The sequence below is a fragment of the Blautia fusiformis genome, assembly GCF_020686995.1.
Lineage (GTDB): Bacteria > Bacillota > Clostridia > Lachnospirales > Lachnospiraceae > Blautia_A > Blautia_A fusiformis.
In genome coordinates, this window is the sequence record NZ_JAJEPT010000020.1 from 1 (window position 1) to 57671 (window position 57671).

The 57671-nt window shown below is 44.5% G+C and carries 44 protein-coding genes and 2 riboswitches (1 of these 46 running past the window's edge); of the genes, 39 read left to right on the forward strand and 5 right to left on the reverse strand.

All coding sequences use genetic code 11. The features are described from left to right. Window positions 1-892 precede the first annotated feature (892 nt). From LKD46_RS14525 to LKD46_RS14675, 31 genes are all read left to right on the forward strand, one after another. Window positions 893-1768, forward strand: coding sequence for a helix-turn-helix transcriptional regulator (locus LKD46_RS14525; RefSeq protein WP_227574290.1), 876 nt, complete (start codon window positions 893-895; stop codon window positions 1766-1768). An 818-nt stretch (window positions 1769-2586) separates the two neighbouring features. Next, the gene (locus LKD46_RS14530) at window positions 2587-7887 is read left to right on the forward strand and encodes a SpaA isopeptide-forming pilin-related protein (RefSeq protein WP_227574291.1); all 5301 of its coding nucleotides are present in this window, start codon (window positions 2587-2589) and stop codon (window positions 7885-7887) included. 68 nt (window positions 7888-7955) lie between these two features. Beyond that, window positions 7956-9437: a SpaH/EbpB family LPXTG-anchored major pilin gene (locus tag LKD46_RS14535; protein WP_158526510.1), complete on the forward strand. Its 1482-nt coding sequence runs from the start codon at window positions 7956-7958 to the stop codon at window positions 9435-9437. Window positions 9438-9594: 157 nt separating this feature from the next. Then, window positions 9595-10455 carry a class C sortase gene (locus tag LKD46_RS14540; protein ID WP_227574292.1) on the forward strand — a complete coding sequence of 287 codons (861 nt, stop codon included), beginning with the start codon at window positions 9595-9597 and terminating at the stop codon, window positions 10453-10455. Window positions 10456-10458: 3 nt separating this feature from the next. Continuing rightward, on the forward strand, window positions 10459-11376 hold the full coding sequence (locus LKD46_RS14545) for a class C sortase (protein WP_110104092.1): 918 nt from the start codon (window positions 10459-10461) through the stop codon (window positions 11374-11376). Then, window positions 11366-12952: a pilin N-terminal domain-containing protein gene (locus LKD46_RS14550; RefSeq protein WP_110104091.1), complete on the forward strand. Its 1587-nt coding sequence runs from the start codon at window positions 11366-11368 to the stop codon at window positions 12950-12952. The genes LKD46_RS14545 and LKD46_RS14550 overlap by 11 nt, the downstream gene beginning before the upstream one ends. 188 nt (window positions 12953-13140) lie before the next feature. Continuing rightward, a riboswitch (SAM riboswitch) is annotated at window positions 13141-13242 on the forward strand. An 86-nt stretch (window positions 13243-13328) separates the two neighbouring features. Next, window positions 13329-14531: a methionine adenosyltransferase gene (gene metK / locus LKD46_RS14555; RefSeq protein ID WP_227574293.1), complete on the forward strand. Its 1203-nt coding sequence runs from the start codon at window positions 13329-13331 to the stop codon at window positions 14529-14531. A 143-nt stretch (window positions 14532-14674) separates the two neighbouring features. Then, complete coding sequence (locus tag LKD46_RS14560) at window positions 14675-15832, forward strand: sensor histidine kinase (RefSeq protein WP_227574294.1); 1158 nt, start codon at window positions 14675-14677, stop codon at window positions 15830-15832. Further along, window positions 15825-16514, forward strand: a complete 690-nt coding sequence (locus LKD46_RS14565; protein WP_015526575.1) for a response regulator transcription factor — start codon at window positions 15825-15827, stop codon at window positions 16512-16514. Before LKD46_RS14560 ends, LKD46_RS14565 begins: the two co-directional genes overlap by 8 nt. 100 nt (window positions 16515-16614) lie before the next feature. After that, complete coding sequence (locus LKD46_RS14570; protein ID WP_118516015.1) at window positions 16615-17151, forward strand: Uma2 family endonuclease; 537 nt, start codon at window positions 16615-16617, stop codon at window positions 17149-17151. Window positions 17152-17217: 66 nt separating this feature from the next. Beyond that, window positions 17218-18657, forward strand: a complete 1440-nt coding sequence (locus LKD46_RS14575; protein ID WP_227574295.1) for an aminotransferase class I/II-fold pyridoxal phosphate-dependent enzyme — start codon at window positions 17218-17220, stop codon at window positions 18655-18657. Window positions 18658-18669: 12 nt separating this feature from the next. After that, entirely contained in the window at window positions 18670-19257 is a 588-nt protein-coding gene (locus LKD46_RS14580) for a nucleoside/nucleotide kinase family protein (RefSeq protein WP_092072411.1), read from the forward strand. A 101-nt stretch (window positions 19258-19358) separates the two neighbouring features. After that, the gene (gene holB / locus LKD46_RS14585) at window positions 19359-20348 is read left to right on the forward strand and encodes a DNA polymerase III subunit delta' (RefSeq protein WP_015526578.1); all 990 of its coding nucleotides are present in this window, start codon (window positions 19359-19361) and stop codon (window positions 20346-20348) included. Between the two features lies 1 nt (window position 20349). Further along, complete coding sequence (locus LKD46_RS14590) at window positions 20350-21243, forward strand: PSP1 domain-containing protein (protein ID WP_021651243.1); 894 nt, start codon at window positions 20350-20352, stop codon at window positions 21241-21243. Continuing rightward, on the forward strand, window positions 21233-21973 hold the full coding sequence (locus LKD46_RS14595) for a tRNA1(Val) (adenine(37)-N6)-methyltransferase (RefSeq protein ID WP_059086497.1): 741 nt from the start codon (window positions 21233-21235) through the stop codon (window positions 21971-21973). The genes LKD46_RS14590 and LKD46_RS14595 overlap by 11 nt, the downstream gene beginning before the upstream one ends. Window positions 21974-22619: 646 nt before the next feature. Then, complete coding sequence (gene rsmI, locus LKD46_RS14600; RefSeq protein WP_092072414.1) at window positions 22620-23483, forward strand: 16S rRNA (cytidine(1402)-2'-O)-methyltransferase; 864 nt, start codon at window positions 22620-22622, stop codon at window positions 23481-23483. Window positions 23484-23861: 378 nt separating this feature from the next. Beyond that, on the forward strand, window positions 23862-24839 hold the full coding sequence (locus LKD46_RS14605; protein ID WP_110104099.1) for a 3-isopropylmalate dehydrogenase: 978 nt from the start codon (window positions 23862-23864) through the stop codon (window positions 24837-24839). A gap of 348 nt (window positions 24840-25187) precedes the next feature. After that, window positions 25188-27113: a DNA topoisomerase (ATP-hydrolyzing) subunit B gene (gyrB, locus tag LKD46_RS14610; RefSeq protein WP_059086496.1), complete on the forward strand. Its 1926-nt coding sequence runs from the start codon at window positions 25188-25190 to the stop codon at window positions 27111-27113. Window positions 27114-27127: 14 nt separating this feature from the next. Then, a complete protein-coding gene (gene gyrA / locus LKD46_RS14615) occupies window positions 27128-29680 on the forward strand; it encodes a DNA gyrase subunit A (RefSeq protein ID WP_173723259.1) in 2553 nt (850 codons plus the stop codon). 15 nt (window positions 29681-29695) lie between these two features. Beyond that, a complete protein-coding gene (locus LKD46_RS14620; RefSeq protein ID WP_021651690.1) occupies window positions 29696-30325 on the forward strand; it encodes a hypothetical protein in 630 nt (209 codons plus the stop codon). 23 nt (window positions 30326-30348) lie between these two features. Beyond that, window positions 30349-31062 (forward strand): lysophospholipid acyltransferase family protein, encoded by a 714-nt coding sequence (locus LKD46_RS14625; RefSeq protein WP_021651689.1) that lies wholly within the window; start codon window positions 30349-30351, stop codon window positions 31060-31062. A 182-nt stretch (window positions 31063-31244) separates the two neighbouring features. Beyond that, window positions 31245-32711, forward strand: a complete 1467-nt coding sequence (locus LKD46_RS14630; protein ID WP_227574296.1) for an alpha-L-fucosidase — start codon at window positions 31245-31247, stop codon at window positions 32709-32711. Window positions 32712-32778: 67 nt separating this feature from the next. Then, window positions 32779-34101, forward strand: a complete 1323-nt coding sequence (locus LKD46_RS14635) for an alpha-L-fucosidase (protein WP_059086493.1) — start codon at window positions 32779-32781, stop codon at window positions 34099-34101. Between the two features lie 95 nt (window positions 34102-34196). Further along, window positions 34197-35495, forward strand: a complete 1299-nt coding sequence (locus LKD46_RS14640; RefSeq protein WP_227574297.1) for a leucine-rich repeat protein — start codon at window positions 34197-34199, stop codon at window positions 35493-35495. A 210-nt stretch (window positions 35496-35705) separates the two neighbouring features. Continuing rightward, complete coding sequence (locus tag LKD46_RS14645; protein WP_015526587.1) at window positions 35706-36248, forward strand: helix-turn-helix domain-containing protein; 543 nt, start codon at window positions 35706-35708, stop codon at window positions 36246-36248. Between the two features lie 2 nt (window positions 36249-36250). Further along, on the forward strand, window positions 36251-37057 hold the full coding sequence (locus LKD46_RS14650) for a HipA domain-containing protein (RefSeq protein ID WP_227574298.1): 807 nt from the start codon (window positions 36251-36253) through the stop codon (window positions 37055-37057). 536 nt (window positions 37058-37593) lie between these two features. Continuing rightward, the gene (locus tag LKD46_RS14655; protein ID WP_227574299.1) at window positions 37594-38778 is read left to right on the forward strand and encodes a LacI family DNA-binding transcriptional regulator; all 1185 of its coding nucleotides are present in this window, start codon (window positions 37594-37596) and stop codon (window positions 38776-38778) included. A 256-nt stretch (window positions 38779-39034) separates the two neighbouring features. Then, on the forward strand, window positions 39035-40060 hold the full coding sequence (locus LKD46_RS14660; RefSeq protein ID WP_227574300.1) for a sulfate ABC transporter substrate-binding protein: 1026 nt from the start codon (window positions 39035-39037) through the stop codon (window positions 40058-40060). Window positions 40061-40174: 114 nt separating this feature from the next. Then, the gene (gene cysT, locus LKD46_RS14665; protein WP_059086488.1) at window positions 40175-41014 is read left to right on the forward strand and encodes a sulfate ABC transporter permease subunit CysT; all 840 of its coding nucleotides are present in this window, start codon (window positions 40175-40177) and stop codon (window positions 41012-41014) included. Next, window positions 41014-41850 carry a sulfate ABC transporter permease subunit CysW gene (gene cysW, locus LKD46_RS14670; RefSeq protein WP_021651678.1) on the forward strand — a complete coding sequence of 279 codons (837 nt, stop codon included), beginning with the start codon at window positions 41014-41016 and terminating at the stop codon, window positions 41848-41850. The genes cysT and cysW overlap by 1 nt, the downstream gene beginning before the upstream one ends. Then, window positions 41840-42898 carry an ABC transporter ATP-binding protein gene (locus tag LKD46_RS14675; RefSeq protein ID WP_021651677.1) on the forward strand — a complete coding sequence of 353 codons (1059 nt, stop codon included), beginning with the start codon at window positions 41840-41842 and terminating at the stop codon, window positions 42896-42898. Before cysW ends, LKD46_RS14675 begins: the two co-directional genes overlap by 11 nt. 154 nt (window positions 42899-43052) lie before the next feature. Here the strand turns inward: LKD46_RS14675 and LKD46_RS14680 are convergent, their stop codons facing one another. Together LKD46_RS14680 and LKD46_RS14685 are read right to left on the reverse strand one after the other, a co-directional pair. After that, entirely contained in the window at window positions 43053-44000 is a 948-nt protein-coding gene (locus LKD46_RS14680; RefSeq protein WP_015526597.1) for a serine hydrolase domain-containing protein, read from the reverse strand. 22 nt (window positions 44001-44022) lie between these two features. Further along, the gene (locus tag LKD46_RS14685; RefSeq protein WP_092072444.1) at window positions 44023-44859 is read right to left on the reverse strand and encodes a MurR/RpiR family transcriptional regulator; all 837 of its coding nucleotides are present in this window, start codon (window positions 44857-44859) and stop codon (window positions 44023-44025) included. A gap of 259 nt (window positions 44860-45118) precedes the next feature. Here LKD46_RS14685 and LKD46_RS14690 point away from each other — a divergent pair, with 259 nt between their 5' ends. The 7 genes from LKD46_RS14690 to LKD46_RS14720 all read left to right on the forward strand — a co-directional run bounded on the left by LKD46_RS14690 (window position 45119) and on the right by LKD46_RS14720 (window position 52828). Then, window positions 45119-46465 carry an APC family permease gene (locus LKD46_RS14690; protein WP_227574301.1) on the forward strand — a complete coding sequence of 449 codons (1347 nt, stop codon included), beginning with the start codon at window positions 45119-45121 and terminating at the stop codon, window positions 46463-46465. 5 nt (window positions 46466-46470) lie between these two features. After that, on the forward strand, window positions 46471-47403 hold the full coding sequence (locus LKD46_RS14695; RefSeq protein WP_227574302.1) for a serine hydrolase domain-containing protein: 933 nt from the start codon (window positions 46471-46473) through the stop codon (window positions 47401-47403). Window positions 47404-47496: 93 nt separating this feature from the next. Continuing rightward, window positions 47497-47604: riboswitch (TPP riboswitch) on the forward strand. A 248-nt stretch (window positions 47605-47852) separates the two neighbouring features. After that, the gene (thiS, locus tag LKD46_RS14700) at window positions 47853-48056 is read left to right on the forward strand and encodes a sulfur carrier protein ThiS (RefSeq protein ID WP_015526603.1); all 204 of its coding nucleotides are present in this window, start codon (window positions 47853-47855) and stop codon (window positions 48054-48056) included. A 161-nt stretch (window positions 48057-48217) separates the two neighbouring features. Next, on the forward strand, window positions 48218-49003 hold the full coding sequence (locus LKD46_RS14705; protein ID WP_021650468.1) for a thiazole synthase: 786 nt from the start codon (window positions 48218-48220) through the stop codon (window positions 49001-49003). A gap of 193 nt (window positions 49004-49196) precedes the next feature. After that, complete coding sequence (gene thiH, locus LKD46_RS14710; RefSeq protein WP_021650467.1) at window positions 49197-50438, forward strand: 2-iminoacetate synthase ThiH; 1242 nt, start codon at window positions 49197-49199, stop codon at window positions 50436-50438. A gap of 293 nt (window positions 50439-50731) precedes the next feature. Beyond that, on the forward strand, window positions 50732-51556 hold the full coding sequence (locus tag LKD46_RS14715; protein WP_110104204.1) for an RpnC/YadD family protein: 825 nt from the start codon (window positions 50732-50734) through the stop codon (window positions 51554-51556). A gap of 255 nt (window positions 51557-51811) precedes the next feature. Beyond that, on the forward strand, window positions 51812-52828 hold the full coding sequence (locus LKD46_RS14720; protein ID WP_110104203.1) for a sulfate ABC transporter substrate-binding protein: 1017 nt from the start codon (window positions 51812-51814) through the stop codon (window positions 52826-52828). Between the two features lie 209 nt (window positions 52829-53037). Here LKD46_RS14720 and LKD46_RS14725 read toward each other — a convergent pair whose 3' ends face one another. From LKD46_RS14725 to LKD46_RS14735, 3 genes are all read right to left on the reverse strand, one after another. Continuing rightward, window positions 53038-54348, reverse strand: coding sequence for a hypothetical protein (locus tag LKD46_RS14725; protein WP_110104202.1), 1311 nt, complete (start codon window positions 54346-54348; stop codon window positions 53038-53040). Between the two features lie 199 nt (window positions 54349-54547). Next, a complete protein-coding gene (locus LKD46_RS14730) occupies window positions 54548-55261 on the reverse strand; it encodes a response regulator transcription factor (RefSeq protein WP_110104201.1) in 714 nt (237 codons plus the stop codon). After that, window positions 55262-56452 carry a sensor histidine kinase gene (locus tag LKD46_RS14735; protein ID WP_227574303.1) on the reverse strand — a complete coding sequence of 397 codons (1191 nt, stop codon included), beginning with the start codon at window positions 56450-56452 and terminating at the stop codon, window positions 55262-55264. Window positions 56453-56756: 304 nt separating this feature from the next. On the opposite strand from LKD46_RS14735, the gene LKD46_RS14740 reads away from it, so the two are divergent. After that, a protein-coding gene (locus LKD46_RS14740) for an O-acetylhomoserine aminocarboxypropyltransferase/cysteine synthase family protein (protein ID WP_110104200.1) crosses the window boundary here: on the forward strand, window positions 56757-57671 show its 5' portion. The gene runs 324 nt beyond the window's last position; only the first 915 of its 1239 coding nucleotides appear in the window; its start codon is at window positions 56757-56759; its stop codon lies off the right edge, out of view.

A 57671-nucleotide genomic window follows, 5' to 3' on the forward strand; every position in this document is an offset into this window, starting at 1 on the left:
CTTGTGGCCGCAGAGTACCTTCCCGTCAGAAGCCCCAGGCGCCAAGTATGACCAGCGGCTTACTCCGACGCACCGGGGCCCGACCATGCAGCCGCCCCGCTGGCAGTCTGTCCGTTCTGGTTTTTGGGGTGTGAGGTGTGGTGGTTTGCCGGGAAAGGGTGAGACATCAGCGCTGCGCTGTATGGCTGCAGGGGCTGAGTTTCTTTGTGGTGTGTTGGGAGATGGTGTGGCATCGGCGCTGCGCTGGATGTGGATGGGGTGAGTTTTTTTGCGGTTTGTCGTGAGGGGATTGGGGAATAGAGGCTGGTTTGGATATATTGTAGTGTTTTTGTGTAATATTTAAATTTATTTTTGGAGGATTTTGGATTATAATTATGGAAAAAGATGGTTGGCCTGATTGGTTGACTGATTGACTGGTTGATTGATATCCGGAGTTCTGGTGACTGTTTTGTGTGACTTGAGAGAAGAGCTTCGGATGTACGCTGATGTGGCTTGAGAGAAGAGCTTCGGATGTACGCTGATGTGACTTGAGAGAAGAGCTTCGGATGTATGCTGATGTGGCTTGAGAGAAGAGCTTCGGATGTATGCTGATGTGGCTTGAGAGATGAGCTTCGGATGTATGCTGATGTGGCTTGAGAGATGAGCTTCGGATGTGTGTTGATGAGGGTTGAGAGAAGAGCATCGGATGTGTGCTGATGTGGCTTGAGAGATGAGCTTCGGATGTATGCTGATGTGACTTGAGAGATGAGCTTCGGATGTGTGTTGATGAGGGGTGTGTGATGGGCTTCGGATGTGTGTTGATGTGGCTTGTGTGAGGGCTTCGGATGTGTGTTGGTTTGGTTTTGAGGGGGGGCTTTTGGGGGCTACCTGGGTTTTGGAGGGAGTGGAGTGTATGTGTGATTATGTGGTTTTGCCGCTTTTGAATTCGTCTTTTGAGCCTGGGAGGGCTCGGGAGGTTGTTGAGGGGTTTGAGGATGTGGATGTGAGGAATATTGCGCGGGCTGAGCTTTTTTATTTTACGGGGCAGGCGGAGGAGTGTTGTGAGATCACGAGGGGGTATCTGTCCAGCAGGGTTATTGAGCTGAAGCTTTCGGCGTGTATTTTGTATGGGTATTCTAATCTGTCGCTGGGGAATGTGGCGGCGGCTAAGCGGGGGATGGAGGGGATCCAGTCCTGTGTGAAGATTGCTATGAAGAAGAAGGTTCCTAAGGATGTTTATGCGTCCTGTCTTCTGGCGGGGTATGTGGGGGCGGTTTTGCTTCATCTGCCTACGGATGGGATGCCTGCTTTTGGGGAGTACAGCAGGATGCTTCCTGAGGGGCTGAGGCTTTTTGCCACGTATGTGATGGCGCACCATACTTATCTTAACGGGGAGATATGGAGTGCTTATGGGATGGGGAAGGCTGCTTTGTTTATGGCGGATAGGTCGTATCCGATCAGTATGACGTATATCCACTGTATGATGGCGGTGTGTGCGATCAACCGAAAGCATAAGCAGGAGGCGCAGGAGGAGATGCTCCGGAGCTGGGAGCTGGCGAAGATGGATGGGTTTCTGGAGCCTTTTATTGAGCATCATGGGCTTTTGCGGGGGCTGATCGAGGCATGTATCCGGAATCGGGATCCGGAGGCGTATCAGCGGATCACGGAGGGTGTGATTTCTTTCAGCAGGGGCTGGATGGCGCTTCATAATCCGGAAAACCGGAGAAAGGTTACGGGGGAGCTGTCGACGATGGAGTTTTCTATTGCCATGCTGGCAAGTGGGGGATGAGCTGAAGAAATTCATGTTAAAATAGTGACAGAGGCACTTTTTTTTGAAAAAACGGGCCTTACAAAACAACTGGTAGTGTTGTATAATAAATATCACGAATAGTCAGATTTTATCGGAGAAATCAGACGAAAAGAACCAGTAAACGAGTAAGTTAAGAAGGAGGAGTTGAAGACTGATTTTCGATAGCATCTGATAATGTCAATATCCTTACCAAAAATGCCTGGTATATTGACACTACAATCACATAAGGGTAAAATATTGAAAAGGTGTAACCTGTTTACTCACCGGCTAAAAACATGAAGCTTTTTTAAGAGAAAGGAATATAAACAGAAGTAAAGTAATAAGAAATACAGTACACGTTAATGCACACATAGGAAAGCGGGAAAGGTATGAAAAAATTAAGGAATAATAAGATCAGAAAACTCCTGGCATTTATGGTGGCTTTGGCGTTGATGGTATCCTGTATGCCGAGTGCATATACGATCTCCGCGAGTGAGGCGTTCGGAGATGGAACGGAGGATATATTTACAGATGGCGAAATTACATCTGAACCAGCGGCCGAAGAATCGACACCGGATGTAAGCAGCGCTGACCAGGAGGAAACGGAACAGGCGCAGCAATCGACGCTTACATATGAAAATGATTCTGTTAAAGTAACAGCAGAGGCACTGGAGGACGGAGCTCTTCCGCAGAATACAGCATTGAAGGCTGACAGCGTAAACGAGAATTCATCCGTATCTTATGATACAGTTTCTCAGAAGCTTTCAGCAGCAGCTACAGACAAGGGCAGCAGCCTGAGAGGTTTTTTTGCGTATGATGTGTATTTTGCTGATGGCGACGGAAACAGAGTCGAGCCGAACGGCAGAGTCAGAGTAACTTTTGAGTACAAGACACCGGCAGCACCGGAGCTTACCGATGCAGCCAGCACGAGTGTAACCGTTGAGAAGCTTCATTATAACAGCAGTACCGGTGATACTGATGTTAACACCTTACAGGCCAACGAGGATCTGAAGGTTCTGAATGTCAACGAGGGCAAACAGATCCAGACACTTCAGGTTGAGACTGGCAACGCAGCTGTTTTTGCCGTTATGTGGGATTCTCCTGAGACAGCAGATGTCGAGGCGGAAGCTGTTTCCGGTAATGAGGACGAGGCGTCTATCGCATCAGAGGAGCTTACGGACGGAATGGATATTTCGGACGAGCCTGAGCAGGATGTAGCTGAGACACCGGCAGCAGAGAATCCGGAGGTAACTCCTGATGCAGAGCCTTCTGAGGCTCCGGCGGAGAATCCGGATGCTGAACCTACTGAAGCGCCGGCAGAGGATCCGGATGTGGTGGAAGAACCGGCAGAGGATATTGCGAGCCCGGATGATGTTCCGGCAGCAGATGAGAATGGTGAGACAAGCCTGATCGAGGTTCTGGGAGACGATACGAATCTTCGTGTCAGCCCGTCTATCGAGGCAGAGGTTCTGGCAACTGTAAACGCAGGAACACAGCTCACACTTCTGGATACCGTAACAGCAGAGGACGGAGCAACCTGGTACAAGGTTTCCTGGGAAGGAACCGAGGCTTACATAAGAAGTGATATGGCACAGGTTGTTGACAGCAGTGATGAGGCAGAAGAGCCTGAGGATGTGCAGGAAGAAGAAATTCAGCCTGAGATCACCAGATATGATTACACGAGTGACGAAGTCAACGTAAAAGTCACCCTTACCGATCCGGCAGACCTTCCGGACAACGCAGAGCTTTCCGTAACACCGGTAGAGCTCAGCCAGGAAGCGGAAGACCAGATCACCGAAGAAGCAATCAAAGAAAAGAAAGCTATCGAGAAGATTCACTCCTATGATATCAAATTCCTGGTAGACGGCGAAGAGGTTCAGCCAGGTGCTACAGTGAAGGTATCTGTATCTCTGAATGATGAGAAGAAGATCAAGGATGCAGATGTATATCACGTAGACGAGAATGATAACGTTGAAAATATGGATGGTAGCGTTGCTAAGAATGGTGATGTTGAGTTCGAGACGACGCATTTTTCTACTTATGTAATTGTGCAGAAAGGCGGAAATGAAGTTGAAGTAACAATTCAGCATCTGGATGAGGCTGGTACGCCGATTTATTCAGAAGATAAGAGAACAATCTTAGTTGGCGGAAATATAAATATAAATGATTATACCAAGGCAAATAACTGGGATGTTTCAAAAGTAAAAGTAAATGATACGGAAGTTAGCAATTACGAAAAGATTAAAGTTGCATGGGATACTAGTACGATAAAAGTGTATTATAAACCAAAGCATAATGAGATCCAGGGACCGGCATCTTTCTATGATTATACAGTTAAGGCTGGTACTGATAAAACTGGGAAAGAGTATTCATTTAATATGTTAGGAGAGGATGCAAAGGGTGCTAAGCGTAATCAGAAAATAACAGCAGGTACACTGGAGCAAAATTATAAGTCTTATCAATATGATTTTACAGTTGATTCTGGTTATAAAGAAGACGGAGGCACAATTAAAGCCTTTGTAAATAAATATAATCAAGATGTCAGAAGGACAGAAGGATTATTAAAAGGGGTAGAAAATGGAATAGTAAAATTCAAATACCCCGAGCCAGGATTTTTTGTAGATAACGATGCAATTGTCAAGATTGATGATACTAAAACTTATTTAAGAAAATTCATTAAGGATTACAAAGTAGTTTTTGCTCAGAATGGAGATTCTTATACACTTACAAAAGTAATTAATCAGAATGGAAATACGCTTGCAACAGCAGGAGCTAACTTCTACCCATTGAACGGAGAATCCAGAATAGAATATAGTGATAATAGTAACAATTACTATTTTGGAATGAGATATGATGTAACTTTTAAAATTGGAGATTACAAAGGTCCATTAGATTATACCTTTACAGGTGATGATGATTTATGGGTTGTTTTGGATGGAAATAAAATTGTAATCGATTTAGGTGGAATTCATCAGGCAGCTAACAAGAAAGTAAATCTATGGCAGTATGTTGACGATAAGGATAAAGAAAAAGAGCATACTCTGACTATTCTGTATATGGAACGAGGTGCGGGTGACTCAAACTGCCAGATGGAATTTACCCTTCCTTCCGCGCGTATTTCTGAAGTTACGAATGTACCTACAACAGATCTTGTATTAAAAAAAGTAAATAAAAGCCAGAAAGCGTTAGGTGGTGCTCGATTTAATCTTGTAAATTCAGATACCCATGAATTACAGACTGCTGAATCCGTAGATGGAACAGGATTTGTTAATTTTACAAGCTTAAGACCAGGAAAATATACATTAACAGAGGCTGCTGCACCTAGTGGCTATGAAGCATCACATGAATCTTGGATTGTAGAGGTTACGCCATCTGCTGATAATAAAGCAGTGGCAACTCTTTATAAAGCAGATGGCAAGACAAAGATAGAAAAAGATACAGATTTGTCGTATCATATTATGAATTACACGCAGGAGGAGATTATTGAATCCAGTATGGATTATAATAAAACTGCAATAGTGTCTGATTGGGATAAGAGGACTTATGACATTACTATCAGTGCTGATTCAAAGATGACCAGCAGTGCAACTGAGGAAAAAGACAGTGTTGCGGATATTATGATGGTATTCGATACTTCGAGAAGTATGTTATATGATGGGAATGGAAGTGATGAAAAGGGATTTAGTAAAGTTGGAAGATATAAAGACTGTAAAACAACTCTAGATACATCGAAAGTATACTATTACACCGACGAGACAACCGGTGTACGATACAGCGATTGGAAGTATTATAATGCTAAATGTCCAATGATTTATTTAAATGAGTGGATATATTACACTGGAAAATTATGGAAACAAGTACCTGATAATTCCTCAAATAAGATTTACACTCTGAATAGTAGTCTGACTGGTTTAAAAGAGGCTGCAACAGCATTTATAGCTTCTACTGCGGAGGCTTCTTCGAAGAGCAGAATAGGGTTAGCTACATTTAATACGTCCGGAACCTTAAAACAGGGATTAACAGAAGTTGGAAGTGCCAAAGATAGTTTGATCAAGGCAACGGGTTGTGTTTATGCATCAGGAGGAACATCTCCACAGACAGGATTAGAGATAGCGGAGAATCAGCTGAAAGGTAATAAGAGAGAGAATGTTCCACAATATGCAATTCTGTTCACAGATGGAGATCCATCTACTCAAGACGATAAAACGGCTTCGGAAAATAAAGCAACAGCTTTAAGAGAAGCGGGAGTTAAAGTATTTACAATAGGACTCAAATTAAATGATACTACAAAGGATTGGTTATCTGGTAAAATTGCATCAGAGGGATGTGCTTATACGGCTGAATCAATTGATGAGCTGAAAGTTATATTTGAAAAAATTCAGCAGACGATTACTCAGAATATTGATATTGCTGGTGCTGAAATTAAGGATGTGATTGATCCGCGATTTGTAATCGTGAAAGATGGCGAGTCCGTAACCAATGAAATGATAAAAAATGCCGGAGGTTCAATAGATTTAGGAAATGGTGGAGTGGTTTCCGTAGATGAAAGTACCGGAAACCAAGTTGTAAAATGGACGAATCAAACTATTCCAAATGCTGAAAAAGGTACATGGAGTAGAACCATTACCGTAAGAGCCAAAGACGAATACATCGGTGGTAACAATGTTCCTACCAATGTTTCACCGGATTCCAAGATTACTACAGGATACGGCGAAGCTGTTTTACCACAGCCAAAGGTTAATGTAAAATCAGATCTGGTTGTTAAAAATAACGAAACAACGATCTTCTATGGCGATGCTGTCCCGACAACTGAAGACATTATAAATGCGTTGTTTAATAAAAATGCACCGCAGGGATATGTAAAACAGTTAGATGGCACAGAAAGCTTAGTAACTTATACAATAGGAGCTGATGGAAACCCAATTAATTCAAATGAGTTTGAATTAAAATGGTATGAAGATGAGAACTGTACAACAGAAATCTTGAAAGAAAATATAGCGGAAGTTAAACCTGAGCCAGATTCTAAAACGTATTATCTGAAGGTAACTTATAAAAACGATGGGTTAAAAGAAGTTACAGACGAAAATAAAAAAAATAATACTGATGGAAAGATTTCTGGAAATGGTGATGGTACATTGAAAGCTCATAATTCCCAGGATGATAAGGAACGGGAATATGGAGTTTATACTATTCACATTATCGCCGGACAAATTCAGATTATCAAGAAATTGAAATCTCCAGCAAAAGAGAATGCAACGTTTATCTTTGAGGTTAAGAAAGGTAAAGACAAGATCGCAACAGCGACAGCTGAGGTTAAGCAAAGTGAGATTGAGGCAAAAGTAACCTTTGAGCTTGAAAAAAATGTGACAGCAACAATTGATGAGAAAACGCCGGCATTGACTAAATTGTCAAGAGGTGTTTACACAATCACGGAGATACCGGATTCAAGCTATACTCTGAAAGAAGCAACTGTTGGTGAGAAGACAAATTGTTGGTCTGAAGTTTTAGGCAGTAAAGAAGTTAAATTTACAATCGGAACAGACACAAATAGTAAAGAAGTTCTGAAAAATGGAAATGCGGATACAACAAACGGAAAAATTGGAGTAGCTGAGTTTACCAATGAGAAATCTGTAGCAAATGTAGAACTTGAAAAAGTTGATAAGGCAGATCATAGTATAACTATAAAAGGTGCTAAATTTGCGTTATATGAAGCAGATGAAAACTGGGGAAAAGCTTCTGAGAGTTCGGTTGAAGGATATGGAGGAATCGTTTCCGGAAATAATGGAAAAATCGAAATGAAAAATCTTCCAGTTGGTAATTATCTGTTATATGAAACAGAAGCGGCAACCGGTTATACCTGTCCGACAGAGCCATGGAGAATTATAGTTGGAAGTGGCGGAACAGTAACAGTTCAAGACAGTAACGGAAGTGCTATTGCTAGTAAGAGTGGAAGTGAACCGGCAATCTACCAGCTCGAAAACGCGAAGGTATATTCCTTACCAGAATCCGGTGGACCGGGTACTTATGGATTTACAATCAGTGGTGTAGCGATTCTTGCAACTGCACTCCTGTTGTTTATAAATAATAAACGAAGGGAGGAAGAAGCAAAGAGATCGTAACACATTAATTGTAAATGGCCGATGAAGGGCGAAAAAGAAAAATGCAGAGAAAGAAAGGAGCAAACCTTATGAAAAATTTATTTAAAAAGATTGGTGCATTATTAGTGGCAGCGGTTATGGTACTGTCTATGTGCACAGCGGCTTTTGCAGCAGTTAAAGAAGCAACAATTACAGTTAATAATCTGGATGCTAAAGCAACAATAAGCTATTTAGAGATTATTGTACCAGATCAGACAACAGAAACAGGTTGGGCATTTTCTAACGGTGCAGCTGATGAATTTAAGAAAGTATTTTCCGGATTATCAGATCAGCAGATTATTTGGAAATTAATTAAATATGAAGATGGTACGGCAAAGGTTCCAACAGGTATAGAACCAGCAAGTGCAACAGAACTTCAGGCCGCAATGACAAATGTAGAGACAAACTTAGGTAATTCTTATAAACAAGGTAACGGAAATAAAATCACAGCAACTACAGCTGGCGTTTATGCAATTAAAGCAACTACAACTGATACTGCAAATTATGTGTATAGTCCAATGGCAGCATTTGTATCTTTTAAACCATATACAAATGTTCCTACTGAGTTAAAAGATGAAACAGTAAATGCAAAAAGAACAACCATTAAAATTGAGAAGAGCAGTGATGAAGCAGATGGTGTTGTAGAAATTAATAAAGAAGTTACTTATACAGTGAGAACAAACGTTCCGTATATTTCAGATGCTGTTGAAGATAAGGATGTAAGCTATACGATTACTGATACAATTGAGGGTGCAGACTATAGTGTTAATGATGATGGTAAATTAGTAGTATCTGTACAAATTGGTGCTGGTGCAGCAATCAATAAGATTGTAGATGTCACAACTCTCCAAAATGGTAAGAAGCAGTTTGTTTTAGATTTAAGTGATGTAGCAAAAGTAAGAACTAATGCTAACGCAGACGTAGTAATTAGTTACAAGGCTATTGTTAAATCTGAAGTTGTAAACAACTCTGTTGTACCAAATGATGGAACACATACGTTTACACCAAAAATCAATACTCTGTATACTGGAAAAATCACAATGACAAAAACTGATGATGGTAAAGAAAAGGTAAAACTTGCAAATGCAGGATTTGTTATTTACAGAGTAGATGGCGAAAAAACATATTATGCACTTGTTTCTAAAGACGCTGAGAAAAAAAATAATGAATATGTAGTTACAGGTTGGACTGAAAGATTTGATACCGCAAAAGCAGATGATAACTTAATTATTACTGATACAAATGGTGAAGCAGTTGTAAGAGGTCTGGATGATTCCTATACTTATAACTTCAAAGAGATTAAAGCTCCAGAGGGATATTCTGTTAATACAACAGATTCTGTAGCAACATGGGGAACAAATCAGACAGCAGAAAATCGTACTGGTACAGCTACTATGAGCGATACAAAACTCAACTCCCTTCCATCCACAGGTGGCATGGGAACATACCTCTTCACTATCATCGGTGTTGTAGTTATGGCTGGCGCTGCTGGTGCTTTCTTCATCAGCCGCAGAAAAGGATCTGAGGAGTAATCGTTTGATTGCCGGATCGATTCAATTCAAAAATTATTTATAAGCAACGACAAAGCAAGTATTAAAACAGAATAGTTTCTGATTATTCTGTTGAAGAAATCATTACCGCCCGGCCCCTTCGGGGGCCGGAGGGTAATACAACAGTATGGAGAAACCTATGAGAAAGAATAAGAAGAAAAATTATATTGGACTTGGTTTGCTGTTTCTGATAGGGTTGTCCATACTGCTGTATCCAATGGTCAGTGATGCCTGGAACCGGTACAGGGACAGCCTGCTGATCAGTGATTATAGCAGCAGTGTTTCTTCGGATGATAATGCGGAGAAGATTGACAGCATGTGGAAGGCAGCGCAGGAGTATAACGAACAGATCAAGCAGGAAAGTGTGCCGGATGCTTTTTCCGTGAGGGATGGCCAGACGGACAGTACATATGAGTCTCTTCTGAACCTGAATGGTGATGGAATGATGGGGTATGTGGAGATTCCTGTGATCGATGTGAGCATTCCAATCTATCATTACACGACAGATGAGTCTCTGGAGAAGGGTGCCGGTCATTTGTTCGGCAGCAGTCTTCCGGTTGGCGGCAAGAGTACCCATTGTATTTTGTCGGCACACAGAGGACTTCCGAGTGCGAAACTTTTTACAGATCTGAATCTTGTGGAAGAGGGAGATATTTTTTACCTGCATGTGCTGGGTAAGACGCTTGCCTATGAGGTGGATCAGATTCTTACCGTTCTTCCGGAGCAGACAGAGTCTCTGGGTATCACGGATGGGGATGATTATGTAACGCTGGTTACGTGTACGCCTTATGCGGTGAATACGCACAGACTTCTGGTGAGGGGACACAGAGTTCCAATGAAGGCTGCGAAGGCGGTTCAGAAAACAGAGAAGAAGGTTACCGGAATCACCAATCCGACGCTTCCGATGCTTGCTCTCTGTGTTGTGATCGGAATTGTGATCGCGGTGATCCTGGTTGCCGGTATCAATTCTGTTCAGAACAAAAAACGACGCAGGAAATGATTTATGGCTAAAAAGAAAAAAAAGAAAAAGAGTAATGTTGTCCTGAACATTTTTATCGCCCTGGTATTTCTGGCGGGGGCGGGGGTGTTCCTTTATCCTACGATCAGTGATATGTGGAACCAGTACCGTAACGCCCAGCTGGTCAGTAAGTACGAGGAAGCGGTAACAGAGCTTTCGGACAATGACTATGACAGGCTGTGGAAAGAGGCGAAGGAGTACAACGCCGAGCATCCGGTAAATGCCATTGTAGATGCTTTTGAGGAAGAGGATACTTATGAGCTGAGTCATCCTTATGACAGGGTTCTGGATCCGAACGGTGACGGACTGATGGGCAGTATCGAGATCCCGAAGATCAAAGCGAAGCTGGCTATTTATCACGGACTGAGCAAGACCGTGCTGGAAAAGGGTGTGGGTCACGTGGAGGGCACCAGTCTTCCTATCGGAGGCAAGAGCACCCATGCGGTTCTGGCGGCGCATCGAGGTCTTCCGAATGCGAAGCTTTTTACAGATCTGGATCAGATGGAAAAGGGAGATATTTTTATCCTGCATATTCTTGGCAAGCATCTGGCCTACAAGGTGGATCAGATCAAGACGGTGCTTCCGGATGAGACCAGTGACCTGGATATTATCGAGGGTGAAGATTATGTGACTCTGATCACGTGTACCCCTTATGGAGTTAACACCCACAGGCTTCTTGTCCGGGGAGTGCGGACGAAATATGTGGTGGAAGATACAAAGAATGACGAAACGATACCGCAGAAGCTTGCTGTTGTGGATCCGAAGAGGGTTCTGGCCGGCGGCGCTGCAGTGCTTGTTGTTCTGATCCTGCTGATTTATCTGATCGTCCGTCATAGGGACAAAAAACGGAAAAAGAAGCAGCTTTCAGAAAGGAAAGAGGAGGCAGAGAGCGATGAAAAATAGAAGAAAGCAAGGGAAAATATTCCGGAGCCTTCTGGCTGTTCTGATGCTGACGGCTATGCTGGTCACGAGTGTTTTGCAGCCGGTTTTCGCCGGGGATTATGAAGCTGGAAAAACAGGTAATCTGACGTTGACGGTTCAGCAGGCGGATGAGGAGGGCAACCAGACTCCGCTGCCGGATGTAGGGCTGACGATCTACAAGGTTGGCAGTGTGAATTTTGATGGCAATGTGCATTTCGTGTTGGATGAGGCACTGTCTGTTGCAGCAATCGATTTTGATTCCATCACGACGGCTGATGGCTGGTATGAAGCGGCAGAGAAGCTGGCGGCTATGATCGTCAGCGGAAGCGTGGATGTGTGGGGTATGTCTAAGTCCTCTGATGCAGAGGGAAATATGACTTTCGCTGATCTGGCTGAGGGTATGTACCTGGTGGTGCAGACAGATGGAAACAGCAGTGTTATGGTTTCACCGATGCTGATCTCCGTTCCTTTTGCAGATCAGGAGCAGGGCTGGATGTACGATGTACAGGCTTATCCGAAGTCTGTAAGTAATCCGCCGAAGCATACACAGATCCAGGTTACGAAGAGGATCTATAATGTTGATGATAACGGGAATGTGATTCCTCTGGAAACGAAAGAGGATGTAACTTATAAGGTTGGCGTTTTTTCGGATCAGGAAGGTACGATCCCGTTCCGTGATGATTATTTACAGGATATCCATATCCAGAATGCTTCCAGTGGTACAGCTACATGGACGGATGTTCCGGATGGCACCTATTATGTATTTGAGCTGGATGAGGATGGAAATCTTCTTCAGCAGAATACGAAGATCGAGGTGGATGAGGAGAATCTTTACTACTACAATGTAACGAAGCCGAATGGTGAGAGTGAAGAGAAGTCCAATCAGGTTGTGATCGGTGGAGATAGTGGTGCTACTGAGGCAGCGGCTTATGTAAATAACTATTATACAAAGATTTCCGATATATTCAGCCGTAACGGATTTATCAACATTAAGAAGAATGTGATGATCGATGGTGTTGCTTCTACTGTGGATGATACGTTCTATGCAGGTGTGTTCTCCACTGAGAGTAACGGTGAGCTGACGCTTGAGAAGGTAGTGACTCTGAAACAGAATGATAGTGTTCAGGTAATGTTGGATCTTCCAAAGGATCAGGAGATCAACAGTGTTACGTATACTGTTCTGGAGACGGATAAGGATGGAAATCCGGTTGATGATGATACCTTTAAGTATACAGTTACCGGTCAGGGTGAGGTTACACTGAATAATGATAACCGATATACTGTAACAAAGGAGATCACCAACAGTCTTTCTTCCGAGCCGACACCGATTCCGACTGCTACACCTGGAACAAATCATGGTGGAAATGATCGGATCACTCCGATCCCGAATAACGGTACAGCGGGCGGAACTGCTCCGAACGATACCAGTGGTACAGCAAGACGTTCTGTAAAGACCGGCGATGATACACCGATCGGCGTATGGGTTGGAATCCTTGCAGCAGCGATCATTGTTGGCGGTGGTGCAGCTTATGGAGTTAAAAGAAAGAAGAAAAAATAAATAACGGATCATTCTGAAGGATGATCGATGGAAGAACCGGGCGATGTGGATGCCCGGTTCTTTTTTTGGAATATTTACGTATTGGGGATGAAAAAGCAGCGGGTGATATTTTTTATCGAAAATTGCTCTTGACATTTTGGTATGATAAGTATATTGTATGTGTTGCAGTAAATTTCATAAAAGATAGCCTTTTATTCAGAGTGGTGGAGATACAAAGGATCTATGAAGCCACGGCAACCCCGGAGAACCCAGGAAGGTGCCAACCTGAGCGAGCAATCGAACAATAAGAGGATTGTTTACAGAATTTAAACAGTCCGGATTGTACGGGCTGTTTTTTATGTGTATAACCGTTGTTTTATTACAAAAGGAGAAGATTATGGAGAAAATTTTATTTACGTCTGAATCTGTAACTGAGGGTCATCCTGACAAGGTCTGCGACTCTATTTCCGATGCGATTCTTGATGCTATGATGGCACAGGATCCGATGAGCCGTGTTGCCTGCGAGACTGCTACTACAACAGGTCTTGTACTTGTTATGGGCGAGATCACAACCAAGGCTAATGTTGATATCCAGAAGATTGTTCGCGATACTATCCGTGAGATCGGATATGACAATGCGGATTATGGCTTTGACGCAGATACCTGTGCGGTTATCACATCACTTGACAAGCAGTCCACAGATATCGCTATGGGTGTTGACAAGGCTCTTGAGCAGAAAGAGGACGATATGAATGAGGACGAGCTGGATTCCATCGGTGCCGGTGACCAGGGTCTTCAGTTTGGTTATGCTTCCAATGAGACTGAGGAGTATATGCCATATGCCATCAACATGGCTCACAAGCTTGCTCAGCAGCTGACAAAGGTTCGTAAGGACGGCACTCTGAAATATTTAAGACCGGATGGAAAGACTCAGGTTACTGTTGAGTATGATGAGGCCGGCAAGCCGAAGAGAATCGATGCTGTCGTATGCTCTACACAGCATGATCCGGATGTGACTCAGGAGCAGATCCATGAGGACATTAAGAAGTATGTTTTTGATGCGATCATTCCGGCTGATATGGTTGATGCTGATACTAAGTATTTCATCAATCCGACAGGTCGTTTTGTTATCGGCGGACCTCACGGTGACAGTGGTCTGACAGGACGTAAGATCATCGTTGATACCTACGGCGGAACAGGACGTCACGGCGGTGGTGCTTTCTCCGGTAAGGACTGCACAAAGGTTGACCGTTCTGCTGCTTATGCTGCACGTTATGTTGCAAAGAACATTGTTGCAGCTGGTCTTGCTGACAAGTGTGAGATCCAGCTTTCCTATGCGATCGGTGTTGCTCATCCGACTTCTGTCAGTGTGAATACCTTCGGAACAGGTAAGCTTTCTGAGACCAGACTTGTTGAGATCGTTCGTGAGAATTTTGATCTTCGTCCGGCTGGTATCATCAAGATGCTTGACCTTCGTCGTCCGATCTACAAGCAGACTGCTGCTTATGGTCATTTCGGCCGTACAGATGTTGATCTTCCATGGGAGCATCTGGACAAGGTTGAGACTCTGAAGAAGTATCTTTGCAACAGCTACGAATAATCGTTTCAGAAGAATAAAGAGTGAAGCCCCCCGGTAGTATCAGTACCGGGGGCTTTTTTATAGAAAATTTAGAGATAGGGAATATAGTTTATGTTATAATACGTGTATGCGAATGTGTGAATTTATAAAGGACGGAGATACAGATGAAGTTAAAGACGCGTATTATTGTGGGCTTCGTTGCGATCATCCTGCTGCCGCTGCTTCTTTTTTCCGCAAGTCTGTACGGGTTCAGCCAGACGCAGGCGAGGCATGTGCAGGAGAGCAGCAGCCAGGCTTCGGATTCCAGCCAGATGGTCTATGATATTTCTCTGGCGCAGTCTTCCAGTAACCAGGTGAAGCTGATGGCCAAGGATATGATCCTGACCGCAACGATCATCCTTGTTTTTACTGCTTTGTCAGTAGGACTGTGGATATACAGGAGTATTGCGGTTCCGCTGGTGAAGCTTAAGAAGGCTACCAAGAACATCAAGGAGGGGAATCTGGATTTTGTGCTGGAGGTTGAGGGGAATGATGAATTTTCCCAGCTTTGCCAGGATTTTGAGGAGATGCGTAAGCGTCTGAAGGAGTCCACGGAAGAGAAGATCCTGATGGATAAGGAGAATAAGGAGCTGATCAGCAATATTTCCCATGACTTGAAGACGCCGATCACTGCGGTGAAGGGTTATGTGGAGGGAATCATGGATGGTGTGGCGGATACGCCGGAGAAGATGGACCGGTATGTGCGTACCATTTATAATAAGACCAATGAGATGGATCATCTGATCAATGAGCTGACCTTTTATTCCAAGATCGATACCAACCGTATTCCGTATACGTTCAGCAAGCTGAATGTGGAGGATTATTTTTCGGATTGTGCGGAGGAGCTTGGGCTTGAGATGGAGACCAGGGGGATCGAGCTTGTGTATGCCAATTATGTGGAGAAGGATGTGCAGGTTATTGCGGATGGTGAGCAGATCCGCCGTGTGATCCATAATATTGTGAGTAATGCCATCAAGTATATGGAGAAGCCCAGGGGGATCATCCAGCTTCGGGTGAAGGATGTGGGTGATTTTATCCAGGTGGAGATCGAGGATAACGGCAAGGGTATTGCCGCCAAGGATCTGCCGTATATTTTTGACCGTTTTTACCGTACCGATGTTTCCAGGAATTCTTCCAAGGGAGGAAGCGGTATCGGACTTTCCATCGTAAAGAAGATCATGGAGGATCATGGTGGAAAGGTCTGGGCCACAAGCCGGCTGGGAATCGGAACGATCATGTATTTTGTTCTCAGAAAATATCAGGAGGTACCGATGAATGAGTAGGATTTTGATCATAGAGGATGAGGAAGCGATCGCGGATCTGGAGAAGGATTACCTGGAGCTTTCGGGTTTTGAGGTGGAGATCGAGAACCGTGGTGATACGGGGCTTGTACGTGCCATGAAGGAGGAGTTTGATCTGATCATCCTGGATCTGATGCTTCCGGAGGTGGATGGCTTCGATATCTGCCGGCAGGTCCGTGAGGAGAAGAATACGCCGATCATTATGGTTTCTGCCAAGAAGGATGATATCGATAAGATCCGCGGACTGGGTCTTGGTGCGGATGATTATATGACCAAGCCGTTCAGCCCAAGTGAGCTGGTTGCACGTGTGAAGGCGCATATGGAGCGTTATAACCGGCTGGTTGGTTCCAATGTGCATAAGAATGATGTGATCGAGATCCGTGGTATTAAGATCGATAAGACGGCCAGGCGTGTGTGGGTCAATGGTGAGGAGACGACGTTTACTACCAAGGAGTTTGATCTTTTGACCTTTCTGGCTGAGAATCCGAACAGGGTTTTTACAAAGGAGGAGCTTTTCCGGGAGATCTGGGATATGGAGTCTGTGGGTGATATCGCTACGGTTACGGTGCATATCAAGAAGATCCGTGAGAAGATCGAGTTTAATACGGCCAAGCCTCAGTATATTGAGACAATCTGGGGTGTGGGATACCGGTTTAAGGTGTGAGCCTGCGGGGAAGGCTTCGGATGGAGCTGCTGCAGGGGTATGAGTGCAGATCGGAATGATGGTGTATGATCTGTCGGGTGCTTTTGAGAGGAGTGGAGATATGCCGCTGTTGAGGGAAAGAATTTATACGATAGAGGATATTTATGCTTTGCCGGAGGGTGAAAGAGCGGAACTGATCGATGGACATATTTATTATATGGCGCCGCCGAATACGATGCATCAGAGGATCTCAAGTATCTTGTCCAGAAAGATAGGTAACTATATAGAGGCTAATAAGGGGAAATGTGAGGTGTTTGCCGCACCGTTTGCTGTGTATCTGGATGAGAAGACGAATACTTATGTGGAACCGGATGTTTCTGTTATCTGTGATCCGGATAAGCTGGATGACAGGGGATGCAAGGGGGCTCCGGACTGGATCATCGAGATCGTTTCTCCGGCGAGCAGGCGTATGGATTATTATACCAAGCTGTTTAAATACAGGACTGCCGGTGTGAGAGAGTACTGGATCGTGGATCCTGTGAAGAAGCTGGTAATGGTGTATGATTTTGAAAATGAGGATACGGAGCAGTATACATTTCAGGATTCGATCAAGGTGGGGATCTATGAGGAGCTGAGGATCGATTTTGCTGAGATGTGATAAAAATGGAGGGGAATATCGTCTGGTGATAGCCCCTCCTTGTTTTTAGGATGAAAAGGACGAACTATGGAAGACAGATTATACAAGAAACTGGAAGCGTACGGTAAGAGTGATTTTTATCCGTTTCATATGCCGGGGCATAAGAGGAATCCGCTGGCTGTGGATGGGGATTTTCCGGTGGAGAGGGATATTACGGAGATTGACGGGTTTGATAACCTGCATCATGCTGAGGATATTTTGAAAAGGGCCCAGGAGGATGTCGCACGGCTTTATGGTGTGCCGGAGAGTTTTTACAGTATTAATGGAAGCTCCGGGGCGATCCTGGCGGCGGTGTCTGCGGCTGTGGATAAGGGGGGACAGATTCTGGTGGCAAGGAACTGCCATAAGGCGGTTTACCATGCGATTTATCTGCGGGAGCTGAGTGCTACGTATATTTATCCACATGAAGATCCGAAATTGGGGATAAACGGAGGGATTTCACCCGGCCGTGTGGAAATGTATCTGGCGGAAAATCCGGATATCCAGGCGGTGCTGATCACTTCGCCGACTTATGACGGGATCGTGTCGGATGTGGCGAGGATCGCGGAGATCGCACATCACTATGGTGTGCCGTTGATCGTTGATGAGGCTCACGGGGCGCATTTTCGGTTTTCGGATTATTTTCCGGTGTCTGCGGCGCAGCTTGGTGCGGATGTGGTGATCAACAGTGTGCATAAGACGCTGCCCTGTCTGACTCAGACGGGGGTGATCCATCTGTGCAGTGAGCGGGTGAGCCGGGAAAAACTGAAGCGTTTCCTGGGAATCTATCAGAGCAGCAGTCCTTCTTATATTCTTATGAGCAGCATTGATGCGTGCATGGATAAGCTGGAGCGTGAGGGGGATGAGATGTTCCGTGTGTTTACGGAGAATCTGGAAAAAGCACGCAGGCGTCTTTCCGAGTGTAAGTATATCCGGCTGGTGACGCCGCAGGCCTGTGAGTGCCAGAGAGTTTTTGATTTTGACAGATCCAAGATATTGCTTTCTACTGTGAACAGTTCGCTGAACGGCCGGGAGCTGCATCAGATCCTCCGGAGTGAGTTTCATCTGGAAATGGAGATGGAGGCGGAGAATTATGTGCTGGCGCTGGCGGCTGTGGGTGATACTGCGGAGGGTTTTGAGCGGCTTTGTGATGCTATTGAAGAGATCGACCGTCGTGAATCGTTAAAATACAGAGAAGAGGCTGTGGAGAGGGCGCCCTTGAAAAACGGAAAAATGAAGCAGGTCATGCGGATCTCCCAGGCTATGGATGCGGAGAGTGAGCGGTGTCCGCTGGATGAGTGTATCGGACGGACGTCCGGGGAGTTTGCGTATCTTTATCCGCCGGGGATCCCGCTGATCGTTCCGGGGGAACAGATTTCTGGACATTTCGTAAAAAATGTGAGAAGATACCTGGAACAGGGCTTTGAGGTCCAGGGTCTGAGCGACCAGACCAGTGAGACGGTGTGTGTTGTGAGAAATGAGATGTAACAGAGGAGACATATGGGAAAGATTTTTTACATTATGGGAAAAAGCTCTTCCGGTAAGGACAGTATTTACAGACAGCTGGAGGGGAACCAGGAGCTGGGGCTTAAGCGGCTTGTGATCTATACTACCCGTCCGATCCGGGATGGAGAGGAGAACGGAAGAGAATATTTTTTTGCAGATGAGAATAAACTGAAGGAGTTCCGAAGAAACGGGAAGCTGATCGAGGCGCGTACTTATCAGACAGTTTACGGGCCGTGGACATATTTTACTGCGGATGACGGGCAGGTGTCTGTGGGTAATGACAGCTATCTGGGGATCGGTACACTGGAGTCTTTTGTGAGGCTCCGGGAGTATTACGGCAATGAAGTGATGTGGCCGGTTTATATAGAGGTGGAAGACGGAGAGCGTCTGGAGCGTGCGCTTGCCAGGGAGAAGACCCAGGAGGTGCCGAAGTACGAGGAGATGTGCAGGCGTTTTCTTGCAGACCAGAATGATTTTTCTGAGGAAAATATTCTTAAAGCAGGTATATGGAAGCGTTTTGAGAATCATAATCTGGATGAATGTGTGAAGGAGATCGTAAATTATATAAAATCTGTACAATAAGGAAAAATAGTTTTTTTTATACAGAAGATTATGTTATAATTAGTTGAAAGATGTCCGCCGGGTATAACGGAGGGCACAAAAGGCAGAAAGAGGTGATTCTTATGGCAGGATTTCATGACATCATCGGCCATGACGATATAATCAGGCATTTGAAGAATGCGATAGAGACAGGGAAGGTATCCCACTCTTATATTTTTACAGGGGAACCGGGATCCGGCAAGAAGCTTCTTGCGGGGACTTTTGCGGCAGCGCTGCAGTGTGAATCGGGAGAGTCTGAACCGTGTATGACTTGTGATTCCTGTAAGAAGGTGATCGGCAAGAATCATCCGGATATCATTACAGTAACTCATGAGAAGCCTGGAAGCATCAGCATTGACGAGGTGCGTGATCAGGTTGTGCGTGATGTGGATATCAAGCCGTACTGCAGTCCGTATAAGATCTATATCATTCCGGATGCGGAGATGATGACGGTGCAGGCGCAGAATGCCATTTTGAAAACTATCGAGGAACCGCCGGAATATGCGGTGATCATGCTGCTGACAAGCAATATCGACAGTCTTCTTCCTACGATCCGTTCCAGATGTGTGCGTCTGGATCTGAAGGTGGTGGATGACAGTCTTGTGAAGGAATATCTGATGGAGCATCTTCAGGTGCCGGATTATCAGGCTGAGATCGATGCGTCTTATGCGCAGGGCAGTATCGGCAAGGCGAAGGAGGCTGCGACTTCTCAGGAGTTTGCAGATATGACTGCCAATGCCCTGAAGATTTTGAAATATGCCAATTCCATGGAGGTTTATGAGCTGACAGAGGCGATCAAGACTTTGACTGCTGATAAGAATAATATCAATGATTATCTGGATATTTTCCAGTTCTGGTTCCGCGATGTTCTGATGTTTAAGGCAACAAGGGAAATTGACAACCTGGTTTTTAAACAGGAGATTAATTTTATCAGAGAGCAGGCCAGCGAGCGTTCTTATGAGAATATCGAAAAAATCCTTGAGGCACTGGAGAAGACGAAGGTGCGTCTCCGTGCCAATGTTAATCTCGAACTTGCCTTGGAGCTCCTGTTCCTGACAATTAGGGAGAAATAGAATGGAAAAGGTAGTTGGAGTCAGATTTCGTAACGTTGGTAAGATTTATTATTTTAATCCTAAGAATTATAAGGTGAAGGTCGGCGATCATGTGATCGTGGAGACTGCCCGTGGTGTGGAGTATGGCCGTGTTGTCCTGGAGCCGCGCAGCGTGAAGGAGGACGAGGTGGTCCATCCGCTGAAGGAGGTTCTCCGTGTTGCAACGAAGGAGGACGAGGATCATGAGGCTGAGAACCGCCAGAAGGAGAAAGAGGCTTTTAAGATCTGTAAGAAGAAGATCCGTGAGCATGGGCTTGATATGAAGCTGATCGATGCGGAGTATACCTTTGATAATAACAAGGTGCTGTTTTATTTTACAGCGGATGGCCGTATTGATTTCCGGCAGCTGGTTAAGGATCTGGCGTCTGTGTTTAAGACCAGGATCGAGCTTCGTCAGATCGGTGTCCGTGATGAGACGAAGATCCTTGGCGGTATTGGTATCTGTGGAAGGACGCTTTGCTGTCATACGTATCTTTCGGAGTTTGCGCCGGTTTCCATCAAGATGGCGAAGGAGCAGAATCTTTCTCTGAACCAGACGAAGATTTCTGGTGTCTGTGGTCGTCTGATGTGCTGTCTGAAGAATGAGCAGGAGACTTATGAGGAGCTGAACCGGAATCTTCCGGGTATCGGTGATATGGTAACGACGCCGCAGGGTGTTTCGGGTACGGTCCAGAGTGTGAATGTTCTCAGGCAGATGGTTAAGATCGTGGTTGAGGTGAATGACGAGAAGGAGATCCAGGAGTTTCCGGTCCGTGATCTGAGGTTCCGCCCTAAGAGAAAAAAGGGTAAGGGTGGTTCTGCTGACCACGAGGAGAAAGAGGTTAAAAAGGGAGATTCGAAGCCGAATGAGAAGTGATCTGGTTTATTGCGGTGAGCGTGTGGATGATCTTCAGAATGGGTTGTTTGTGATCCAGGATCCGAAGAAGTTTTGCTTTGGGATGGATGCGGTTCTGTTGTCTGGCTTTGCCCGGGTGAAGAGGGGTGAGGTTGCGCTGGATATGGGGACCGGTACGGGGATCATTCCGATCTTGCTTTCTGATCGTACGGATGGGGAGCATTTCACGGGGCTGGAGATCCAGCATGAGTGTGCGGAGATGGCTGACCGTAGTGTGAGGTATAATGGTCTTGAGGACAGGGTTCGGATCGTTGAGGGTGATATCAGGGAGGCTGCCGGGATTTTTGGGGCGGCTTCTTTTGATGTGGTGACGTGTAATCCGCCGTATATGATCGGGCAGCATGGGTTGACGAATCCGCATCTTCCGAAGGCGATCGCGAGGCATGAGATTTTGTGTTCGTTTGATGATGTGGCTTGTCAGGCTGCCCGGGTCCTGAAGGACCGGGGGCGGTTTTTTCTGGTGCACAGGCCGTTTCGGCTGGTGGAGCTGATGGCGACTTTGACGAAGTATAAGCTGGAGCCTAAGAGGATGCAGCTGGTGTATCCTTTTATTGATAAGGAGCCGAATATGGTGTTGATCGAGGCTTGTAAGGGCGGGAATTCCAGGATCCGGGTTGAGCGGCCGCTGGTGGTTTATGAGCGGCCTGGGGTTTATACGGAGGATGTTTTGGAGTTGTATCGGATGGTGTGAATGTTGTGATATTGTGGCTTAGGGTGGCTGCCTGGTTGGTTGTTTGGTTGTGAGAGATTGGGAGGCTACTCGGGAGGTTTTGGGCCATCGGCGCTGCGCTGGATGGCTGGGAGGTAGTGGTGGCTGTGGTACTTCGGTTGGTGAAGGGACGGCGAGGGGAGGCAGGCTGAGATTCAAAGCGAGAGATCGCAACGCATAGTGCGCTGAGTATCGAAGAATACAGACATCTTGCCGAAAGTGAACCACAGAGAAAGTGAAGAAATAAAACAACATCGGCACAGCGTGGCGCGCTGAGTACCGAAGAATACAGGCATCTTGCCGGAAGTGAATCACAGAGAAAGTGAAGAAATAAAACAACATCGGCACAGCGTAGTGCGCTGAATACCGAAGCATACAGACACAAGTCAACAAATAAGAACAACGAATCCCTTGCACTACTTAAAAAAAGCCCAAGGGGTGTGCAGAGGGGGCGCGGCTTTGCGGCCCCTTTGCGGTTTTCAAAGTTCCCAAACTTAAACAAACCCCCGTGGTCAAGCGGAATATCCCCCGCGGTTAAGCGGAATATCCCCCCGCGGTTAAGCAAAACAACTCCCCCACGGCCAAGTGGAAAACAACTCCCCGCGGTCAAGCGAGAAAAGAGGCAAATATGAAACAAAACGGAAAACTATACTTATGCGCCACCCCCATAGGAAACCTCGAAGACATCACCCTTCGAGTACTAAGAACCCTTCGGGAAGTGGACTTAATCGCTGCGGAGGATACCCGCAACAGCATAAAACTTCTGAATCATTTTGATATAAAAACCCCCATGACCAGCTACCACGAATACAATAAGATCGATAAGGGCCATGTCCTCGTGGAAAAGCTGCTGGCGGGTACAAACATTGCGTTGATCACAGATGCAGGTACTCCGGGTATCTCAGACCCCGGGGAGGAGCTTGCCGCCATGTGTTATGAAGCCGGAATTGAAGTGACTTCACTTCCGGGTCCTGCTGCCTGTATCACTGCTCTGACTTTGTCAGGCCTGCATACCAGGCGTTTTGCTTTCGAGGCTTTTCTTCCGGCGGATAAGAAAGAACGAAAAACGATCCTGGAGGAGCTTTCCTGTGAAACCAGGACTATTATTCTGTATGAGGCACCTCACAGGCTTGTACGGACTCTTGGTGAGCTCAGAGAGGCGCTTGGCAACCGCCGGATGACTCTTTGCAGAGAGCTGACCAAGAAGCATGAGACGGCATTCCGGACTACGATCGATGATCTGATGGATTTTTATAAAGATGAGAAGCCGCTGGGTGAGTGTGTTCTTGTGATCGAGGGCAGGAGCCGCAGTGAGATGGAGGCGGAGAAGCGTGCTTCCTGGGAGGAGATTTCCATTGCGGAGCATGTGGCGATGTATGAGCAGCAGGGGAATTCCAGGAAGGATGCCATGAAGCTTGCTGCCAAGGATCGTGGTGTTTCCAAGCGGGATATTTATAAGGCGCTTCTGGATGGAGAAGATTCTGCTGAATGATCAGGTGTAATTGTGGTACGGATCGTAGGTAACGTGATCGTGGATGATTGAATAAGCTGCATACTGTGACCAAGGATTTTTGGGAACGTATGTGGCTTTTTTTTGTGGTAATAAAAAGTACTGTGCGGATTTTGTCGAAATGATTTGCTTGCAGTATAGACCATATTGTGGTAAGCTGATCTTATCAAAAATAAAAAGCAGTTCCGGGATTCTATGGAAATGCTGTAAAAGCATATTTTCTAAAAATAATCTTATTTTTCTATTACATTTCATATATCAGGCAGATTGCCTGTCATCTCAGAAAATTCATGCTTTTTTCCATTTTTCAGCAGGAGTTTTCAGATGAGGCTCCTTGAGATCAAAACAGAGGAGTCGTGTATGATCGTAAACAATAACAGAACAAACAGCTCTAACCTGCGGCAGTGGCATCCTGCATTTTTTGCTGATATCCAGATAGAACTGGAGGCAGAAAGGGAGAATCTGATTTTTGAGAATGAGCATCAGCTTGGGACGAAACCAATGGAGATCGATGCGCTTGTGATCAAAAAGAAATCAGATATCCCCATTAATAAAAACATAGGAAGGATCTTCCGAAAATATAATATCATTGAATATAAGAGTCCGACGGATTATATAAGCATCAATGATTTTTATAAGGTGTGTGGATATGCCTTTTTTTATAAAGCAGATACGGTAACTGAGGATGAAATCCCAATTGAGGAGATTACAATCTCTTTGGTAAGTAGGGCATATCCCCGGAAGATGCTCCGTCATTTGAGGGAGTTTTGGAAATGCCGGGTAAAAAAGATGGAAGAAGGAATTTATTACGTAACAGGATCTAAGATCCCAATCCAGGTCATTGTAACAGAGCAGTTGTCAAAGAAGAAAAATCTGTGGCTGAGAAGTCTGACTGATAGAATAAAAGATAAGGAAGATATGAAACGACTTCTCAATGAATACAGAGAAAAGCAGAAAAATCCTTTGTACGAATCAGTTATGCAGATGATCGTAAGGGCTAATGAAGAAAAATTCAGGGAGGCGGATTGTATGTGTGAAGCATTAAATCGGATCATACAGGATCAGATCGAGGAAAAGATAAGAAAAAGTTTACAGGCTGGCTATGATGAAGGGTATGGAATTGGAATGCAGGATGGAATAAAGGATGGAATGCAGCGGGGAATGCAACAGGGAATGCAGCAGGGAATGCAGCAGGGAATGCAGCGGGGAGAACATAGTATTAACAGTTTGATCCTCTGCCTTGCTGAGCTGGGGAGGACGTCTGATATTATAAGATCGGCATCAGATCCGGAATACCAGAAGAAATTGTTAAAGGAATTTGGGCTTTTGCCGGAGTAGCTGAATATTCCATATGTTTTAAGAGCATATTGTGCTATGTTTTGGGATTGCATTTAATAAGATACTTTTTTGACTGTATTTCCTATGATTTTGCGTGGAAATACAGGCTTTTTTGTGCTATAATAAACTCTGTATTCGTATGTAAAAAATATTTATTTTACAGGTATAAATGACACTTCCGGAGCGGGTTTGAGAATTGCTTTCTGCAAAATGAAAATACAGTATTTCCTGAAATTAACAGATCAGTTTATCTTGCTCAGGATTTGATGTAATGATTTCTGAAGCTGCTATGGTTCTGCAGAAATGAATTTTCAAACACGTCCGGACGACAAGAACAGGAGGAATGACATGGGCGCAGAGAATACAGAATACGGCGCGGATCAGATCCAGATCCTGGAAGGACTGGAAGCCGTACGTAAGAGGCCTGGAATGTATATCGGAAGTACCTCCAGCCGTGGACTTCATCATCTCGTATATGAGATCGTGGATAACGCAGTCGATGAAGCACTGGCTGGTTTTTGTACGGAGATCCATGTAGATATCAATCCGGATAATTCCATTACAGTTACAGATAATGGTCGTGGTATTCCGGTTGGTATCAATCATAAGGCTGGTATTCCGGCAGTTGAGGTTGTATTTACCATTCTTCACGCAGGCGGTAAGTTCGGCGGTGGAGGATATAAGGTTTCCGGTGGTCTTCACGGTGTTGGTGCATCTGTTGTAAATGCACTTTCCGAATGGCTGGAGGTTATCATCTACCGAGAGGGTAAGGAATACAAACAGAGATATGAGCGTGGCAAGACTATGTACCCGCTGAAGGTGGTAGGTGACTGTGATCCGGGGCTTTCAGGAACGAAGGTTTATTTCCTTCCGGACAAGGAGATCTTTGAGGAGACTGTTTATGATTATGATATCCTGAAACAGAGACTTCGTGAGATGGCTTTCCTGACTAAGGGTCTTCGTATCGTTCTGGAGGATAAGAGAGAGGGTCAGGAGCGCGAGAAGGTATTCCACTATGAGGGGGGTATCCGTGAGTTTGTAAGCTACCTGAACAGAAGCAAGGAGGCTCTTTACCCGGAGATCATTTACTGTGAGGGTGAGAAGGACGGCGTGTCTGTAGAGGTTGCGCTGCAGCATAATGACTCCTATACAGAGAACACCTATGGCTTTGTAAACAATATCAATACACCGGAGGGCGGTACACACATTACCGGTTTCCGTAATGCGATCACCAATACATTTAATGATTATGCACGTAAGAACAAGCTTCTCAAGGACAGTGAGCCGAACTTAAGCGGTGATGATATCCGTGAGGGCCTGACTGCGATCGTCAGTGTTAAGATCGAGAATCCGCAGTTTGAGGGTCAGACCAAGCAGAAGCTTGGAAACAGTGAGGCAAGAGGTGCGGTAGACAGTGTTGTAAGTAAACAGCTGGAGATTTTCCTGGAGCAGAATCCTGCAGTTGCCAAGGCTACCGTTGAGAAATCTGTTCTTGCACAGAGAGCCAGAGAGGCAGCCAGAAAGGCACGTGACCTTACAAGAAGAAAATCCGCACTGGACAGCATGTCACTTCCTGGAAAGCTTGCAGACTGTTCTGACAAGAATCCGGAGAACTGTGAGATCTATATCGTAGAGGGAGATTCCGCGGGCGGTTCTGCCAAGACAGCGAGAAACCGTGCCACACAGGCAATCCTTCCGCTGCGTGGTAAGATCCTGAATGTTGAGAAGGCACGTCTGGATAAGATTTACGGAAACAAAGAGATCAAGGCAATGATCACTGCCTTCGGAACCGGAATCCATGAGGATTTTGATATTTCCAAGCTTCGTTATCACAAGATCATCATTATGACCGATGCCGATGTTGACGGTGCGCATATCGCAACACTGCTTCTGACCTTCCTGTATCGTTTCATGCCGGAGCTGATCAAGCAGGGATATGTATACCTGGCGCAGCCTCCTCTCTATAAAGTGGAGAAGAACAAAAAGGTATGGTATGCATATGACGATGATGAGCTGAACAATATCCTTACCGAGATCGGACGTGACGGAAACAATAAGATCCAGCGTTATAAAGGTCTGGGTGAGATGGATGCCGAGCAGCTCTGGGAGACTACTATGGACCCTGAGAAGAGAATCCTTCTCCGTGTGACCATGGACGAAGCTGCCACATCTGAGATCGATCTGACATTTACCACTCTTATGGGAGACAAGGTAGAGCCAAGACGTGAATTTATCGAAGAAAATGCAAGATTCGTTAAGAATCTTGATATCTAGGAGAATAAAGAAGAATGGAAGATAATATTTTTGACAAAGTCCACGAAGTGGATCTGGAAAAAACGATGAAGGAATCTTACATCGACTATGCCATGAGTGTTATCGCCTCACGAGCTTTGCCTGATGTAAGAGACGGTCTGAAGCCGGTACAGCGTCGAGTTCTGTACTCTATGATCGAGCTGAATAATGGTCCTGACAAGCCACACAGAAAATGTGCGCGTATTGTCGGTGATACCATGGGTAAATATCATCCGCACGGTGACAGCTCCATCTATGGTGCGCTGGTCAATATGGCTCAGGAATGGTCCACAAGATATCCGCTGGTTGACGGGCATGGAAACTTTGGTTCCGTGGATGGTGACGGTGCGGCTGCCATGCGATATACAGAGGCACGTCTCAGCAAGATATCCATGGAGATGCTTGCTGACATCAACAAGGATACGGTTGATTTTCAGCCGAACTTTGATGAAACAGAGCGTGAGCCGGTTGTGCTTCCGGCACGTTTTCCGAACCTTTTGGTAAACGGTACTACAGGTATTGCGGTAGGTATGGCAACCAATATTCCGCCGCATAACCTTCGTGAAACTATCAATGCAGTTGTTAAGATCATTGATAACATTGTAGAAGAAGACAGAGAAACAGCTATGGAGGAGCTTCTTGAGATCGTAAAGGGACCGGATTTCCCTACAGGAGCGACCATCCTCGGAACGAGAGGAATCGAGGAAGCTTACCGTACCGGACGTGGCAAGATCCGTGTCCGTGCGGTGACGAATATCGAGACTTTGCCAAACGGTAAATCCCGTATCGTGGTTACCGAGCTCCCGTACCTTGTAAACAAGGCACGTCTGATCGAGAAGATCGCAGAGCTTGTCCGTGACAAAAAGATCGACGGGATCACAGACCTGAACGACCATTCCAGCCGTGAGGGTATGCGAATCTGTATTGATCTTCGTAAGGATGCCAATGCCAACGTGATCCTGAATCTGCTTTACAAGCATACACAGCTGCAGGATACTTTTGGTGTGATCATGCTTTCTCTTGTTCCAAATCATGGAAGTATGGAACCGAAGGTTCTGAACCTGAAAGAGATGCTGGAGTACTATCTGGAGCATCAGGAGAATGTAGTTCGCAGAAGAACACAGTATGATCTTAATAAGGCACAGGAGAGAGCCCATATTTTGGAGGGTCTTCTGAAGGCACTTGATAATATTGACGAAGTGATCCGCATCATCCGTGGTTCCCGCAACGTACAGATCGCCAAGCAGGAGCTGATCGACCGTTTTGAGCTGACAGATGTGCAGGCACAGGCGATCGTGGATATGCGTCTCCGTGCACTGACAGGTCTGGAAAGAGAGAAGTTGGAGGCTGAGTATGCAGAGCTTATGGAGAAGATCCGCAAGTTCCAGGCAATCCTTGCTGACCGCAAGCTCCTTCTCCGAGTGATCCGTGAGGAGATCCTTGCCATTGCAGAGAAATACGGCGATGACAGAAAGACTTCCATCGGATACGATGTATATGATATCTCTACAGAGGATCTGATCCCGAGAGAAAATACAGTGATCGCAATGACAAAGCTTGGTTATATCAAGCGTATGACCGTTGACAACTTCCGCAGCCAGAACCGTGGCGGCAGAGGAATCAAGGGTATGCAGACGATTGAGGATGACTATATCGAAGAGCTTCTGATGACGACAACGCACCATTATCTCATGTTCTTTACTAATACAGGACGTGTATACAGACTGAAGGCATATGAGATCCCGGAGGCCGGTCGTACAGCCAGAGGAACTGCGATCATCAATCTTCTGCAGCTTGCACCGGGAGAAAAGATCACAGCTGTGATCCCGCTTCGTAAATATGAAGAGGGTCATTATCTGATGATGGCCACCAAGAAAGGCCTTGTGAAGAAAACTCCGATCAAGGATTACGAGAATGTCCGTAAGACAGGTCTTACAGCAATCGTTCTCCGTGATGATGACGAGCTGATCGAGGTTAAGGCTACTGATAATAACAAAGATATTATTCTTGTGACCAGGGACGGACAGTGTATCCGCTTTAAGGAAACGGATGTCCGCAGCACAGGCCGTGCGTCCATGGGAGTAAGAGGTATGAATCTTACTGACGGTGATGAAGTTGTTGCCATGCAGCTGAACACTCAGGGAGATTATCTGCTTGTAGTTTCCGAGAACGGAATGGGCAAACGTACAGCTATGAGTGAGTTCGTTGTCCAGAACCGTGGCGGTAAGGGTGTGAAGTGCTACAAGATCACCGAGAAGACCGGAAATGTTGTCGGCGCCAAGGCTGTCAACGAAGAGAACGAGATCATGATGATTACTACAGAGGGTATCATTATCCGTCTGCAGTGTGCAGATATCTCTGTTCTTGGAAGGATCACCTCCGGTGTGAAGATGATCAATCTTACAGAAGGCGTAACCGTTGCAAGTATCGCCAAGGTAAGAGATAAAGATCCGGAAGCAGATACAACTACCGAAAAAGCTGACGGAGAAACCGGCGATAACGAAGAAGGCTCTGCAGAGGAAGCTGTCACAGGCAGTGAAGAGGAATAAGGTCGAGGATAAGTCATGACGACGACAAAGAAAAAACGCAGAAAAAAATCAGTAAAGAAGCTGAAATACTCTAATAAAAAACTGAATTTTGTCCACATTGCGACACTGGCGGGGATCATTCTGATCCTGCTGGTGATCGTTCTGGCGGCCAGAGGTTGCGGAAAGATCAGTCACAGAACTCCGGAGGGGGTTGTGGAAGGCTACATCAAAGCGGCAGCAGCAGGCAAGAATAAAAAGATGCAGAGCTGTTACAGTGCGGATAAGTTATCGGATGAGGCGAAAACAGAGATTTCCTCCACGATAAAATATTTTCAGGCCCATGGAGTAAAGGATGTAAATATCGACAGCTGTGGCTCCATTTCTGAAAACAAAAATTATTCTTATGTTTATATCCGCTATAATCTTGTTCTGGAGAACGAGCAGGAATATCCATGTATCAGTACCTATCTTGTAAAGGTCCAGGACAAAAAGTATTATCTGTATGCACCTTCTGAGATTTCAGATAAGATCAGCCAGCAGGCTGCCAAGGATTATCAGAAATTTATGACTACGAAAACCTATACAGATTATACAAAGGCTTATGAGGTTTTTCTGAAAAAGAATCCGGGATACGAGGATAAGATCGCAGGGAAACTGAACGGATAAAGCAGAGGCGGGAGGATGTAAGAATGAAGCGGATTTTGCTGATGGTGCTCAGAAATATAGTCTTTGTTCCTTACTGGTGGATCAAGCTTTGCTGGTATGCAGCGCATACAGATGATTATCCGGAAGAGAAGAAATACGCATTCCTGAGACTGGTAGATGAGCATGCCATTGAAGGCGGAAATATCCATATTGATGTGCATGGAGCTGAAAATATCCCAAAAGAAAAGGGGTTTATGTTTTTTCCGAATCACCAGGGACTGTTTGATGTGCTGGCGATCATCCGGGCATGCCCGGTTCCTTTTTCGGTAGTTGCCAAGAAGGAAGTTGGAGAGATTCCTTTTCTGAAGCAGGTTTTTGCCTGTATGAAGGCCTTTATCATTGACAGGGAAGACCTGAAGCAGTCCATGCAGGTCATTGTCAATGTAATACGGGAAGTGAAGGCTGGTCGTAATTATCTGATCTTTCCGGAGGGAACCAGAAGTAAAAACGGAAATCATCCGGGGCCGTTCAAGGGCGGCAGCTTCAAGACTGCCACCAAGACGAAATGCCCGATCGTTCCGGTTGCACTGATCGATTCCTTTAAGGCTTTTGATACCGGTTCTACAGAGAGGATCACCGTACAGGTGCATATCCTTCCTCCGATGTATTATGAGGAATACAAAGATATGCATACCACAGAGCTCGCAGAAGAAGTGAAGAGACGGATCGAAAAGGTGATCGAAGAGAATATTATGTAAAAAAGAAAAGACTTTGATGAAGTTGGAATAAAAACATCATCAAGGTCTTTTTTTTGTTGTATGTTTTATATAAAAACGAAACGTTTTATTTGTGAATTGTTGGGCATATACAACCAAAAGGTTTGATGATAACATAGAGGCATCCATACAATATAAATAAAAGATGTAAAGAGGACGAACAGATGAAAAAAGAAGAATACCTTTCTCTGATCGATGAGGTGATCGCACAGGGACCATACACGGATACCTGGGATTCTCTCTGTGAGCATCCTACGCCGAAGTGGTATGCAAGAGATAAATTCGGAATTTTTATCCACTGGGGTGTTTACAGTGTTCCGGCTTTCGGAAACGAATGGTATCCCAGAAATATGTATGTGAAAGGCTCTAAGGAGAACCTGCATCATACAGAGAAATACGGAACTCTGGATAAATTCGGCTACAAGGATTTTATTCCTCAGTTTAAGGCTGAGAAGTTTGATCCGAAGGAATGGGCGACCTTATTTAAAGAGGCGGGGGCGAAATTCGTAGTTCCGGTAGCGGAGCATCACGATGGATTTCAGATGTATGCCAGTGACCTTTGTCGCTGGAACGCTGCTGAGATGGGACCGAAAAGAGATATTCTCGGAGAGCTGAAGACAGAGGTTGAGAAAGAGGGAATGGTTCTCGGTGCTTCTTCTCACAGAGCAGAGCATTACTGGTTCTTTAATGGAGGTCGTCAGATCCCGGAGGCTGATGTCAATGATCCGGAATATGCGGATCTTTATGGGCCGGCAGCAGGAATCACCAGAGATATGAGTGATATTTATGACAATCCTCCGACAGAGGAGCATATGCAGGACTGGCTTGTCCGCACCTGCGAGATCGTGGATAAATATCAGCCATCCATCGTGTATTTTGACTGGTGGATCCAGCAATATGCATGGAAACCGTATCTTCGTAAATTTGCAGCATATTATTACAACCGTTCTGCACAGTGGGGAAAAGAAACAGCTATTGATGCCAAATTTGACGCATATGTTTATGGCAGCGCAGTCAATGATCTGGAAAGAGGTCAGTTAGACCATATCACGCCGGATCTGTGGCAGAATGATACGTCTGTAGCTAAGAACTCCTGGGGCTATACCATTGGAAATGATTATAAGAAGCCTTCCGATGTAGTGCTGGATCTGATCGATGTAGTCAGCAAAAATGGTGCACTTCTTCTTAATATCGGACCGAAGCCGGATGGAACAATTCCGGAAGAGGATGCACATATCCTGAGAGAAATGGGAAAATGGCTGAAGGTAAACGGAGAGGCGATATACGGAACCAGATACTGGAAGACATTCGGAGAGGGACCGACGGTGGTTCCGGAGGGACATTTCACGGATACCTATGATAAGCAATTTACTTCTGAGGATATCCGTTTTACAAGTAAGAGCAATCATATTTATGCGACTGTTCTGCACTGGCCGGAGGATGGAGAGATCCATATCAAAGCTCTTGGCAATGATATGAAGCTTTTGAAATCCACGATCCGGGATATTGAGATCCTCGGAACAGATCTGCATCCGGCATTTGCGAGAAATAAAGAACTGGATATTTCCTGCGGAAGAGGGGTTATTGAGGCGGGAGATATGCCGGTGGTATTGAAGATCACAGTAGAATAGCTGTTGGGGGAAGCAAGTAAATTATAATGTCTTTTTGAAAGGACAGAAAGGATAAGGTATTTTAATTATGGGAGATGTAAGATTCACAGGAAACTGGAACTCTGTAAATGCACACACAGTTCCAAAATGGTATGAGGATTGTAAATTTGGAATTTTTATCCATTGGGGAATTTATTCCGTGCCGGCATTTGCACCGCATACATGGGAGCTGGGAGAGGTTGATTCCAAGGAATGGTTTGCGGATAATCCGTATGCAGAATGGTATTACAATTCTCTGAACATTGGAAAAGGTCCTACATATAAGCATCATATAGAAAAATACGGAAAAGATTTCAAATACGAAGATTTTATTCCTATGTGGAAAGCTGAAAACTGGGATCCGAAGCAGTGGGCAGAGATCTTCAAAGAAGCAGGTGCGGAGTATGTTGTTCTGACAACCAAGCATCATGACGGATTCTGCCTGTTCCCAAGTAAATATACACATTTCAATTCCGTAGAAATGGGACCGAAGAGAAATATCACCGGTGAGCTGACAGAAGCTGTCCGTGACGCAGGAATCCGCATGGGCCTGTATTATTCCGGACTGATCGACTGGCAGTATGCAAACGATCCTATTTTTGAGGATGATGATCTGTTTGGAACAGCCAGCCCGACATTTGCATATGCAGATTATTCCTATAATCAGATGAAAGAGCTTGTAGATGATTATGCACCGAGTGTGTTCTGGAATGATATCGGATGGCCGACACAGAGTGAAGAGATGATGCCGTATTTCTTTGCACATTATTACAATAAGGTTCCGGAGGGTGTGGTAAATGACCGTTTCAACGGACGTTATCACGATTTCCTTACTAAGGAATATAAATCCGGTTCTGTAAACAGAAATGAGAAATGGGAGATGTGCCGTGGAATGGGCTTATCCTTCGGTTATAATGCCAACGAAGGCGATGACAAGCTGATCTCTGTTCCGGATCTGATCTCACTTCTTGTCGGAACAGTGGCAAATAACGGAAATCTTCTCCTGAACATCGGCCCGAAGGCAGATGGAACGATTCCGGAGGAGCAGGTAAGAAGACTGAAGATCCTGGGTGCATGGCTGAAGGTAAACCATGACGGTATTTACGGAACACGCTGCAGTGACCGTGAATCTGAGCTGCTTGAGAGTGGAATCGAGCTCCATTATACACAGAAAGACGGAAATCTGAATGTGTTTGCAGATCATCTGAAGGAAGGTGCCAATGAATTCCTGATCAAGGGCTATCACGGAGCGCTGAGACCATTTGATCCGGCAGTGAAGGTAGAAACTGAAGATACTGCAGAAGGACTTCTTGTGAAGATCCCGGAATATAAAGAAGATATGTATGTGGTTGGATTAACCAACAGATTCTAAATGATGAACAGGAGAACCGGATGTATGTCGGTCCTTTTGTTGCTGCATGGGAGAAGATCGTGGATATCCGATTGATTCTCAGGGAGGGAGCTTTTATGTTTGGGAAAAAAATCGCAATACTGTTATCAACGGCAATGATCCTGACAGGGTCCTGTGTATCTTCTGTGGCTGTACATGCACAGACTGGTTATGCGGCTGAATATGCACAGGAAGCATCGGCAGCAGGTGTGCAGAGCACTGCAAAGCTTGTTGCGAAGGGCTCCTGTGGAAGCAAAGCTGTTTACCGGTTGTACTCCAATGGAAACCTGCAGATACAGGGAAAAGGGGAGGTTAAGGTTACCGATGATTTTTCATACAGATCAGCAATGATAAAAACAGTAACCGTTGCATCTGGGATCACGGGAATCGGTGACAGAACCTTTTCAGGCTGCAGAAATATGAAGAGGATTTCGTTGCCGGGAACTCTGCGGAGTATTGGAGTAAGAGCATTTGGAGATACTGCGATCACCAGGATCAAGCTTCCTGATGGACTGAAAAGCATTGGTGCATATGCTTTTTACCAGAGTAAGCTTATGAGCCTGGATGTACCGAAAACTGTGACAAAAATTGATGAATATGCTTTCAGTTACTGTAACAATCTGGAATCTGTCAGCATTCCGGGAAGTGTGAAAATATTACCGGAATCGTTATTTGAGGCGGATATGAAGCTGAAAAAGGTTACGCTTGGACAGGGCGTTTCCAGGATAGAAAGAGCGGCCTTTCGGCATTGCGGTTTGACAGGAGTAAGCTTTCCGGACAGTGTTACGGTTATTGGTGAAGGTGCGTTTTCTTTTTGTACAGATCTCAGAAAGGTGTCGTTGCCGAAGAAGCTTACAGAGATCGGGAACGGTGTATTCAGTAATTGTCGAAAACTGGGGAATATTACAGTACCTGCCAGTGTGAAAAAGATCAGAAGCCATGCTTTTTATGATTGCCTGGCAATGAAAAAGATTACGATCCTCAACAGTAAAACAGTGATAGAAAAAGAAGCGATCGGCTATAATTTCAATAGTGGAAAAAATAAAACTTTTGTCATTGCCGGAAAAAAGGGTTCTACTGCTCAGACTTACGCAAAGAAAAATGGGTTCCGTTTTTTGAACAATACTGCCGCAGTAAGGACCGCAAAGATGACCGGCGTGCCCAAAACAAAAACCATACTTCGTGGAAAAACATACACGATCCAGGCAGTGACTGTGCCGTATTACAGCGACGAAAAGATTCTTTTCCGTTCCTCGGATCGCAGGATCGCTACGGTAAATTCCAAAGGTGTTGTAAAGGGAATCCGAAAAGGGACGGCCGTGATCACCGTGCAGAGCGGAGCGAAAAAACTGAACTGTAAGATAACGGTGAAGTAACGATGAAGCAGGCGTACGTAAAATCGCCATAACAGTGAAAGAATACAAAAGAAAATAAAAACAGAAGCCCGGCAGATGAAACATGGAGAGTTTTCACATGTGCAGCTGCCGGGTTTTTTTATAAATATAGAAAACCCTTAAAATAAGGAATAAAATATCTTGTTATACCCTTAAAATAAGGGTATATTAATAAAAAAGGGGGAATCTAAAATGACAGGATATGCTGTGAAACATTCGATACGGGCAGAAGATATACGAATTTTAAGGAAGAAATTGAAGCTTACACAAAAAGATTTTGCAAAGTTAGTAAATGTATCTCAGAAAACAATAGAAAGATGGGAAAGTGAAAATCGGGATATTACAGGACCGGTTACGACATTAGTTCATATTTTAAACGAGTATCCTCAGATAGAGGAAAACCTCCGCGTGCCGGAAAAAGAATATCCGATACGCTTATGGTACATGTTTAAGAGTGAAATATGTACGATTATTGATGTGGATGAGAGAGGCAGAAAAGTAAAAATATATAATTATACAAACAATTTTATTAAAAAAGCATTTGGCCGAAATGAAAAACCAACCTTTGAAGAATACGAGGAATTTCTGGAATCTCGTTGTTTCCCGAGACAACGAGACAAAATAAAATTGGTATTAGAAGATTTGAATCTGCCATTTTATGATCCGTTTATGATCATAGAAAAGACCGAAGGAAGAATGGCAGAGGATGATTTCTGGATCAGGATTGAGAGGTAAAAATGGTACAGCTTTTTGAACAGGATATCAAAACAAATGACAGACAATCGTCAAAAGGAAACCAATTGAAATGGTGCAGGAACAATGTATGGTATAAAGCTGATTATATGGGATATGAGGGATTGGTGGAATATGTTGTTTCACGTTTGCTGGAAAAATCTTCGCTGAAACAGGAAGAGTATGTTTTATATAAAACAGAAGAGATTAATTATAAGAGAAGAAAATATCTGGGATGTAAAAGTGAAAATTTTTTGCCTGAGGGATGGCAACTTATTACATTAGAAAGACTTTTTTATGGATTTTATAATGAAAGTCTTTATAAAAAATTATTCACGATTCCAGAACATTCGGAAAGACTGGAATTTATAGTAGATCAGACGGAACGCATTACGGGAATTAGCGATTTTGGAAAGTATATGAGTAAGATCCTGGCAATTGATACATTTTTTATGAATGAAGATCGGCATATGCATAATATTGGAGTCTTAATGGATGCAGAAGAAAAATATCATTTATGTCCAATATTTGATAACGGTGCAGGACTGCTATCAGATATACAGATGGATTATCCGATGGAAGAAAACATAAATAATCTGATGGAGGAGGCACGATCAAAAACTCTGTGTGAAGATTTTGATGAGCAGATCGAGATTGCGGAAGAATTGTATGGTCAGCAGATAAGTCTGGAATTTACTAAAAAAGACGTAAAAGAAATATTGGATATGGAAAGTTATTATCCGCAGGAATATAAAGAAAGAGTATTTGAGATTATTATGAGCAGGAGGAGAAAGTACAGATATTTATTTTGAACAACTGCACGTCGTATTTTGGGTATTTTGGTAATAAAGCAGGTACAAAAGTTTTCACATATGCAGCTGCCGGGTTTTTATAGTAGAAAAAATGTTAAAAAATGTCTGTAAACAGACAAAATATGACAAAAATATTCTAAACAAAGTTTGATTAAATGTGATGGGAAATTTATAATTTTAGTATAAATGTGAATTGGAAAATGGGGGAACGGTCACATCCAAAGGTGTTGTAAAAGGCATCAAAAAAGGAACTGCAACCATTACCGTTCAGAGTGGTTCCAAAAAACTGACCTGTAAGGTAACGGTTAAATAATTCAAAGGATATTAGTAATCAGCATTTGTTATTTACTCATAGTTATATCTTATATGTTTGAGTACGCAAAACAGACTGGAGCTTGATAAGAATATATATCAGGTTCTCAGTCTGTTTTTATATATTGCAGGCAAAAAAAGAACACGTTTTCACAAAATAAGATTGACTTTTTTCAAAACTCTTATTATCATATAAAACATATTTAATTACTATGAAATAAGAAATGATAAAAAGTTCTGTTACACTGATGATGCTGAGTTACACAGATGACGTTGAGCAGCTTACAGGACTGGCAGCGGGCAGACTTTTTTCAGAGGGAGGGGACGGGTACATGTCCATCAAGAAGATCGCAGAAAAGGCAGGGGTTTCACCGGCGACGGTTTCCAGAGTTTTGAATAATCCCAATTATAAATGTTCTGTTTCCGGACTCAGGGACAAGATATGGAAAACAGCTATCGAGATGAATTATGTGCCCAACGAGGCGGCCCGGAATCTGAAAAAAGGCGTTTCCGCAAAGCAGGAGAAAACCTGGTACATCAATATCCTGATGACAAGAACCGATTCTTCCACAACGGATCCGTTTTTTGCGGAGCTCCTTCGGGTGATCGAAAGTGAGATCCATGATAAAAACTGCATTCTTTCCAAAGTATGGTATATGTCTGTGTTTTCCGATGACCGGAAGTGCCGAAGGGAGAATCTGGACCGGCTGATCGACGGAATGTATGATGAGGTGGAAGGGAAAAGGGACGGACTGATCATCATCGGCAGATGTAATAAAGAGGCTTTGAAGGAGCTGAATAAGAAGTATAAGAGTGTGGTATCGGTGAACCGGAATTCTACCAATTATGAAGTGGATGAGGTCCTTTGTGATGGGAAAAAGATCGCAGCAGCGGCAGTGGAATATCTGATCTCCCTGGGTCACAAAAATATCGGATATATTGGCCAGTGCCACAGCGAAGACCGGTATAACGGATATCTGGAAACACTGAAAAAGCATGATCTGGATGTGATACCGGAGTATGTTATCGAAACAAAGCAGACTGAGGCCGAGGGCTACGAGGCCATGGAAAAGTTCTTTCAGTCGGACGACATGCCAACCGGAATCTACTGTGCCAATGATATTTCGGCGATCGGAATGCTGAAGTGCCTGAATAAATTTCGGAACCGGTATTATATGCCTTCGATCATATCCAGCGATGATATACAGGAGGCACAGTTTACCAGACCGATGCTGACAACGGTGAGCCTGCCCAAGGAAGATATGGGAAAATTTGCATTGTACCTGCTGCTGGACCGGCTGAAGGGCGGGCATTCCGGTATTGTGCGAATGGAGCTGGAAGGCAGATTGATGATACGGAACAGCTGCAGCAGTGTGGAGGACAGTATGTGGAGCGATTATTGTATCTGAGTGTTGCGGATGCGCAGATATAGTGACAGACAGGATGCGGTTACGCTATGACCAGAGTATTGCGTGAAAACGTTTTCAGATATTCCTATTTAATTAATGGGAATAATATGGTTTAATGTATTCAATTCAAATAAAAAAATTACAGAACCACAGTAAACGGAAAGAACAGGTATGATTTGACAGCGAAATGAAGCATTTACATTGGTGGGAAAAAGATTTCCAAATAAAAATGTGGTTGTAAAGGAGTACACAGATCATGAAAAGAAAACGCATCGCAGGTGTCTGTATCACACTGGCAGCAGTGATACTGGCAGGAACTTTTGCAGTATCGGGAAACAATACAAAGGATAAAAATCATGTGGAGATCATCAATGTGTCCTATGATCCGACCAGAGAATTTTATGAAGCATATAATAAGATTTTTTCAAAATATTGGAAAGAGGAAACCGGTCACAGTGTGGATGTGATCCAGTCTCATGGCGGTTCCGGAAAGCAAGCCCTTGAGATTTCCAATGGACTTCCTGCAGATGTGGCGACACTTGCACTGGAATATGATATTGATGCGATCCGGAATGCCGGTCTGATCGACAAGGGCTGGATCGATGAATATCCGGATGACAGTGCTCCTTATACTTCCACCATTGTATTTCTTGTTCAGAAGGGAAATCCGAAGAATATCCACGACTGGGATGATCTGACAAAGGATGGTGTGGGGGTGATCACTCCCAATCCGAAAACCTCCGGTGGTGCCCGCTGGAATTACATGGCAGCCTGGGCTTATGCCAATGAGAAATATAACGGCAACGAGACAGAGATGAAAGCCTTTATCAAGAAGCTTTACAAAAATGTCCTGGTTCTGGATTCCGGAGCAAGAGGTGCCACAACCTCTTTCGTGGAAAACGGGCAGGGTGATGTGCTGATTGCCTGGGAAAATGAAGCGTTTCTTTCTGTAAGGGATAATCCGGATGATTACGAGATCGTAACGCCGGGCATCAGTATCCTGGCACAGCCATCCGTTGCTGTTGTAGATGAAAATGTGAAAAAGCATGATAATGCAGAAGCTGCGAAAGCATATCTGAAATATCTGTATTCCGATGAAGCTCAGGAGCTGATCGCGGAGAATTACTATAGGCCGGTTGATCAGACGATCCTGAAAAAGCATGCAGATACTTTTAACCTGAAGGTGAAGCTGACAACGATCAAAGATTTCGGCGGCTGGGATGCAGTTCAGAAAAAGCATTTCGCAGACGGCGGAGTGTTTGATGAGATCTATGAAGAGTAGAAGAGCCTGAGATTTTGTAACAGATCAGAGAGTTGTAGAAGAGTCAGAGATTTGCAGCAGACCGGGAATTTGTAACAGACCAGAAACTTAGAATAGAAAAGCGGGGAGACAGAAATGAAGAAACAACAGAGTAAACGTGTGATACCAGGCTTTGGACTGACAATGGGAGTGACTTTGGCGATGCTGAGTATCGTAGTTTTGATCCCTCTTGCGTCTCTGGCAGTATACTCGGCGCGGCTGGGTTTTCGGGAATTTATTGAAGTGATCACACGGCCGAGGGTTTTGTCCGGATTCTATGTAAGCTTTATTACCGCATTTGCGGCCACAGTGATCAATGCTATTATGGGCCTGGTCCTTGCGTGGGTGCTGGTAAGATATGATTTTCCGGGAAAAAGGATCATGGATGGAATGATCGAGCTGCCTTTCGCACTGCCGACTGCGGTTGCCGGTATCTCACTGACATCCCTGACATCCGATAAAGGTCTGGTGGGAAGCTTTTTTGCAAATTTCGGTATTAAGATCGCATATACCAGGATCGGTATCACGGTGGCATTGATCTTTGTGGGAATCCCTTTTGTAGTCAGGGCCATTCAGCCGGTTCTGGAGAAGCTGGACGGTTCCTATGAGGAGGCGGCCCGTGTCATGGGTGCAAAGCCATTCACCGTTTTTCGCAGAGTTATTCTTCCGGAGCTTCTGCCGGCAATGCTTTCCGGGGCGGGACTTGCCTTCGGACGCTGCCTGGGAGAATACGGAAGTGTTGTTTTTATCGCAGGAAACAAGCCTTATTATACAGAGATCACGCCGCTGATCATCATGTCAAAGCTTCAGGAGTTTGACTATGAAAGCGCAACAGCTATCGCACTGGTTACACTGGCAGTATCATTTCTGATCCTGTTTGGTGTGAATCTGGTGCAGGCAAGAAATACGAAACGTATCAGAGGGAGGGATGCATAATGGATGAAAAAAAGAAGCAGGCTTCCGGGCCGGTGAAATGGATCCTTATCGGGATTTCCGTGATCTTTCTTTTTGTGATGCTGGTACTGCCTCTGGTGGTTGTTGTAACCCAGGCGCTGAGCAAGGGCTGGCAGTGCTACGTGCAGGCGGTGACAGATGAGTACACGCTGAAAGCGCTGAAGCTGACCATTGGGGCGACGGCTGCGGCTGTTGTATGCAACACGATCTTTGGTCTGTGTGCGGCATGGGCAATGACCAGATTTCATTTTCGGGGAAAAAAGCTCCTTACCACTTTGATCGATGTTCCGGTTACAGTATCACCGGTTATCGCAGGTCTTATCTATATCCTGGTTTTTGGAAAGCAGAGTCCTCTTTATTCTGTTCTTGAAAGTGCAGGGATACAGATCGTGTTTGCAGTTCCTGGAATTGTCCTGGCAACGATCTTTGTCACATTTCCATTTGTGTCCAGAGAGATCATACCGGTTCTGGAATCCATAGGGTCCGATGAGGAAGAGGCGGCAGCACTGATGGGAGCAAAAGGCTGGACGATTTTTACCAAGGTGACATTTCCGCATATCAAGTGGGCATTTCTCTATGGTGTTGTGCTGTGTACAGCCAGAGCCATGGGAGAGTTTGGAGCTGTGTCCGTACTGTCCGGACATCTCCGTGGAAAAACAAATACACTTCCGCTTCATGTGGAAATTCTTTATAACGAATTCCAGTATGTTCCGGCATTTGCGGTTTCTTCGATCCTGGTGATCCTGGCGGTGATCCTTCTGATCGCAAGAAATGTTCTGGAGCATAAAGGAAAGGGGGAAAAGGGCGATGTACGTTGAGTTAAAAAATATCAATAAAACATATGGGGATTACAAGGCATCTGATAATGTAAGCTTTGGCATCGAAAAGGGGAAGCTGATCGGTCTTCTGGGGCCCAGCGGAAGCGGAAAAACTACGATTCTCCGTATGATCGCCGGTCTGGAGCAGCCAGACAGCGGGGAGATCATCATCGACGGAAGAGTGGTCAATGATGTGCCTGCCAGCGAGCGAGGCATTGGATTTGTGTTCCAGAATTATGCTCTTTTCCGGTATATGACGGTGTATGATAATATTGCATTTGGCCTGAAGGTACAGAAGGCGGACAAGAAGTATATTAAGCAGAGGGTTATGGAACTGGTAGAGCTGATCGGGCTGAAGGGCCTGGAGAAAAGATATCCGAGTCAGCTGTCCGGTGGTCAGAGACAGCGAGTGGCTTTTGCCCGGGCTCTGGCTCCGAATCCGCAGCTTCTCCTTCTGGATGAGCCTTTTGCGGCGATCGATGCAAAGATCCGTACGGAGCTTCGAAGCTGGCTGAAGGATATGATCGAGAAGCTGGGGATCACCAGTATTTTTGTTACTCATGACCAGGATGAGGCTATTGAGGTGGCGGATGAAATTATTATTACCAACCGTGGACGGATCGAGCAGAAGGGAACTCCACTGGAGGTTTATCAGAATCCGGATACTGCGTTTACGGCGGGATTTTTCGGGCAGACTTCTGTGATCGATGATTACCAGGTGTTCAATCACTTCGAGGAAGTTCCGGGAGGCGAAAAAGCCATTGTCCGTCCGGAGTTTGTAAAAGTGACTAAGAAGAACGAGGAACAGAAATATAAAAGCTCCGCAACAGAGGGCATCGTAGAACGAGTCGCATTCCGCGGCAGCAGCCTGGAACTGAAAGTCCGTGTAGGAAACACCACACTCAGCGCCAGAAGAAGCCTTGACGAAGAACCCGTCCGGGAAGGCGAAGTTGTGGATGTGTTTGTGCAGAGGATTTTTGTAACGAAGGGAAATGAGGCAGTACTGCTACATAATACAGCTATGGTTGAGGATTGGTTAGTGATATAAAAAAATGCCGCGGAGCGGCATTTTTTTATGAGCAAGTAGCGTTAGCGGATTGCGAATAACATATGATGTGGCCGCGGGAGCGGCATTTTTTTATGAGCAAGTAGCGCTAGCGGATTGCGAATATCATATGATGTGGCCGCGGAGTGGCATTTTTTTATATATGTGAAATTTTCACACCGTAATATTCTGCAAGGGAATCTACCAGATCATCACGGATTTTTTTGTGGTCATTGCCATCTAGGGACATGACACAGGATACCATCTGACGTTTTTTATCAACGACGCAGTATTGGCCGTAATTGCCGGACAGGATCAGTGTATCTTCCATAGGTCCCATATATATGAAATATCCATAACCATAGCTCTGGTAATCCGGATGCTCCGTCAGTGGATTGTAAGAATCGATATGTTTCTGACAGGCATCAATCACGAATTTTTTTGGGACGATCTGTTTTCCGTTCAGGGAACCCTCATGCAGAAGCAGATGTCCAAAACGAGCCAATTCATCAATCGTCAGATACAGTCCGTTAGCTGCCATACAATGTCCCTGAGGGCAGAGGGTCCAGTCCGGATTCGGAATGCCAACCGGTTCAAAGAAACGATATCGCAGATAATTCAGCAGACCCGTTCCGGATTTCTCTTCCAGAAGAACAGATAAAATATAGGAACAAAAATTGCTGTACACAAAATGAGTACCGGGTGTATATGGAAAAGAATCATTTTGAAAGAAATATCTCACCCAGTCCTTTTCTCTGTATCGCTCTGGTCCATCGCAGAAAAAGAGCGGATCTTTCTGACCGGATGACATGGTAAGAAGATCACGGATCTTTATCTTGTACAGATTTTCAGAAGGGTCGGAAGGGAAATATTTTTCAAACCAGGGATAAATGTATTCATCAAGAGTGATCAGTCCTTCACGTTCTGCGATACCTGCGGCCATTGCAACAAAAGGCTTGCTGATAGACCATATATTTAAACGGGTTTTGACCGGAAAAAGTCTGAATTCTTCTTTTAGAAGATCATTTTTATATATCTGTGCGTAGATGATATTGGAATGATGTTGCTTTGATTTCTCAAGAAAAATATCTAAAATTTCCTGCATGATAATCCCCCCCCTGAAATTATTATTCGTAAAAAAGATCAAAGTCTGAATAAAGTTCTTCTAGGTCATGAAGTCGTGTACTGATGGATTTGCACCTGGTTTTGCGGATTTTTGCAACAATACTGTCAAACAGACAATAGAGGCATGAGAAGGAGTTAAATCCCATTTCATTGAGATTGATCTCTGTAATGATAGCGTGGTCTGCCAGCGCCCATGCCGGTGATGAAATGCTGTCTGTGATGGCGAGTATCTTTGCACCATGATTTTTGGCAATCTGTGCATATTTCAGAGACCATTTGGTATAGCGGGCAAAAGAGATCAGAAGAACAACTGTATCCTCGGATGCTTCTGTGAGATATTCGAAATTGGAATCGTAAAATTCGTGAACCACCTTGGTATTTCCAAGAAGCTGATTCAACAGAGTTCCCATCCAGAGAGCGGCACTGTAGGAAGAGCGTGCACCAACAATGAGGCGTTTTTTGGCATTGCTCAGATGGGTAACAATCTGATCCATATCTTCCTGATTCAGATGAGATGCCCAGCTTTCCATGGAGTGGAGTTCGTTGGCAATGATGTTTTGATAAAAATTTCCGCTATCCAGCCGTGAATCGTCTGTTATAACCGTAGGAACGGAAAGAATATCATTCTGTACAGTACGCTGCATTTCAGAAAAACTTTCAAATCCCAGGGAATAGGCAAGGCGTATGATAGTGGTTTCGCTTACGGAAATTTCCTTGCTGAGTTTCGCAAGGGTGGAATAACTGAATGAATCAAGGTGTTGTAATATATATTCGGCGACTTTCTTCTGACCGGCAGAAAGGAAAGATACTTTTTCACGGATCAACTGTTCTATTTTCATGAAAACCTCCTGTATTGTACGATTAGTATAATAAATTATAACAGGTGTAAAGTTTGATTACAATATAATGGAGTAAAAAATTCTTCTTAATATAAAAAAGATGTAAATAATGCACAAATTAAAGTGTGTATTTTTAATAATATTGTCAATAGAAATCTTGAAACCTAGATGCTAATATAGCATTAAATAATTCACATGACGTCAGAAAAAGAATTAATTACACTATTAATGTTAAAGTCAATAAAAAAGGGGGGCTTTTATGTCGTCAACAGTAAAGGAAATAAAAGAAAAAACAGGTTACCTGAAACGAAGTGATCTTTATACAATCGGTGTAGGACAGGCGATTGGATCGGGTGTTCTGACACTGATCGGACCGGCAATTCTTTTGACTGGTCAGTCAGCATGGTTGGCATATGTAGCTGCATGTATCTGGGGATTTATGATGATTGCACCAATTCCATGGATCACATCTACACTGAAACTTGGAGGAGGATTTTATTCTCTGGTAGGAGATATGGCCGGCAAACGAGTTGCCGGTATGTATGCAGTAGGATTTTTGCCACAGACGATCAATCTGGCGACTTATGGTGTGGCAATTGGTATGTATGCAAATTCCCTGTGGCCGCAGATTAATGCGAAATGGTTTGGAATTGCAGCCCTGAGTGTGTTCTTTGCCATCAATCTGTGTGGTGTGGATGTAATGGCGAAGGTACAGAAAATTCTGGTTATCCTGCTGTTTGTTGCACTTGGTCTGTTTATTGTTCTGGGATGCCTCCAGCTGAAAAATCCGGTGTTTGAGTTTACAGCACCAGACTTTTTCTCCAATGGTCCATCCGGATTCTTTTCCGCAATCATGCTGTATGTATATTCAACAAACGGATATTCCTGCATTATGAATTATGGTAAACAGGCAAAAGAAGCGCATAAAGATATTCCAAAGGCACTTCTGTACTGTATTCCGACACTGATGGTTGTATATGGCGGTGTTGCAATTGTAGCAAGTGGTGTGCTTCCTCTGGATCAGGTAGCCGGACAGCCGCTTACCCTGGTTGCAAAAAATATTTTAAATCCGGCACTTTTCACAGTATTTATGATTGGTGGTCCGGTACTTGCACTGTCTTCATCCATTAATTCAACAATTTCCAATAACTGTATTCCGGTTGCACAGTCCTGTAAAGATGGATGGCTTCCGAAATCATGGGCAGCTCAGAACAGAAGAGGGGCTTACTGGAAACTGATGACATTTACTTATCTTATGAGAATATTACCTGTGTTACTGGACTTTTCTATCAGTGATGTTGTAAATAATATTATGCTTCTGGCATCAGCATTGGCATTTCTGCAGATTTATGCGTATTTCCAGCTTCCGAAAAAACATGCAGAAGCATGGGAAAAATCACCAATGCATATTTCTAACGGAAAATATTATTTCCTCTGCTGTTTGAGCCTGTTTGCATATATCTGCATTTTTATCAATTCTTGCAGAAGCCTGAAACTTCCGGTAGTAATCATCAGTCTGATAGCCATTGTAGTATGCATGGCTTACGGATGGTTTAGAAGTGTAAGTCCTGATGTAAAGATGGAAACAAGTGTGTGGGAGGATTAATGTTTATGAATAAAGACCAGAACCTGATCAATGAATTTGCTATCAAAACTTTAAAAGAAAATCTCAATGTTATGTATGCGCAGATATGGCGTGAAGGACAGTTAACGGCAGAATATAAAAGAATGCCGGTCAAGACACGCCTTAACACCTGGTCTGCCTGCAAGGGTGTTGTGTCCTGTGCGGCAGGAATCGCACTTGATGAAGGGCTGATTCGACTTGATGAGAAGATTGTGGATATTTTTCCAGAGTATGCACCGGAGAATCCGGAAGGATATCTGGGGGATGTAACGCTGGAAAATATGCTGACAATGACTACAGGTTTGGAAAGCTCTCTGTTTTTCTGTGACTGGCCGGAGCGTTACACAACTCCGGACTGGATCCGATATTTCTTCGAGAATGCGAAAGTGATAAAAAAACCGGGAACAGAATGGCTGTACAGTAATTTTAATACTTATATGATCAGCTGTGCGATTGAAAAACGTGCGGGAGTTAATCTTCTGGAATATTTGAGAAATCGCTTTTTTGAGCCGCTTGGAATTGGAAATCCAGACTGGACTTTGTGTCCGAAAGGGCATGTGCATGCGGCTAATGGACTTTATGTGAATATTGATGAGTTTACCCGGTATGGACAGATGATTCTTCACAAGGGAAATTATAATGGAAAACAGCTGGTGCCAGAGTCATACATGAAGATGGCAACGTCCAATCTGGTGGATAATTCAGCGGCAGGAAGCCCGGGAAATCTTTATTCCGGTTTTGGATATGGATATCAGTTTGTCATGAATCCGGAAGCCGGTTCCTATCGATCCGATGGAAATTATGGTCAGTTCTGTCTGGCGTTTCCTGACAAAGATGTAGTAGTAACTGTGATGTCACTGGAGGGGGATTTCCAGAAAATAGGAAATCATCTATGGACGACAGTGATTCCTGAATTATAAGAATTCTGTCTTGCAAATCAGACAGTGAAAGGTGAAAGGTAGCTTAAATCTTTCCGACTTGACATTGATTAGAAATCGTTTTATACTAACTCATGTAAATAACAGGGGAGCTTGTGATGGCAGGCTGAGAGGAAGTCTTCAACTTCGACCCTTATACCTGATTTGGATAATGCCAACGTAGGAACGTATAAGATGGATTTACGGGAGATACTTTGGTGTATCTCCTTTTTTATTGGATGCGGATGTTTTTATCCGATTGAATACGTAAGATCAGGATTTACAGGGAAGGGATCAAGAGCGAATGCTTTTAACCCCGGTATCGACAATTGAATATTGGGAAATTTGAGAGTGAACTGAGTTCATGAAGGGGTGCACCACCGCGGGTGTATTTCTTTGTGAACTCTTTTTTATTGACGAATAGCTTTTGAAGTTTCCGGAAAGGAGAGATCATGATCACAGTAAATGGTGAAAGCAGAACATTGGAAAAGCCGGTGACAGTAACAGAATATCTGGAAGCATGTAACTATGTTCCGGTGCAGGTTGTAGTAGAGCTGAATGAAGAGATCATTAAGAGAGACACTTACGATACAACAGTACTGAAAGATGGCGATGTTGTGGAGATTCTGCAGTTTATGGGCGGCGGAAGCTGCTGATGTCGCTATAGAGATAAAATTAGGTAGATATACCACGGCAGTAACTGACAGATAAGTTACTGAAAAAATGCAGATGAAGAATGATCTGGCAGAAGAAGGCGCTGGTTATAAATCGGTGGAAATATTTTCTGCAAACAGATAAAGAAAGGTGGACATAAAAAATGACAACAGCAAACACAAATGAAGACAAACTGATCCTGGGAGGCCATGAGTTTACTTCCCGTTTTATCCTTGGTTCCGGAAAATTTTCCCTGGAGCTTGTAAAAGCATGTATTGAAAAAGCAGGAACTCAGATCGTAACACTTGCCCTGCGCCGTGCAAATGAGGGTGGACTTGCGAACATTCTGGACTATATTCCGAAGAATGTTACGCTTCTTCCGAATACGTCCGGCGCCAGAAATGCAGAAGAGGCAGTTCGTATCGCAAGACTTTCCCGCGAGCTTGGATGCGGAGATTTTGTAAAGATCGAAGTTATCCATGACTCCAAATATCTTCTTCCGGATAATTACGAGACCATCAAGGCAACAGAGATCCTTGCAAAAGAGGGCTTTGTAGTTATGCCATACATGTATCCGGATCTGAATGCAGCCAGAGATCTGGTGAATGCAGGAGCTGCCTGTGTAATGCCACTTGGCTCTCCAATCGGTTCCAACAAAGGAATCTGTACAAAAGAATTCATCCAGATCCTTATCGACGAGATCGACCTTCCGATCATCGTGGACGCAGGAATCGGCCGCCCGTCACAGGCATGTGAGGCTATGGAAATGGGTGCTGCAGCAGTTATGGCAAATACAGCCATTGCAACTGCAGGAGACGTCCGTGTTATGGCGGAAGCCTTTAAGAAAGCTATTGAGGCAGGAAGAAGTGCATATCTTTCCGGTATGGGAAGAACTCTGGAGAGAGGTGCAAGTGCATCCTCACCGCTGACCGGATTTTTGCATGAGTAAAATAATGACAGTATATTGAAAGACTCGGAAATATACGGTTATTAAGGGGAAATCTGTGTAGCGAAAGCGGATTGCGAATATTCACTTGATGCAGATCAACCAGAGCAGAAAAGAAAACGAATGGCTAAAAACAGATACTGAAATATTACAAATTTGAAAATAATAAAAGTACGAGAGGAGCGACACAACAACAATGGCAGAAACAGTACAGGCCAGTCAGCAGGACGGCCATTTTAATGAAAGTATTGTAAATGAAGAAATTCTGGAAGATATGAAAAAGAACCGTATCGATCACATGAAGTACCTTCCGGATATGGAACAGCTGGAAGAATCTGATGTAATGGATCAGGTTATTTCCGCAATGAACGCATATGATTATGATAAGTACACAGAAGCGGATGTACGGAGAGCGCTTGTTCATGACAACCGTACACCGGAGGATTTTAAAGCACTGCTTTCACCGGCAGCGCTGCCTCTTCTGGAAGAAATCGCACAGGCTGCACGGATCGAAACAAGGAAACATTTTGGAAACAGTATCTGCATGTTTACACCGATCTACATTGCAAACTACTGTGAGAACTACTGTATTTACTGTGGATTTAATTGCCACAACAAGATCCGCCGCGCACAGCTGAATGCAGATGAGATCGAGAAAGAGATGGCAGCCATTGCAGAAACCGGACTCCAGGAGATCTTGATTCTTACCGGAGAGAGCAAAACGAAATCTAATGTGGAATATATCGGAAAGGCTTGTGAGATCGCCCGGAAATATTTCAAGGTAGTCGGTCTTGAGGTGTATCCGATGAATTCTGATGAGTACGCATATCTTCACAAATGCGGCGCAGATTATGTGACAGTTTTCCAGGAGACTTATAATTCTGATAAATACGAAACTCTGCATCTGGCAGGCCACAAGAGGATTTTTCCATACAGGTTAAATACACAGGAGCGTGCGTTAAAAGGCGGCATGCGAGGTGTTGGTTTTGCGGCACTTCTGGGACTGGATGATTTCCGCAAGGATGCTTTTGCAACGGGATATCATGCATATCTTCTGCAGAGAAAATATCCACACGCAGAGATCGCTTTTTCCTGCCCGAGACTTCGTCCGATCATCAACAACGACAGGATCAACCCGAAGGATGTACACGAACCGCAGCTTTTGCAGGTAGTTTGTGCATATCGTCTGTTTATGCCGTTTGCAAGTATTACTGTATCCACCAGAGAGTGTGAGCGTGTCCGTGACAATCTGGTGAATATCGCAGCAACCAAGATCTCTGCAGGTGTCAGCACCGGAATCGGAAGCCATGTGGATGATATTGAGGATAAAGGTGATGATCAGTTTGAGATTTCCGACGGAAGGTCTGTGGACGAAGTCTTCAACGCCCTGAAAGACCACGGACTGCAGCCAGTCATGAACGACTATATTTATCTGTGAAAACACGACAGAAGAGGATAACTTCTGTGGAATATGTGGAAAACCACCCACCCCGGAGAATGTTTCTCCGGGGTGGGTGTGGATAACCATAAAATAAAAACGGATAGAAAATAAAGGAAGAATTTGTCGGAAGAGTAATGATGATTTTTTAGTCCGGGTCTGATAAAATAAATATAACAAGGAGGACGATTAAGAATAATAAAATTCACATAAGATAAAGAGTCAGAGTAAAATTACAAAAGCATTTTCAAGGCACAGCCGATAACGATACTGAACTAAAAAAGAGGTGCCACATGGCAAATACAAAACATGAAGATGCTATTATGAAAATGGGATTTGATTATTTCCGTGATACGATCCTGAAAAGTCTTGGAATTGACTATGAATTTGTGAATCTTGGTCCTACAGAGCTGATAGAACTTACTATTCATTCTTTATATATGGATTTTACATTTCTGACTAAAGAAGGATTTTATATTCATATAGAATTCCAGACAACCGACAAGGGAGAAAATGATTTGCGCAGATTTCTTGCCTATGATGCGGTATATTCACATAAAACAGGAAAAAATGTTATAACCTATGTGATTTATTCAGGTGGAATCAAATCGGTTAAGACAGAATTGAATATGGGACTGTTTACATATCGGATACAACCGATATATCTCAAGGATAGAAATGCAGATGAGGTTTTTGAAAAAATACGACAAAAACAAGAAGACGGAACAGAGCTTACGGAAGAAGATTATGCAAGCCTATCGTTGACACCATTAATGTCTGGGAATATGAAGATTAAGGAAAAAATCAAAGAAGCAGTTATACTATCCAAAAAGAAACGTGGCCTAACAGCAGAAAAAACAATGGCAATGTTATATACTCTGGCAGATAAGTTTTTGGATAGTAAAGATCTGGATGAGATTAAGGAGGTTATATCTATGACAAGACTTGGACAGATGTTGTTGGATGAGGGAATGGAAAAAGGAATGAAAAAAGGAATGGAGCAGGGACTGCTTTTGTCAAAAAAACTTCTGGAAGAGAACCGTACAGAAGACCTTGATAAGGCTATGAAAGATGAAAATTATATGAAAAAGCTGCTGGAAGAATTGAATATCAAATAAAAAATCACCAGAAATACTGTAAATACAAGGCTGATTACGTTTTCTGTAAATATTCTGAAATGGAAATTTTTATACGGAATCATATGTTTATTTACCGATTTCCGGGATTTTTCTGCTGTTTTTTAAGGTAGGAATACCAGGAATTTTGGATAGCATGAAAACGGTTTCCGATTCTATAGTTTTCATAAAGACTTACTCGTGTTTATAATAAGCCAACAACAAAAATAAAGGCAGAAAAACAGGAGGAAAAGTATTATGAAAAGAAAATGGAAATCAGCAACAGCAGCCCTTTTGGCAGCAGTAACCATCGGAAGTCTTACAGGAGCAACCGCTTATGCGGCGGACAGTGTCAGCATTACAAACGTATCCTATGACCCCACCAGAGAGCTCTATGAACAGTATAATAAGATCTTTCAGAAGCATTGGAAAGAAAAGACAGGGCAGGATGTGGACATCACACAATCCCACGGAGGCTCAGGAAAACAGGCACTTGAGGTTGCCAACGGACTGGAAGCAGATGTGGTAACACTGGCACTGGAGTATGATGTGGATGCGATCCAGGATGCAGGACTCATCGATGACGGATGGGTGGATGAATTTCCGGAGGACAGCGCTCCCTACACTTCGACTATTGTATTTCTTGTGAGAAAAGGAAATCCGAAGAACATCAAAGACTGGGACGATCTGGTAAAGAAAGACGTAGGTGTGATCACACCAAACCCGAAAACCTCCGGCGGAGCAAGATGGAACTATCTGGCAGCCTGGGCCTATGCAAAAGATAAATATAACGGAGACGAGGACAAAATTAAAGAATTCATCGGAGATCTTTACAAAAACGTACTTGTCCTGGACACCGGAGCCAGAGGCGCAACGACCTCTTTCGTGGAAAACGGACAGGGTGATGTACTGATCGCCTGGGAAAATGAAGCCTATCTTTCCGTAAAGGATTATCCGGACGACTACGAGATCGTAACACCAAGCATCAGCATCCTTGCACAGCCATCTGTAGCAGTAGTCGATAAAGTCGTAGACAAAAGAGGCACCAGAGATGTGGCAGAGGAATATCTGAATTATCTCTATTCCGATGAAGCACAGAGGATCGCCGGTGATAATTATTACCGTCCGTCAAACCAGGATATTCTGAAGGAATACTCCGATGTGTTTAATCTGGACATCAATCTTGTCACCATTGATGATTTCGGCGGATGGAAAAAGGCACAGGAAACACATTTCTCAGATGGAGGGATTTTTGATCAGATTTACGAAGGATAGACAGCAGAAGATATAGTCGGACGGAATAACACAAAGAAGCTGCAGAACAGTGAAAAAACAGAGTTTGCAGCTTCTTTTATGTAAATATGATGTGCCTTTTGCGACTGGAAAATCTATATCTGATATATAGCACTGTCAACATCTCATGCAGCTATGGATCTTCCGGTCTGCAAAATAACGGCAGAGGGGACAATGTGAATCACAAGGGATCAGGCATGGCTTCCTTCGGTCAGGGAACAGCCGTCCATTATACGGATCCCGTTTATGACATCCAGATAAGTGTCATACATTTCCTTCCATTCATCAGAGGCGTCCTTGGAGTACTGGCTGATGGTGGACAGAAGATCGTATTTTTTGCCGTCGACGGTTTCGATACGGCCGAGATAGCCCTGCCATACACTGTCCAGAGGCTGGTCTTCGCCATCGTAATATCTGGCTTCCAGAGTCAGTACAGGAACATCCTCATTGTAATAAGTCAGTTTATATCCACCATTTTCGGTTTCGGTTGTTTCATAACGGCAGAGATATTTCCAGCGCTCCGGAGTGAGGACCTGGAAGTAATCCGTCATGGCCATATCCACACGCTCTGCGTAAACGAAATCTATGGATTTGATCAGCTCTGTGGCTTCCTTTTCGGCGGCCTTATCATAGGTGTCTGACGGAGTCAGGACAAAAAGTCCGAATGTATAATCGTCAGTCTGGCATACAAGAGCATCTACATTTTTTTCTTCTTCGTTGACTTCGGTTAAGTATTGATATTTCGTGGCAGGATAAGATTCAAAGGTAAGATCCTTTTTGGTGATGATCTCACCCTTTACCGGATAGTATTCTGCCAGAAAACCCTTCAGGGAAGAATCCTCCAGAGAGGAATTCGGTACTTTTAAAACAAAGGCAGTGCTTTTTCCGCCATTTACGGAACGCTGCTCGAAATAACCTTCTTTTTCGGGCATGGATTCTCTGATCGTATCATCGGCAGGGAATCCAACCCGCATATGAAGCTCGCCGCGCTTTTCCGATTCAGAGGAATCTTCCGTGTTTGTATCGGAAGAGGAATTTGGGTATGAAGAATCGGAATCCTGCGAGGAGGAGTTTCCACTGGTATCGGAGGATTCTTCTGAAGAATCTCCGGAGGAGGAATCAGTTTCAGAATCGGAATATTCCTGAAGATTGCCGTAGTCATCAATATAATATTTATCTCTGGAGCCAATATATGTGGTTCCGGTGGCATCTTCCAGCCACACACTGCCGTCCTCATAATAATAATGAGGCTCAAAATAACCGTCCTGTTCGGTCCAGCCGGCATCGTTGCCTTCCATCAGTTCACCGGAATCCGGGTCAGGGGCATAATTACCTTCCCCGATATATTCATCCTCGGAACCATTGCGGTACCAGTAATCTCCGTTTTCATCCTGCCAGATGTGCTGACCGTCATCGGTTGGAGGGTCAGAAGCGAGGACCGGGATTGCAGATATGGAAAGAGCGATCGCGCCTGTTAAAAGAACTAAGATTTTTTTATGCATAGGCACCTCCTGATAAATTGCGCAGCAGTTAGCTGCTTACTATTCTTTGATCATAAATTTTTACAAATAAAAAAGATCTGTCTGTTAAGTACATTGTAACAGACAGATCCCGATATCCGGAAATGTGAAGAAAAAGAGACATTTACGGAAAGCTGCGTACAGGTCTGGAAATATGCTATCCGATCGTGAAAAGGCCGGCTTACCGGCAGGTAAAAAGATATCCCTTCCCATAAACCGAGACAATGTCATACTCATCGGTATCTTCGGCACCGATCTTGGTCCGGAGGTTAAAGATATGCCGCCGTACCGTGCTGGTATCTGTTCCTGCACAGCTGCCCCATACCGCTTCGTAGAGCTCCTTTGCAGAAAAAATCTTCTCCTGGTTTTCTGCAAGGAGACGCAGCAGAGAGAATTCGGTCCGGGTAAGGCCTGTGTCGGCATTATTGAGATATGCATGGCCGTCCGAAAGATCCAGCCGCAGGCTGCCGATGGTGATCTGACGGGAGGACTGAAATTTTTCTTTTATTTTTTCTTCCATTCGTTTCTGGCGTTCCAGAAGCATCTGGATCACGGCCAGAAATTCATCGAAATTATAAGGTTTGGTGAGATAATAGTCGCCTCCCTGCTGAAGTCCTTCTACCCGATCCCGGATATCACTTTTTCCGGTGAGAAAAAGAACCGGATTCATGGTTTTTTCGCGGAAGCGGCGGCAGATATCCAGACCGTTTCCGTCCGGAAGCATAATGTCCAGGATAAGAAGATCCGGCAGCTGTTCTTCAAGCTGATGACAGGCTTCGGCGGCTGTCTGTGCAGTGCGGACATCGTAGCCACGGCGCCGCAGCATCCGGCAGTTGGTATTCAGCACCTGTTCTTCATCCTCGACTATAAGGATAAGTGATTTCTTTTCATTCATTTATGATTCCTCCTCCGGAAGTGAGAAGAACACCTGAGTTCCCTCGCCTTCTTTACTTTTCAGCCATATTTTGCCGCCATGGGCAGTGATGATCTGATGACAGACATAGAGGCCTATGCCGTGCCGCCAGTAATCCTTATCAGCGGAAACATAACCCTTGAGTGCGTTTTTTCGCATTTCTTCTGACATGCCGGTTCCGGTGTCGGAGACGCAGATGGTCTGCCAGCCCGGTTCGCCGGTAAGAGAAATGGTGATGGTTCCGTTTTGGGTGTGACGCTCTGCATTGGAGATCAGATTGGTGACAACCTGGATCAGCCGTTCCGGATCAGCAGAGATTTCCGGGAGTCCGGATTGTGTCGTAAGGACCAGCTGATTGTTCTTTGAGCTTGGATGACTGCAGTAGTCTTTTTTTACAGAATACAAAAGACCGGACAGATCTGATGAGACAAGGGAAAGGGCAAGCCGCCCCTGCTCAATGGAAACCGTATCCATCAGATCCAGCACGATCCGGTCGATCCGCATTACCGACTGTTCAATGGTGCGGAGATTTTCCTGCATAAGAGAGAAATCCAGAGGCTCTTCCTCAAGGAGCTCGGAGGTGTCCCGCGCGTGGAGGGAAATGGAACTCAGAGGATTTTTAATCTCATGGGCAACGGTGGTCAGGAAGGTGGACTTGGCATTATCAAGGGAGCGCAGTCGCAGATTCTGTTCCTCCAGAAGGAGCTGCTGCTGGTTATATTCCTTCAGATGAAAATAGAGAACACTGCCGCAGACAATACTTACAGAGACAAACGCCAGAAGGATATCTGCCAGCCGGTCTGCTTCCGTGGCAAAAGGAGTTACAGTGTCCGGGAAATGGTATGCAACCAGACACAGTCCCATATAAAGGAGGATCTCCAGCAGGGAAACGATCAGAGCGCGTCTTTTTTCCAGCATCAGCACGGTAAAAATAATAGCAAACACAAAGAATGCCGGCATGCCGCCACGATAACCGCCGCTGGTAAAAAACATCACCGGAAAAACGAGCAGAAAGATCACGACAATGGTGATCAGGTAGCAGCGCTGATATTTTCCACTGTAATAGGAATAAAGAAAAAGCCCTCCGGAGATTGCAACCAGCGCAAAATTGATCAGTACATTTCCCCAGGAACCGGTCCCGAGACTGAGAAAGGCCATGATCAGGCTGATCACAGTACCTCCCAAGGCGAGGATGTTGAACAGCCGGACGCGGAAATCAAGGGTGGGACTGAATAAAGAGTGAAAAATATTCCGGAGCTTCGGGTTTATATTGATAGGAATCACCTCCTATTCTTAATGTAGGTTTGTATGCCTGCGGGCATCTTTCTTTTGGTGCTGTAATTATCGTAACTGTTATAATTGTATCATGCTGTCGTATAGTTGTGTACACAAAAAAATACATTTAATCCCGTTTTCCTATTGACATACTATGAATAGTAGGTTAATATAAGTGTCAACAAAAGAAAGGGAAGAGGCTATGAACGAATACGGCTTTAATACAGGGCTGCTCCACGGCACCAACGAGAAATATCCACAGGGTGCAACACAGGTTCCAATCTATCAGAGCAGCGCATTCCGACATGACAGCGCGGAAGACCTGGAGAAAATTTTTGACAATAAAAAAATGGGCTTCTCCTATACAAGGATCAACAATCCTACGGTAGAGTCCTTTGAGAAGAGAGTGACCATGCTGGAGGATGGGATCGGCAGTGTGGCCTGTGCATCCGGAATGGCAGCGCTGACCAATGCGTTTCTGAACATTCTTCAGGCGGGAGATGAGATCGTGGCAGCCTGCGGACTGTACGGCGGAACTGTGGAACTGTTCGATGATCTGAAGCCTTTCGGGATTTCCGTAAAATATGTGAAAGAGAATAAGCCGGAAGCTTTTGAGGCAGAGATCACAGAGAAGACGCGACTTGTTTTTGCGGAGACCATTGGCAACCCTAAGCTGGATGTTACCGATATCCAGGCAGTTGCGGAAGTGGCACATAAGCATGACGTACCGCTGATCGTAGACAACACGGTGGCAACCCCGTATTTGATCCAGCCACTGAAGCTTGGAGCTGACATTGTGGTTCATTCCTCTTCCAAATATATCAATGGAAGCAGCGATGCCATCAGCGGTATTCTTGTCTGTGGTAAGGGTCTGAAATGGGACCCTGACCGATATCCGGGACTTGCTCCATACCGGAAATTCGGACCATTTGCATACATCGCCAAGCTTAGAAACGGACTTTTCCGGAACACTGGCGCGTGTCTTGCTCCGCAGAATGCTTTCCTTAATAACCTGGGACTGGAAACCCTGGGACTTCGAATGCAGAGACAGTGTGACAATGCACTGGAGCTTGCGAGATTTTTACAGGGCCTGGGTGATGACATTGAAGTAAATTAT

Excerpts from the sequence above, each read along its gene's own strand:
- LKD46_RS14525 (WP_227574290.1), top strand. The coding sequence starts at position 893 with ATGTGTGATTATGTGGTTTTGCCGCTTTTGAATTCGTCTTTTGAGCCT.
- LKD46_RS14535 (WP_158526510.1), top strand. The coding sequence starts at position 7,956 with ATGAAAAATTTATTTAAAAAGATTGGTGCATTATTAGTGGCAGCGGTT.
- LKD46_RS14540 (WP_227574292.1), top strand. The coding sequence starts at position 9,595 with ATGAGAAAGAATAAGAAGAAAAATTATATTGGACTTGGTTTGCTGTTT.
- LKD46_RS14545 (WP_110104092.1), top strand. The coding sequence starts at position 10,459 with ATGGCTAAAAAGAAAAAAAAGAAAAAGAGTAATGTTGTCCTGAACATT.
- LKD46_RS14550 (WP_110104091.1), top strand. The coding sequence starts at position 11,366 with ATGAAAAATAGAAGAAAGCAAGGGAAAATATTCCGGAGCCTTCTGGCT.
- metK (WP_227574293.1), top strand. The coding sequence starts at position 13,329 with ATGGAGAAAATTTTATTTACGTCTGAATCTGTAACTGAGGGTCATCCT.
- LKD46_RS14560 (WP_227574294.1), top strand. The coding sequence starts at position 14,675 with ATGAAGTTAAAGACGCGTATTATTGTGGGCTTCGTTGCGATCATCCTG.
- LKD46_RS14565 (WP_015526575.1), top strand. The coding sequence starts at position 15,825 with ATGAGTAGGATTTTGATCATAGAGGATGAGGAAGCGATCGCGGATCTG.
- LKD46_RS14570 (WP_118516015.1), top strand. The coding sequence starts at position 16,615 with ATGCCGCTGTTGAGGGAAAGAATTTATACGATAGAGGATATTTATGCT.
- LKD46_RS14575 (WP_227574295.1), top strand. The coding sequence starts at position 17,218 with ATGGAAGACAGATTATACAAGAAACTGGAAGCGTACGGTAAGAGTGAT.
- LKD46_RS14580 (WP_092072411.1), top strand. The coding sequence starts at position 18,670 with ATGGGAAAGATTTTTTACATTATGGGAAAAAGCTCTTCCGGTAAGGAC.
- holB (WP_015526578.1), top strand. The coding sequence starts at position 19,359 with ATGGCAGGATTTCATGACATCATCGGCCATGACGATATAATCAGGCAT.
- LKD46_RS14590 (WP_021651243.1), top strand. The coding sequence starts at position 20,350 with ATGGAAAAGGTAGTTGGAGTCAGATTTCGTAACGTTGGTAAGATTTAT.
- LKD46_RS14595 (WP_059086497.1), top strand. The coding sequence starts at position 21,233 with ATGAGAAGTGATCTGGTTTATTGCGGTGAGCGTGTGGATGATCTTCAG.
- rsmI (WP_092072414.1), top strand. The coding sequence starts at position 22,620 with ATGAAACAAAACGGAAAACTATACTTATGCGCCACCCCCATAGGAAAC.
- LKD46_RS14605 (WP_110104099.1), top strand. The coding sequence starts at position 23,862 with ATGATCGTAAACAATAACAGAACAAACAGCTCTAACCTGCGGCAGTGG.
- gyrB (WP_059086496.1), top strand. The coding sequence starts at position 25,188 with ATGGGCGCAGAGAATACAGAATACGGCGCGGATCAGATCCAGATCCTG.
- gyrA (WP_173723259.1), top strand. The coding sequence starts at position 27,128 with ATGGAAGATAATATTTTTGACAAAGTCCACGAAGTGGATCTGGAAAAA.
- LKD46_RS14620 (WP_021651690.1), top strand. The coding sequence starts at position 29,696 with ATGACGACGACAAAGAAAAAACGCAGAAAAAAATCAGTAAAGAAGCTG.
- LKD46_RS14625 (WP_021651689.1), top strand. The coding sequence starts at position 30,349 with ATGAAGCGGATTTTGCTGATGGTGCTCAGAAATATAGTCTTTGTTCCT.
- LKD46_RS14630 (WP_227574296.1), top strand. The coding sequence starts at position 31,245 with ATGAAAAAAGAAGAATACCTTTCTCTGATCGATGAGGTGATCGCACAG.
- LKD46_RS14635 (WP_059086493.1), top strand. The coding sequence starts at position 32,779 with ATGGGAGATGTAAGATTCACAGGAAACTGGAACTCTGTAAATGCACAC.
- LKD46_RS14640 (WP_227574297.1), top strand. The coding sequence starts at position 34,197 with ATGTTTGGGAAAAAAATCGCAATACTGTTATCAACGGCAATGATCCTG.
- LKD46_RS14645 (WP_015526587.1), top strand. The coding sequence starts at position 35,706 with ATGACAGGATATGCTGTGAAACATTCGATACGGGCAGAAGATATACGA.
- LKD46_RS14650 (WP_227574298.1), top strand. The coding sequence starts at position 36,251 with ATGGTACAGCTTTTTGAACAGGATATCAAAACAAATGACAGACAATCG.
- LKD46_RS14655 (WP_227574299.1), top strand. The coding sequence starts at position 37,594 with ATGATAAAAAGTTCTGTTACACTGATGATGCTGAGTTACACAGATGAC.
- LKD46_RS14660 (WP_227574300.1), top strand. The coding sequence starts at position 39,035 with ATGAAAAGAAAACGCATCGCAGGTGTCTGTATCACACTGGCAGCAGTG.
- cysT (WP_059086488.1), top strand. The coding sequence starts at position 40,175 with ATGAAGAAACAACAGAGTAAACGTGTGATACCAGGCTTTGGACTGACA.
- cysW (WP_021651678.1), top strand. The coding sequence starts at position 41,014 with ATGGATGAAAAAAAGAAGCAGGCTTCCGGGCCGGTGAAATGGATCCTT.
- LKD46_RS14675 (WP_021651677.1), top strand. The coding sequence starts at position 41,840 with ATGTACGTTGAGTTAAAAAATATCAATAAAACATATGGGGATTACAAG.
- LKD46_RS14680 (WP_015526597.1), bottom strand. The coding sequence starts at position 44,000 with ATGCAGGAAATTTTAGATATTTTTCTTGAGAAATCAAAGCAACATCAT.
- LKD46_RS14685 (WP_092072444.1), bottom strand. The coding sequence starts at position 44,859 with ATGAAAATAGAACAGTTGATCCGTGAAAAAGTATCTTTCCTTTCTGCC.
- LKD46_RS14690 (WP_227574301.1), top strand. The coding sequence starts at position 45,119 with ATGTCGTCAACAGTAAAGGAAATAAAAGAAAAAACAGGTTACCTGAAA.
- LKD46_RS14695 (WP_227574302.1), top strand. The coding sequence starts at position 46,471 with ATGAATAAAGACCAGAACCTGATCAATGAATTTGCTATCAAAACTTTA.
- thiS (WP_015526603.1), top strand. The coding sequence starts at position 47,853 with ATGATCACAGTAAATGGTGAAAGCAGAACATTGGAAAAGCCGGTGACA.
- LKD46_RS14705 (WP_021650468.1), top strand. The coding sequence starts at position 48,218 with ATGACAACAGCAAACACAAATGAAGACAAACTGATCCTGGGAGGCCAT.
- thiH (WP_021650467.1), top strand. The coding sequence starts at position 49,197 with ATGGCAGAAACAGTACAGGCCAGTCAGCAGGACGGCCATTTTAATGAA.
- LKD46_RS14715 (WP_110104204.1), top strand. The coding sequence starts at position 50,732 with ATGGCAAATACAAAACATGAAGATGCTATTATGAAAATGGGATTTGAT.
- LKD46_RS14720 (WP_110104203.1), top strand. The coding sequence starts at position 51,812 with ATGAAAAGAAAATGGAAATCAGCAACAGCAGCCCTTTTGGCAGCAGTA.
- LKD46_RS14725 (WP_110104202.1), bottom strand. The coding sequence starts at position 54,348 with ATGCATAAAAAAATCTTAGTTCTTTTAACAGGCGCGATCGCTCTTTCC.
- LKD46_RS14730 (WP_110104201.1), bottom strand. The coding sequence starts at position 55,261 with ATGAATGAAAAGAAATCACTTATCCTTATAGTCGAGGATGAAGAACAG.